Source organism: Streptomyces sp. NPDC048523, assembly GCF_043199815.1.
Lineage (GTDB): Bacteria > Actinomycetota > Actinomycetes > Streptomycetales > Streptomycetaceae > Streptomyces.
In genome coordinates this window covers 341,062-396,937 of sequence record NZ_JBICWQ010000006.1, presented here as the reverse complement: position 1 = coordinate 396,937, position 55,876 = coordinate 341,062, and the positions used below count along the sequence as shown (strand labels likewise).

The following is a 55,876-nucleotide window of genomic DNA, read 5'->3' as shown; positions in this document are numbered from 1 at the left end:
GGCGGCGGCCGGGGTGCCCGGGCCGAGGACGCCCACGCCCTGGCGGGCGACCTCGGCGACCTGAAGCGTGCCGCGGGCGCTGGCGATCATGGACTGGTACCAGACGTCGTCGTCGACGACATAGCGCTCACGGCGCCGGTCGTCGCGCTCCCGGCGGACCAGGCCCTGGCCCTCGAGGTAGCTGATGGCCTTGGAGATGGACGCCGGGCTGACCTGGAGGCGCTGGACGAGTTCGGCGGCGGTCAGGCTGCCGCCGTCGCTGGTGCAGAGGCAGGCCAGCACCCTCGACATCATCTTGGGCGCGCCCGACTGCATGAGGACGGTGGTGAACGTCTCCTCGTACTCGCGCACGGCCTCGGGATCGCGCCCGTGGGCCGCCCCGGGGGCCTGCGCCGCCCGGGGCGCGGCCTGTCGGCGCCGGTGGGCCCGGCGTTCGGCGGTGCGGTGGGCGAGGTCGGCGCGGTAGGCGGCGGGGCCGCCGTTGCGCATGACCTCGCGGGTGATGGTCGAGGTGGGGCGCTCCAGGCGGCGGGCGATCTCCGCGTAGGCGAGGCCGTCGGCCACTCCCAGCGCGATCTGCTGGCGTTCCTGCTGGGTGAGCCTGCCTCCAGGCATCGTGGTCTCCTTCGTGGCTCCTGTCGCCGCAGCATAGCGTTCACTTCCCATCTATTGCAACGACAGGCAGGCTCTCGTTGCGTTGCTTTCAGGGCGGTTGCAATGAAATTGCCGACTCTACCTGCGCTTATTGTGATTGAGTGCAACAAGTATGTTGCCGGATCTATGAACGCAACGTAGCTTTTCGTTCATCGGAAACAGCGACGAACGCAGGAGCACCTGATGCAGAAGTTCGACACCCCCGCCCCCGTCACCACCGTCATCGACCTCCCCGCCGGACGCGTGCAGCTCATCGCCGCCGACCGCGCCGACACGACCGTCGAGATCCGGCCCGTCGACGCCGACAGGAGCCGGGACACCAAGGCCGCCGAGCAGATCGAGGTCGACTACCGCGACGGCGTCCTGCGGATCGCCGCCCCGGCCGCCAGGAACCAGTACTTCGGGCCCTCCGGCTCCGTCGAGGTCACCGTCCAGCTGCCGGCCGGCTCCCGCGTCGAGGCCACCGCGGCCGCCGCCGGGTTCCGGGCTGTCGGGCGCCTCGGCGACGTCGTCTTCGAGGGCGCCTACGGCCCGGTCAAGATCGACGAGGTGGCCGGTCTCCGCCTGACCGTCGCCGACGGCGATGTCACCGTCGGCCGCCTCACCGGACCCGGTGAGATCAGCACCCGGCGCGGCGACATCACCGTCGCCGAGGCGGTCACCGGCACGGTCGTACTGACCACGCACAAGGGCGACATCACCCTCGGCACGGCCGCCTCCGCCTCCCTGGACGCCGGCACCTCCCACGGCCGCGTCCACAACTCCCTCAAGAACACCGAGGGCGCCGACGCCGCCCTGGCCATCCGCGCCACCACCGCCCACGGCGACATCACCGCCCGCGGCCTGTGACCCGTAGTCCTCGACAAGGAGCTCCCACCATGACCGACCTGGCCATCGCGGCGCACGGACTGCGCAAGTCCTACGGGGACAAAACCGTCCTCGACGGCATCGACATCCAGGTGCCGGCCGGCACGGTCTTCGCCCTCCTCGGGCCGAACGGCGCCGGCAAGACCACCGTCGTCAAGATCCTCTCCACCCTGATCTCCGCCGACGCCGGGCAGGCGCGCGTCGGCGGCCACGACCTCACCGCGAAGGCCCAGGCGGTACGGGCCTCCATCGGGGTCACCGGGCAGTTCTCCGCGGTGGACGGGCTGATCACCGGTGAGGAGAACATGCTCCTCATGGCCGACCTGCACCACCTCTCCAGGAGCGAGGGCCGGCGGGTCACCGCCGAACTGCTGGAGCGCTTCGACCTCGTGGCGGCGGCGAAGAAACCCGCCTCCACCTACTCGGGCGGCATGAAGCGCCGTCTCGACATCGCCATGACCCTGGTCGGCGACCCGCGGATCATCTTCCTCGACGAACCGACCACCGGTCTCGACCCCCGCTCCCGGCACACGATGTGGCAGATCATCAGGGAACTGGTCTCCGGCGGTACGACCGTCTTCCTCACCACGCAGTACCTGGAGGAGGCCGACCAGCTCGCCGACCGCATCGCCGTCCTCAACGACGGGAAGATCGTCGCCGAGGGCAGCGCCGAGGAGCTCAAGCGGATGATTCCCGGCGGGCACGTCCGGCTCCGCTTCACCGACCCGGACGCCTACCGCGGCGCCGCCTCCGCCCTGGGCGAGGCCACCCGGGACGACGAGGCCCTCACCCTGCGGCTGCCCAGCGACGGCAGCCAGCGCGAGCTGCGCGCCGTACTGGACCGGCTGGACGCGGCCGGCGTCGAGGCCGACGAACTGGCCACGCACACCCCCGACCTGGACGACGTGTTCTTCGCCCTGACCGACAGCACCGACAGCGCCGACAGCGCCGACGTCACCCACGTCACCGACCAGCCCAAGGAGACCGTCCGATGAGCAACCTGTCCCTCGCGGTGCGCGACTCGTCCACGATGCTGCGGCGCAACCTCCTGCACGCCCGGCGCTACCCGTCCCTCACGCTGAACCTGCTGCTCACGCCGATCATGCTGTTGCTGCTCTTCGTCTACATCTTCGGCGACACCATGAGCGCGGGCATCGGCGGCGGCGACCGCTCCGACTACATCGCGTACCTCGTCCCGGGCCTGCTGCTGATGACCATCGGCTCCACCACGATCGGTACCGCGGTCTCCGTCTCCAACGACATGACCGAGGGCATCATCGCCCGCTTCCGGACGATGGCGATCCACCGAGGTTCGGTGCTCGTCGGGCACGTCGTCGGCAGCGTGCTCCAGTCGGTGATCAGCGTGGTCCTGGTCGGCGCGGTCGGCGTGGCCATCGGCTTCCGCTCCACCGACGCCACCGCCCTGGAGTGGCTCGCGGCCTTCGGACTGCTCGTGCTGTTCGCCACGGCGCTGACCTGGATCGCCGTAGGCATGGGCCTGATCAGCCCCAACGCCGAGGCCGCCAGTAACAACGCCATGCCGCTGATCTTCCTGCCGCTCATCTCCAGCACGTTCGTCCCGGTCGACGCGATGCCGGGCTGGTTCCGGCCGATCGCGGAGTACCAGCCCTTCACCCCGGCCATCGAGACCCTGCGCGGTCTGCTCCTCGGCACCGAGATCGGCCACAACGGCTGGCTCGCCGTCGCCTGGTGCCTCGGCCTCGCGGTGCTCGGCTACCGCTGGTCGACCGCGAAGTTCAACGCCGACCCGAAGTGACCGTGGGGGCACCGGTACCGGATCAGTCGGCCTCGTAGGGCTCGCCCAGGCCCCACGCCTGGTGCATCGCCTCCGCGAAGGCCGACGCGATCTTGTGCTCGCCGCTCGCGTTCGGATGGGTGCCGTCGTAGGTGTCGTGGTCGATGTCGTACGACGACGGAGGCGACGCCGGCAGCAGGGGCGAGCGGGGCTCGTCCAGGTCCGCGATCGCCTTGGCCAGAAGCTCGTTGAAGCGGGTGACCTCCGTCGCGAAGGGTGCGTCCGACTCCGCCCGGACGTTGGGGATCACCGGGAGGACGACCATCCGGATCCGGGGGTTCGCGCGGCGGGCCTCGGCGACGAAGGCGCGGACGTTCTGTGCCGTCTGTTCCGCGTTCGTGTAGAAGCCGAGGTCGATCAGGCCCAGCGACACCAGGAGCACGTCCGCACGGTGTGCCCGTACCGCCTCGCCGATCAGCGGGACCATGTGCTGCCAGCCCTCGCCCCAGCCGGCCAGGTGGGCCCGGGGGAAGTCGGGATCGGCGTACTCGTACGACGTCGGGGCGTCCGCCGCCTTGTCGTACAGCGTCTCGCGCGGGCCCACGAGGGTGAAGGGGCCGCCGGACGTGTCCCGCAGGTGCTGCCACATCCGGTACCGCCAGGTGTGCTCACCCGCACTCCCGATCGTCATCGAGTCCCCGACCGGCATGAATCTGAGCATCCGCTCATGATGGATCATCCCGAGTCCCGATGGCATGTGAATCCGCCCACGCGAACGGGCTGCGCGGCGGTGGCGACGCCGATGGGTTGCGCGGTCCCGGTTACGTCGGCGGGTGACGCGGTCGGGGTTACGCCGGCGAGCTGTGCGGTTCCGCCACGCGGACGGGCGACGCGGTGGCGGCTGGGTCGGGGGGGGGGGGGCGGTGGCCCCCCCCCTTGCCCCCCCCCCCGCCCCCCCCCCCCCCCCCGCCGGCGGGGGGGGGGGGGGGGGGGGCGCCCCGGGGGGGGGGGGGGGGGGGGGGGGGGGGGGGGGGGGGGGGGGGGGCGGGCCCCCCCGCCTTTCCCCCGACCACGGCCACCGCACCGCCCGCCCACCCGCTCCCACCCGCGCACGCCACCCCGCCCCCCGCCCACCCCCCTTCAACCGAACGCCGGGATGGCAGTCTTGGGGCATGCGTCGACCCTTCGCCCTGCTCGCCGGGATTCTGCTCGTGGGCGGCTTCACCCTGCCCGTCGCCGTGCCCGCCTCCGCCGCCGACGGGGGCGGGAAGGGGGACCAGGGCTTCACCATCAGCGACCCCCGGATCACCGAGTCCAGCGGGCTCGCCGCCTCGCGGCAGCACCCGGGCATCTACTGGACCCACAACGACCAGGACACCGGCGCGTACCTGTACGCCGTCGACAGCGCCACCGGCAAGACCGTCGCCAGGATCACCATGACCGGCGTGGGCACCCCCCGGGACGTCGAGGCCATCGCCATCGGGCCCGGCAACGAGATCTGGGTCGGGGACATCGGCGACAACGACGGGGTCACCTGGCCCTACGTGTGGATCTACAAGCTGCCGGAGCCGAAGGTCCTCAGGGACCAGTCCGTCAAGGGCACCCAGTACGTCGTGAAGTACACCGACGGCTCACGCGACGCCGAGTCGATGGTCGTCCACCCCAAGACCGGGCGCGTCTACATCATCGACAAGCAGGAGGACGGCGGGCATCTCTACGAGGGACCCACCACCCTCTCCTCCTCCGGGACGAACATCTTCAAGCCCGTCAAGGCCGTCGACCTGTGGGCCACCGACGCCGCCTTCTCGCCCGACGGCCGACAGCTCGCCGTACGCGGCTACTTCGGCGGCATCTGGTACGACTGGAACGGCGGCGACATCAAGCGCAAGGGGCGGCTCAGCGTGCCCCTCGGGCAGGGCGAGTCCGTCTCCTACTCGCCCGACGGGACCAAGCTCCTGCTCGGCATGGAGGGCGCCGACAGCGAGGTCGAGGCACAGGACGCGCCCGGTGACGGCGGGTCCAAGTCCCCCTCGGGAAGCGGGAGTTCCTCGGCCTCCGGAAACGAGGGTGGCGGGGACTCCAACGGCACGATCAAGATCGGCGCGCTCGCCCTGGTGGCCGTCGCCGGCCTCTTCGGGCTCCGGCGGCTCTTCCGGCGTTCGTGAGCCGTCGCGCCCGTACGGCGACGTCGCGCCGGTGACATCCCGTGCACATGAACATGTCCAGCGTCTTGACGTGTTCATGTGACCTGTCTTCCATGGGAGATGCAGGGTGATGGGAGCGCTCCCATCGAGTTCCGGCCCGCGCCTCCCGAGAGGAAGCAGCGAACATGTTCCGCAGCTTGCGAAGAGCGCTGTGTGCGGTGGCGGCGGCTCTCCTGGTACCGCTGGGGACCGCTGGTCTTCAGACGGCCGACGCCGCCGAGGCGGCCGGGGCCGGCTACTGGCACACCAGCGGCCGCCAGATCCTGGACGCCTCCGGGCAGCCGGTCCGGATCGCCGGGATCAACTGGTTCGGCTTCGAGACCTCCAACAACGTGGTCCACGGCCTCTGGTCCCGCGACTACAAGTCAATGATCGACCAGATGAAGTCGCTGGGCTACAACACGCTCCGCATCCCGTACAGCGACGACATCTTCAAGTCGGGGGCGGTCCCCAACAGCATCGACTTCTCCAGCGGCAAGAACGCCGACCTCCAGGGACTCAACTCCCTGGGTGTCCTGGACAGACTCGTGTCGTACGCCGGCCACGACGGCCTCAAGGTCATCCTCGACCGGCACCGCCCGGACTCCGGCGGCCAGTCGGCGCTCTGGTACACGGCCGCGGTCCCGGAGTCGACGTGGATCGCCAACCTCAAGGCCCTCGCGACGCGGTACAAGGGCCAGGACACCGTCGTAGGCATCGATCTGCACAACGAGCCGCACGATCCCGCCTGTTGGGGCTGCGGAGACACCGCCACGGACTGGCGGCTGGCCGCCCAGCGGGCCGGGAACGCCGTGCTGTCCGTCAATCCCGAGCTGCTGATCTTCGTCGAGGGCGTGCAGACCTTCAACGGCGTCTCCGGCTGGTGGGGCGGCAACCTGATGGGTGTCGCCCAGTACCCGGTGCAGCTGAACGTGGCGAACCGGGTCGTGTACTCCGCCCACGACTACGCGACCAGCGTGGCCCAGCAGAGCTGGTTCAGCGACCCGTCCTTCCCCGCCAACATGCCGGGCATCTGGGACAAGTACTGGGGCTACATCTTCAAGCAGAACATCGCCCCGGTGTGGGTGGGCGAGTTCGGCACCACCCTCCAGTCGACCGTGGACCAGAAGTGGCTGGCTGCACTGGTCTCGTATCTGCGGCCGACATCGACGTACGGCGCCGACTCCTTCCACTGGACCTTCTGGTCCTGGAACCCCAACTCCGGTGACACGGGCGGAATCCTGAAGGACGACTGGCAGACCGTGGACACCGTGAAGGACGGATATCTCGCGAGCGTCAAGGCGCCGGGATTCCCGGGCGGCGGGAGCGGTCCCGGTGACCCGGGCGACCCCGGCGGGAACACGGCCGCCTGCACCGCCGCCTACACCGTCAGCAGCGACTGGGGCAGCGGCTTCAACGCCGAGGTGAAGGTGACCAACTCCGGTACGACGGCTCTCTCCTCCTGGAAGGTCACCTGGACCTGGCCCGGCTCGCAGAAGGTCAGCTCCATGTGGAACGCGTCGTACACCCAGACCGGCTCGACCGTGACCGCGACGAACGCCTCGCACAACGGGTCGGTCGCGGTGGGCGGTTCGGCGAGCTTCGGGTTCGGGGGAGCGCCGGGAGGTGGAGGTGTGCCGAGTGTGAGCTGCACGGCTGCGTGAGGTCGTGGGACGGAGGTGCTTGGTGCGGGCCAAGTGCCTCCTGCCCAAAGGAGTTTCAAATCTTTCGCTCAGGTGTTTCTCATGCGAGAGGTTCTTCGACAGGATGCGGCCATGAGAAGAAGCGCAGCCGTACTGTGCGGCGTGACCGCCGTACTGGCCGGGACCCTCACGGCCCTTCCGGCCGAGGCGAGCCCGTCCGTGAGCACCGCAGCACTGGCGAAGGTCGCCTGGAAGAAGTGCGGCCTGGAGGACTACCCGACCCTCCAGTGCGGGTCGGTGAAGGTGCCGCTCGACTACGCCAAGCCGCAGGGCCGGAAGATCACCCTGGCCGTGTCCCGGGTCCCGCACACCGCGAAGAAGTACCAGGGCCCGCTGCTGGTCAACCCCGGCGGCCCCGGTGGCAGCGGTCTGACGCTCGCCGGATTCGTCGCGTCCGACCTGCCCAAGGCGGTCGCGGCCCAGTACGACGTCATCGGCTTCGACCCGCGCGGAGTGGGCGCGAGCAAGCCCGCCCTCGACTGCAAGCCGGGCTACTTCAACCCGGTGCGCCCCGCCAGCGTTCCCAGCACCCCCGCGATCGAGAAGGCCAACCTCGACCGCGCCAAGTCCTTCGCCGCCGCCTGCGGCCGCAAGTACGCGGACCTGCTGCCGTACATCAACACGATCAACGCCGTGAAGGACATGGACTCGATCCGTAAGTCCCTCGGCGCCAAGAAGATCAACTACTTCGGCTACTCGTACGGCACCTACCTGGGCCAGGTCTACGCCAAGCTCTTCCCGACCCACGTGCGCCGCCTGGTGCTCGACTCGATCGTCGACCCCCACGGTGTCTGGTACGACGCCAACATCTCGCAGGACTACGCCTTCGACGCCCGCCAGAAGGCGCTCATGGCGTGGATAGCCAAGTACGACTCCACGTACAAGCTCGGCACCGACCCGGCCGCGATCGAGGCCAAGTGGTACGCGATGCAGGCCGAGTTGGCCAAGAAGCCCGCGGGCGGCAAGGTCGGCGCCGCCGAGCTGGAGGACACCTTCATCCCGGGCGGCTACTACAACGGCTACTGGCCCGACCTGGCCAAGGCGTTCGCCGCGTACGTGAACGACAAGAACGCCACCCCGCTGGTCAAGGCGTACCAGAGCTTCGCCGCCATCGACGCCTCCGGGGACAACGGCTACAGCATCTACACCTCGGTGCAGTGCCGTGACGCCTCCTGGCCGCGCGACTGGCGCCAGTGGCAGAAGGACAACTGGGCCGTGTACGAGAAGGCCCCGTTCATGGCCTGGAGCAACGCCTGGTACAACGCGCCCTGCGCGTTCTGGCCCACGAAGTCGCTCAAGCCGGTGAACGTCGCCAACGGCAAGCTGCCGCCGGCGCTGCTCTTCCAGGCGACGAACGACGCGGCCACCCCCTACCAGGGCGGTGTCACCGTCCACCGCCTGCTCAAGCGCTCCAGCCTCGTCGTCGAGCAGGGCGGCGGAAACCACGGCATCACGCTGGGCGGGAACGCCTGCCTGGACAAGTACCTGGTGAAGTACCTGACCGACGGCACGGTGCCGCGCGGCCACGGCACGGCCGACGCGGTCTGCAAGAAGACCGCCGACCCCACGCCGCCGGTCACGACGAAGTCCGCCATGGCGGCCACGGCCGGGTCGGCAGCCACGCCGGCCGGTGACACCCTGCACGGACTGCTCGGCTTCCGCGGCTGAACCAGCGGGACATGAGAAGGGCGCCCGGTTGCACACCGGGCGCCCTTCGTCGTCGTAGCGGAAGCGGGTGTTACAGCTTCTCGATGACGTAGTCGACGCACTTCGTCAGGGCCTCGACGTCCGCCGGGTCGATCGCCGGGAACATCGCCACGCGCAGCTGGTTGCGGCCGAGCTTGCGGTAGGGCTCGGTGTCCACGATGCCGTTGGCGCGCAGCACCTTGGCGATCGCGGCGGCGTCGATCTCGTCCGAGAAGTCGATCGTGCCGATGACCTGGGAGCGCTTGGCCGGGTCGGTGACGAACGGGGTCGCGTGCTTGGACTCCTCCGCCCAGCTGTACAGGCGGGTCGAGGAGTCCTTCGTACGGGCCGTCGACCACGCGAGACCGCCCTGGCCGTTGATCCACTCCAGCTGCTGGTTCAGCAGGAAGAGGGTGGCGAGGGCCGGGGTGTTGTACGTCTGGTTCTTGCGGGAGTTGTCGATCGCCGTCGGCAGCGAGAAGAACTCCGGGACGTGACGGCCGGACGCGTGGATCCGCTCGGCGCGCTCGATCGCGGCCGGGGAGAACACGCCGATCCACAGGCCGCCGTCGGAGGCGAAGGACTTCTGCGGGGCGAAGTAGTAGACGTCCGTCTCGGCGATGTCGACCGGGAGGCCGCCGGCGCCGGAGGTGGCGTCCACGAGGACCAGCGCGCCCTCGTCCGCGCCGGCCACCCGCTTGATCGGGGCGGCGACACCGGTGGAGGTCTCGTTGTGCGTGAAGGCGTACGCGTCGACACCGGCCTCCGCCTGCGGCTCCGGGTGCGTGCCGGGCTCGGAGGAGATGACGGTCGGCTCGGCCAGCCAGGGGGCCAGCTTGGACGCCTTCGCGAACTTCGACGAGAACTCGCCGAAGGTCAGGTGCTGCGACTTGTTCTCGATCAGGCCGTGCGTCGCGACGTCCCAGAACGCGGTGGAGCCGCCGTTGCCGAGGACGACCTCGTAGCCCTCGGGGAGGGAGAAGAGCTCACTGATGCCCTCGCGCACCTTGCCGACCAGGTTCTTGACCGGAGCCTGGCGGTGGGAGGTGCCGAGGAGGGAGGTACCGGTTGCGGCCAGCGCGTCCAGCGCTTCCGTCCGCACCTTGGAGGGGCCCGCGCCGAATCGACCGTCGGCGGGCTTGATGTCAGCGGGAATCTGGATCTCAGCCACGGGGGGAGCGTAGCCGCTGGGGGAAACCTGGTCGAAACGTAGTCCGTCGGGTGAGACGCGGTGGTGTCGGCCCACCTGGTTTGCTGGAGCCATGACGGATCTTGAGGCCGATCTGCGGAAGGCCGTCCGGGGCGAGGTCGCTTTCGACGTCACCTCACGGGCCCTGGTCACCATGGACGCGTCCAACTACCGGCGCGTCCCCCTCGGGGTCGTCGCCCCCCGGGACGCCGACGACGTGGCCGCCGTGCTGGAGGTCTGCCGCACCCACGGCGTCCCCGTCGTCCCGCGCGGTGGCGGTACCTCCATCGCCGGGCAGGCCACCGGCACCGGGGTCGTGCTGGACTTCACCCGGCACATGAACCGAATCCTGGCGCTGGACCCCGGGGCGCGTACCGCGGTCGTCCAGCCCGGCCTGGTGCTCGACCGGCTCCAGGACGCCGCCGCCCCGCACGGGCTCCGCTTCGGCCCCGACCCCTCCACCCACAGCCGGTGCACGCTCGGCGGGATGATCGGCAACAACTCCTGCGGCTCGCACTCGGTGGCGTGGGGGACCACCGCGGACAGCGTGCGCGAGCTCGACGTCGTCACCGCGCGCGGGGAGCGGCTGCGGCTCGGACCGGAGTGGGCCGGGGCGCCGACGGGGCTGCGGGAGCTGGTCGACGGGGAACTGGCACGGCTGCGGACCGGTTTCCCCGAGCTGCCCCGCCGGATCTCCGGGTACGCCCTGGACGCCCTTCTGCCGGAACACCGGGCCGACGTCGCCCGGTCCTTCTGCGGCAGCGAGGGCACCCTCGGCGTGCTCACCGAGGCCGTCGTCCGGCTCGTGGAGGCGCCACGCGCGCGTGCGCTCGCGGTCCTCGGGTACGCGGACGAAGGCGCGGCCGCCGAGGCGGCGGCCGGGCTGCTGGTGCACCGCCCCCTGACGGTGGAGGGCATGGCGGCCGACCTGGTGCCCTCGGCGGCCGCGCTGCCCCGGGGCGGCGCCTGGCTGTTCGTGGAGACGGGCGGCTCCTCCGAGGGCGAGGCACGCGCGCGTGCGGAGGAGATCGTGCGCGCGGCCGACGTCCTCGACGCCCTCGTGGTGACCGACCCGGCGGGGCAACGCGCCCTGTGGCGCATCCGCGAGGACGCCAGCGGTACGGCCACCCGGATGCCGGACGGCAGCGAGGCCTGGCCGGGCTGGGAGGACTGCGCGGTGCCGCCGCGGCGGCTCGGCGCGTATCTGCGGGACTTCCGGGGACTGCTGGGCGCGCACGGTCTGCGCGGAACGCCCTACGGCCACTTCGGCGACGGCTGCATCCATGTCCGCATCGACTTCGACCTGCTGACGCAGGCGGGGATCGGAAGGTTCCGCCGCTTCTCCGAGGAACTCGCCGACCTGGTCGTCGCGCACGGCGGGTCACTGTCCGGGGAGCACGGCGACGGGCAGGCGCGCGCCGAACTGCTGCCCCGGATGTACGGCGACGAGATGATCGCCCTCTTCGAGCGGGCGAAGGCCCTCTGGGACCCGGACGACCTGCTCAACCCCGGCATGCTGGTCCGCCCGGCCCCCCTCGACACCAACCTCCGCTTCTCGGTCCTGCCCCGCGAGCCGGTCGACGTCGCCTTCGGGTACCCGGACGACGGCGGTGATTTCTCCGCAGCCGTACGCCGCTGCGTCGGGGTCGCGAAATGCCGTACGACAGCGGCGACCGGGTCCGCCGTCATGTGCCCGTCCTTCCGGGCCACCGGCGAGGAGGCGCACTCCACGCGCGGGCGTGCCCGGCTGCTGCACGAGATGCTCGCGGGCGAGGCGGGCGGGGTGGTCACCGACGGCTGGCGGTCCGAGGAGGTGCGCGAGGCGCTGGACCTGTGCCTGTCCTGCAAGGGCTGCCGGTCCGACTGCCCGGTCGGGGTGGACATGGCCACGTACAAGGCGGAGTTCCTGCACCACCACTACGCGGGGCGGCGCCGCCCGGCGTCCCACCACAGCATGGGCCGGCTGCCGGAGTGGCTGCGCCGGGTGGACCGGCTGCGGCTGGCTCCTGTGCTCAACTCCCTTGCCGCCGTACGGCCGTTGGCGGCCGTCGCCAAGCGGCTGGGCGGGATCGCGCCCGAGCGGCGGATCCCGAGGCTGGCGGGGGAGACGTTCAGCCGGTGGTGGGAGGGGCGGAAAGCCCTCGGGCGGAACGCCCGCGACACCGGTGACCTGGTGATCCTGTGGCCGGACACCTTCACCGAGCACCTCTCGCCGTCCGTGGGGCAGGCGGCCGTACGTGTGCTGGAGGCGGCGGGGCTGCGGGTGGCGCTGCCGCCCACCCTCCACCTGGAGAAGGCGCCGGTGGGCGACGGCAGGACGGTCGCCCTGGACCCGGTGTCCCTCCTGCGGGGCCGGGGCCGGGTCTGCTGCGGCCTGACGTACGTGTCGACGGGCCAACTCGACCGCGCCCGTACGGTGTTGCGCCGCACCCTCGACCTGATGGCGCCGGTGCTGGAGACCTCTGTCCCGGTCGTCGTCCTGGAACCGAGCTGCGCGGCCGCCCTCCGCACCGACCTGCCGGAACTGCTGCACGACGATCCGCGGGCCGCCCTCCTCGCCTCCCGCGTCCTGACCTTCGCGGAAGCCCTGGAGCGACTCGCCCCCGACTGGCGGCCACCGGCCCTGAACCGCCCGGTCGTCGGTCAGACCCACTGCCACCAGCACGCCGTCCTGGGCGACACGGCCGACCGCCGGCTGCGCGAGGCCGCGGGCCTCACCGGCGACCTGAGCGGCGGCTGCTGTGGACTCGCGGGCAACTTCGGCTTCGAGAAAGGCCACTTCGAGGTGTCGCGGACCTGCGCGGAGGAGCAACTGCTGCCGACGGTACGTCAGGCGCCGCCGTCGGCAGGCGTGTTGGCCGACGGGTTCTCCTGCCGTACGCAGCTGGAACAACTGGCGGGAGTGCGGGGCAGACACCTGGCGGAGGTGCTGGCGGAGGGACTCGCACGACAGCCCTGAACAGGCGGCGCCGCCCCGGCGGAGTCCCTCCCGCTCGGTGCCCCGCCCGGTGGAGACTCACCACCATGCCCACCTTCGACCGCGTCGCCGTCCTCTCCGACATCCACGGTGTCCTGCCCGCCCTGGAAGCCGTCCTCACCGAGCCCGAAGTGGCCGCCGCCGAGCGGATCGTGCTGACCGGGGACATCACCGCGGGTCCCCAACCAGCCGAAGTCCTGGCCCTGTTGAGGGCGCAGGGGGAGCGAGTGCTGTGGATCCCGGGCAACGCCGACCGGGAACTCGTCGAATACCGCAAGGGGGAACGGCTGGAGATCCCCGACCCGATCGCCCCCTACGCCGCCGCTCAACTCACCGAAGCAGACGTGGAGTTCCTCGCCACGCTCCCCACCACCCGCACCCTCACCGTCCGCGGCCTCGGCGAGGTCCTCTTCTGCCACGCCACTCCCCGCGACGACGAGGAGATCGTCCTGGTCGACTCGCGCCCGGCCCGCTGGACGGAGGTCCTCGGGAACGTCCCCGACACCGTCCGCACGATCGTCTGCGGCCACACCCATATGCCGTACGTCCGCCTCGCCCACGGCCGCCTGGTCGTGAACCCCGGCAGCGTCGGCATGCCCTACGGCCGCCCCGGCGCCCACTGGTGCCTGCTCGGCCCCGGCGCCGACCTGCGGGTGACGCCGTACGACATCCCGGCGGCCGTGGAACGCCTCGTCGCGGAGTGCGGCTGGCCGGGGATCGCCGAGTGGGCGGACTACTACCTCAACGCGCGGGCGACGGACACGGAGGCGTTGGAGACGTTCGGGGCGCGGGACGGGAGGGCGGGCTCGTAGACCCCGTTGCGATACTCCCGCCGTGGAAACGAACACGCCCCTCACGAACTGGACCCTGCGTCCCGCACACCCCGCCGATGTCGAGCCGATAGCCGAACTGCGGGCCGTGGTCATGCGCCCCGACCTGGAGCGGCTGGGCCGGTTCGACGAGCACCGGGTACGGCAGCGGTTCCGGGACGCCTTCGACGAGCGGCACATGTCGGTCATCCTGGCCGAGGGGCGTTTCGCGGGCTGTGTCGCCCTGCGGCCGGCCGAGGACGCCCACTGGCTGGAGCACTTCTTCATCGCCCCGGACCTCCAGGGTCACGGCCTCGGCTCAGCCGTCCTGCGCGACCTGCTCGCCCGGACCGACGCCGACGGCGCACTCGTCCGCCTGAACGTCCTCCAGGGCAGCGCGGCGCGACGGTTGTACGAGCAGCACGGGTTCGTAGTGGAGAGCGAGGATGCCGTGGACGTGTTCATGGTGCGTCGGCCGGGATACGGCACCGCCGCACACGACCTGATCAACGGGTCGACCGGGCAGCCGTAGACGACGCCGCATCCTGCCCGACGTCGCGGCTGGTGGGGGACCGGACGGATCCGGGCCCCCACCACCGCACCGGACTGCTGTCAGCGCTGCCCCGGCGTCGTGGAACTGCGCGGTCCGACCAGGGGCCACGGAGCTCAGGCGGGTCCAGGCTGTTGCCGAGCCTCGTCGGCGACCTGCCTGCCCGAGTCGCGTGCCTGGTCGGTCACCCGGGTAGCCTGGTCGCGGGCCTCGTCCTGAGTGGTGCGGGCACCTTCCGCGGCGGTGTCCTTCACCTCCTGCGCCGCGCTCTGCGCAGCCTCCTTGCCGCCCTCCATCAGGTTTTGCGCGGAGTCGAGGGCGGCCCGCTTCGCCGGCTCCAGCGCCTCGCCTCCGCGTTGCATCAGGTCGGTGGCCTTCTCCTGCTCCGCCTGGGACGCAGGCAGCATCGAGGACACCAGCATGCCGAAGCCGAAGGCGATCAGACCGGCGGCCAGTGGATTGCCCTGGGTCTGACGCATCGCCTGGTCGGGCGCCTGCCGTACCGCTTCCCCGGCCTGGTCGGCCGCCTCACGCGCCGTGTCGGCCGCCTGCTGGGTGCCCTCCCGCAGCGAACCGGCCGCCGACTGAGCGCTGCTTCCGACCCCGTGGGCGGTGTCCGAGGCGGACCCCATGACCCGCTCCCGCATACCCGAGACAGCGCCGCGCATCCGCCGGGTGCGGCGACGGACCACACGTCGGGGGCTGGCACGGTCCGCGAGCCGGTCCACGTCCGCGGACAGCCGGTCCCGGGTGGCATCGATCTCAGATCTCATCTGGTCGGATGACGTGCCCATTGCGCATTCTCCTTCATCGTTTCGACAGTCTGCTCAGGCTTCGGCGCCACGGTGCGCATCTGTGTGCGGCCCCGCTGGTACAGCACGGCTGCGATCACGGCCCACACCACGGTGACGATCAGGGCGGCCCAGCCCCCGTCCATCACGTTGGCCAGGCCCAACACGGCGGCCAATGACAGGAACAGGAGCACCATGTAGCCGGCGAATCCGGCGCCGCCGTACATGCCGGCGGCCTTGCCCGCCTTGGTCGCCTCCTGCTTGACCTCGGTCTTGGCCAGTTCGACCTCCTGGCGGAACAGGGTCTGGACGTCCGAGGTCACGGCGGACAGCAGTTCACCCACAGAGCCGTCCCTGCCGTGCGACTCCGCCGGGTTGGACGGGATGGAGGACATCGCTCACACCTCCGGATACGGGCGACCCGGAGCACCGCCCGGGGGCGTACCGACGGACGGCGGGACCGGTGGCGGAGCGGGCGGCACCACCGGCGACGGCTCCTGCGCGGTGCCTGGCGGCGGACCGGCCGGGAGTGTCGCGGACCCCTGCTCGTTCAGCGGCGCCTGCTCCGAGGTTCCGGGGGACCGCTGCTGTCCGTTTCCGGAAGACTGGTTCGACTTGGCCGCGACCTTCGCCAGCCGCCCGACGGCCAGCCCTGCCAGGAGCGCACCACCCAGGAACGCTCCGGGGCGACGGCGGGCGAAGCCCTGCACATCGGAGAGAACGCCATCGACTCCCTGCCTCTCCATGTATGCGGCCGCCCGGTGCCCGCCGTCGGCCGCCCGGGCCGCGAGGCTGCGGGCGGGGGAGTCGCTCTGGGCGTTCTCCGCCAGTCCTTCCAAGTCGTCGGCCCAGTGGCGCAGCGCCCCGGCCGCCCGCCTGGTCTGCTCCTCGATCTCGTCTCGCGCGCGACTCCGCAGCTCCTCGACGACCACGCCGGCCTGCTGCCGTGCCTCCCCCGCCACGGCCTTGGCCTGACCGGCGGCGGTACCCGCGACCTCGCCCGCAGCCTGCTTCGCCTGACCGGCCGTGGCCGACATCTCCGCTCTGGCCGTCTCGCCGGTCTGCTGCAACCTCGCCGCGTTGCCTTGTATTGCCTCACTCATCAGCCACTCCTCCTCGACACCCGCTCAAGCTTCGGTACGTCGGGTTTATTAGCGAGTGACTGTTTTGGTGGCATTCACACACGTAAGCGAGAATTACGGTTCGGCTACTGGGTGGCGTATGCCGGCGACGTCGGCGTACGGCTTGCGCAGCGTCAGTCGCGGACCTGGGCGTGAGTCGGGCCGAAGGCGTCGGTATGGGCTCTCGCGGTGGCGCTGTCTGGCGTCTCATGTCCCCGAAGCAGTGGCATAAGAGGTTTACGCACCTGACGCAGTCCATTACTGTGAACTCGGAAGTTCACCCTACTGGACAGTGGGGTGTGCCGCACCGGACCATCCGCAGCCGAGTATCTGGACCGCCCGTGACCACGCCCGACACCCCCAGTACGGCCCGCGTCTCCCCGGCCCCGACCGCGCCGCCCGCCGCCGTCGGCACGCCCCGCCGCACCGCCCTCGGCCCTGTCGGCCTCGTGCTCGCCGGAGGCGTCTCCGTGCAGTTCGGTGCGGCGCTGGCCGTGACGCTGATGCCGAGGGCGGGGGCCCTCGGGGTCGTGACCCTGCGACTGCTGGTGGCCGCGCTCGTCCTCCTCGTCGTCTGCCGTCCCCGGCTGCGCGGGCACTCCCGTACCGACTGGGGCACGGTCGTCGTCTTCGGTCTCACCCTGGCCGCGATGAACGGCCTCTTCTACCAGGCCGTCGACCGCATCTCGCTCGGCGCCGCGGTGACCCTGGAGTTCCTCGGCCCCCTCGCCCTCTCGGTGCTCGCCTCCCGCCGCGCGGTCAACACCGTCTGGGCCGGACTCGCGCTCGCCGGGGTCTTCCTCCTCGGCGGCGGGGACTTCGGCGACCTGGACCCGGCGGGCGTGGCCTTCGCACTGGGCGCGGGCGCCATGTGGGCGGCGTACATCGTCTTCAGTGCGCGTACCGGCCGCCGTTTCCCGCAGGCCGACGGCCTCGCCCTGGCGATGGCGGTCGGCGCGCTGGCGTTCCTGCCGCTCGGCATCGCGGAGTCGGGCACCCGGCTTCTCGACCCGGTGACCGTGGGCCTGGGCGCGGCGGTGGCCCTGATGTCCTCCGTCCTGCCCTACACCCTCGAACTCCTCGCCCTGCGCAAGCTGCCCGCCTCCACTTTCGCGATCCTCATGAGCCTGGAGCCGGCCATGGCCGCCCTCGCCGGCTTCCTGATCCTCGACCAGGCCCTGTCCGTGCTCCAGGCCCTCGCCGTCGCCCTCGTGATCGCGGCGAGCATGGGGGCGGTGCGGACGCAGGTGGGGCGGGGCAAGGCGATCACTCCGTGACCCTCGGGTCCATACCGTCAGTCCGCGAGCTTCTCCCATACCGAGACGTGCGTCTCGCTCTCGCTGGTGAAGGGGGCGCGACCCCAGTCCGCCCACCGCTCCCGCAGCCGCATCCCGGCCAGCCGGGCCATGAGGTCCAGCTCCGCGGGCCAGACGTAACGGAAGGGGATGGACCGGAAGGAGCCCTGGCCGTCCTCCGTGACCCTGACGTGGTGGGAGGACATCGCCTGGGTGGCGGTGTCGTAGGTGTCGAACCCGAGGCGGTCCGTGCCGACGTGGAACGGCACCGTGTTCTGCCCGGGCGGCAGCTTTTGCAGCTGGGGGACCATGACCTCGACCACGAAGGTCCCGCCCGGCTCCAGATGGGCCGCGACATTGCGGAAGCAGTCCACCTGGGCGTCCTGGGTCGTCAGGTTCATGATCGTGTTGAAGACCAGATAGGCGACCGAGTAGGTGCCGGGCGCGCGGGCCGTCGCGAAGTCCCCGATCGTCACCCCGACCGCCGCACCGCCGGGCTTGGTCCGCAGCCGGTCCGCCATCGCCCGGGACAGCTCGATGCCGTGCACGTCGACCCCGCGCCGAGCCAGCGGCAACGCGATCCGCCCGGTCCCGACGCCCAGCTCCAGGGCCCGCCCCTCCCCGGCCAGCTCCGCCAGCAGGTCCACGGCCGGCTCGACCGCCTCGGGCGCGAACATCGTCGCCGACGACTCGTCGTACGTCGCCGCGACGGACTCTCCGAAGTAACCGTCGTCATGGATCACCGGGGGACCGTACTGCGGACGAGGCGGGGGGCGCGCGTGAATATCCATCCGTGAAGATCCGTCCCGTGAATTAATGCAAGCACGCTTGCTTGTTTCTGGCCCCGCTGCCATCCTCTCCTCATGGCAGACCCCACGCCCGTCATCGACGACCTGTGTGCGGAGAGCGAGGAACTCGACCTGCTGGTAACCGAGTTGAGCCCGGAGCAGTGGTCGCTGCCGACCCCCGCCCCCGGCTGGACCGTCGCCCACCAGATCGCCCACCTCGCCTGGACCGACCACTCCTCCCTGCTCGCCGTCACCGACCAGCGGGCCTTCTCCCGCGAGGTCGAGAAGGCGTTGGCGGCGCCCGGGGACTTCGTGGACGAGGGCGCGGCGGAGGGTGCCCGAAAGCCCCCGGCGCGACTGCTCGCCTACTGGCGGGCGGGACGCGAGGACCTGGCGGAGGCCCTGCGGAACGCCCCCGAGGGCTCCCGTTTCCCCTGGTACGGCCCGCCCATGTCCACCACCTCCATGGCCACCGCCCGCCTCATGGAGACCTGGGCCCACGGCCTGGACGTGGCGGACGCGCTGGGAGTGACCCGTGAGCCGACCGACCGGATCCGGCACATCGTCCGCCTCGGCGTCCGCACCCGCGACTTCGCGTTCGGCGTGCACGGACTGACCCCGCCCTTCGAGCAGTTCCGCATCGAACTCACCGCGCCCTCCGGCGAGTTGTGGACCTACGGCCCCGAGGGCGCCACCGACCGCGTCACCGGCCCCGCCCTCGACTTCTGCCTCCTGGTCACCCAGCGGGCCCACCGCGCCGACCTCGCCCTGCGCGCCGAGGGCGAGGACGCCGACCGCTGGCTCGACATCGCCCAGGCCTTCGCGGGCCCGCCCGGCGCCGGGCGCCCGGCGAAGGGGACGGCTTCCGGCGGTTCGGGGAAGGGAGCGGCTTCCGGCGGTTCGGGGGAGGGGATGCCTTCCGGTGGCCGGGTGGAGGGGACAGCGTCCGCCGACTCGGGGAAGGGAAGGGCTTTCGACGGCCCGGGGGAGGGGGTGCCTCCCGGCGACTCGGCAAAGGGAACGGCCTCCGCCGGCCCAGGAGAAGGAACGGCTTCCGCCGACTCGGCGAAGGGAATGCCTCCTGGCGGCCCGGCAAGGGGAGTTGCCGGATGACCCTGCGCATAGGCAACGCCTCCGGCTTCTACGGCGACCGCTTCGACGCCCTGCGCGAGATGCTCACCGGCGGCGAACTCGACGTCCTCACCGGCGACTACCTCGCCGAACTCACCATGCTCATCCTGGGCCGGGACCGGCTGAAGGACCCCGGGGCCGGATACGCCCGCACCTTCCTCCGCCAACTCGAGGAGTGCCTCGGCCTCGCACACGAGCGGGGCGTGCGGATCGTCACCAACGCGGGCGGCCTCAACCCCGCCGGACTCGCCGCCCGCATAAGGGAGTTGGCAGACCGACTCGGCCTGCCGGTCCGCGTCGCCCATGTCGAGGGCGACGACCTGACCCGTGACCACCCGGGCGCCCTCGCCGCCCACGCCTACCTCGGCGGCTTCGGCATCGCGACCTGTCTGCGCGAGGGCGCGGACGTCGTCGTGACCGGCCGGGTGACGGACGCGGCCCTGGTCACCGGGCCCGCCGCCGCCCACTTCGGCTGGTCGCCGACGGACTACGACCGCCTCGCGGGAGCCGTCGTCGCCGGGCACGTCCTGGAGTGCGGGACACAGGCGACCGGCGGGAACTACGCCTTCTTCGCCGATGGCAAGCACGATCGCGGAGTTCTGAGAAAGCCCGGCTTCCCCCTCGCCGAACTCCACGAGGACGGCACCGCCGTCATCACCAAGCACCCCGGTACCGGCGGCTTCGTCGACGTCGGCACGGTGACCGCCCAGCTGCTGTACGAGACGCAGGGCGCCCGGTACGCCGGCCCCGACGTCACCGCCCGCCTCGACACGGTCAGGCTCACCCAGGACGGCCCCGACCGCGTCCGGATCTCCGGCGTACGCGGCGAGGCCCCGCCGCCCACCCTCAAGGTCGGCCTCAACCGCCTCGGCGGCTTCCGCAACGAGGTCGCCTTCGTCCTGACCGGCCTCGACATCGAGGCCAAGGCCGCCCTGGTGCGGGAGCAGCTGGAGCCCCACCTGGCCAAGGTCACCGACGTGCGCTGGGACCTGGTCCGCACCGACCGCCCGGACGCCGGGACGGAGGAGACCGCCAGCGCCCTGCTGCGGCTGGTCGTCCGGGACGCGGACCAGGAGGTCGTCGGGCGGGCGCTCAGCGGGGCCGCCGTGGAGCTGGCGCTCGCGAGCTACCCCGGGTTCCATGTGCTGGCGCCACCGGGAAAGGGCTCGCCCTATGGGGTCTTCGAGGATATGTACGTCCCCCATGGGGCCGTGGACCATGTGGCCGTCCTCCACGACGGGCGGCGGATCCCGGTGGCACCGGCCCAGGAGACCGCCGTACTCGAAAACCCACCGGAAGCACCCCTGCCGGATCCGCCGCCGCCCGGCCCGACCCGGCGGGCGCCCCTCGGCCTCGTCGCCGGCGCCCGCAGCGGTGACAAGGGCGGGAACGCCAACGTCGGGGTGTGGGCACGGACGGACGACGGCTGGCGATGGCTCGCCCACACCCTCACCGTCGAGCGCCTGCGCCAACTCCTCCCGGAGACGGCGGAGTTGAACGTCACCCGCCACGACCTCCCCCACCTCCGCGCCCTGAACTTCGTCGTGGAGGGGATCCTCGGCGAGGGCGTCGCCGCCCAGCACCGTTTCGACCCGCAGGCCAAGGCCCTCGGCGAATGGCTGCGCTCCCGCCACCTGGACATCCCGGAGGCCCTGCTGTGACTGTTCTGCCGTCCACCCTGGACCCGAAGAGCCCCGAATACCTCTCCCACCGCGAAGCCATGCTCGCCAAACTGGAACAGCTGACCACCGAGCACGCGAAGGCCCTCGCCGGCGGCGGCGAGAAGTACGTCCAACGGCACCGCAAGCGAGGCAAGATGCTCGCCCGGGAGCGCATCGAGCTGCTCCTCGACCCCGACACGCCCTTCCTGGAACTGTCCCCGCTGGCCGCCTGGGGCAGCGACTACACGGTCGGCGCCTCCTTCGTCACCGGGATCGGGGTGGTGGCGGGCGTGGAGTGCCTGATCACCGCCAACGACCCGACCGTGCGCGGCGGCGCGAGCAATCCGTGGTCGCTGAAGAAGGCCCTGCGGGCCAATGACATCGCCCTCGCCAACCGGCTGCCCTGCATCAGCCTGGTGGAGTCCGGCGGCGCCGACCTGCCCTCGCAGAAGGAGATCTTCATCCCGGGCGGGGCCATCTTCCGGGATCTGACCAGGCTGTCGGCGGCCGGGATACCGACCCTCGCCGTCGTCTTCGGCAACTCCACGGCCGGCGGCGCCTACGTCCCCGGCATGTCCGACCACGTGATCATGGTCAAGGAGCGGGCCAAGGTGTTCCTCGGCGGCCCGCCCCTCGTCAAGATGGCGACCGGCGAGGAGAGCGACGACGAGTCCCTCGGCGGTGCCGAGATGCACGCGCGCGTGTCGGGCCTCGCGGACTACTTCGCCGTGGACGAGCGGGACGCGCTCAGACAGGCCCGCAGAGTTGTGGCCCGCCTCAACCACCGCAAGGCGTACGCCGATCCGTCCCCCGCCGAACCCCCCAAGTACTCCGCCGACGAACTGCTGGGGATCGTCCCCGGCGACCTGCGCACCCCCTTCGACCCGCGCGAGGTGATCGCCCGGATCGTCGACGCCTCCGACTTCGACGAGTTCAAGCCGCTGTACGGGACGAGCCTGGTGACGGGGTGGGCGGCGCTCCACGGATACCCGGTCGGTGTGCTGGCGAACGCCCAGGGAGTCCTGTTCTCCGAGGAGTCCCAGAAGGCGGCCCAGTTCATCCAGCTGGCCAACCAGCGCGACATCCCGCTGCTGTTCCTGCACAACACCACCGGCTACATGGTCGGCAAGGAGTACGAACAGGGCGGCATCATCAAACACGGCGCGATGATGATCAACGCGGTCAGCAACTCGAAGGTCCCGCACCTCTCCGTCCTCATGGGCGCCTCGTACGGCGCCGGCCACTACGGCATGTGCGGCCGCGCCTACGACCCCCGCTTCCTCTTCGCCTGGCCCAGCGCCAAGTCGGCCGTCATGGGCCCCCAGCAGCTCGCCGGCGTGCTCTCCATCGTCGCCCGCCAGTCGGCCGCGGCGAAGGGGCTGCCGTACGACGAGGAGGGCGACGCGGCCCTGCGCGCCATGGTGGAGCAGCAGATCGAGTCCGAGTCGCTGCCCATGTTCCTGTCCGGGCGGCTCTACGACGACGGCGTCATCGACCCCCGCGACACCCGGACGGTACTGGGACTGTGCCTGTCCGCGATCCACACCGCGCCCTACGAGGGCGCCCGCGGCGGCTTCGGCGTCTTCCGGATGTGAGGGACCCTTCAGTGATCACTTCTGTGCTCGTCGCCAACCGGGGCGAGATCGCCTGCCGGATCTTCCGCACCTGCCGCGAGCTGGGCATCCGGACGGTCGCCGTGCACTCCGACCCGGACGCGAACGCCCTCCACACGCGCGTGGCGGACGCGGCCGTACGGCTCCCGGGCGCGGCCCCCGCCGACACCTACCTGCGCGCCGACCTGGTCGTGAAGGCGGCGATCGCCTCCGGCGCCGACGCCGTGCACCCCGGCTACGGCTTCCTCTCCGAGAACGCCGGCTTCGCACGGGCCGTCCTGGACGCGGGCCTGGCCTGGATAGGGCCGCCGCCGTCGGCGATCGAGGCGATGGCGTCCAAGACACGCGCCAAGGAACTGATGGGCCTCGCGCCCCTCACGGACGTGACGCCGGCCGATCTGCCGGTGCTGGTGAAGGCGGCCGCGGGCGGCGGAGGCCGTGGCATGCGCGTCGTACGCCGCATCGAGGACCTGGGCGCCGCCCTGGAGAGCGCCCGCGCCGAGGCCGCGAGCGCCTTCGGCGACGGCGAGGTCTTCGTCGAGCCGTACGTCGAGGACGGCCGCCACGTCGAGGTCCAGGTCCTCGCCGACACCCACGGCACGGTCTGGGCCCTGGGCACCCGCGACTGCTCCCTCCAGCGCCGCCACCAGAAGGTGATCGAGGAGGCCCCGGCCCCCGGCCTCCCGGACGAACTCAGGGAGGAACTGCACGAGTCGGCCGTACGAGCCGCGCGCGCGGTGGACTACGTGGGCGCGGGCACGGTCGAGTTCCTGGTCTCCGGCACCCGGGCCCACTTCCTGGAGATGAACACCCGCCTCCAGGTCGAACACCCGGTGACGGAGGCGGTGTTCGGCATCGACCTGGTGGCGGAACAGATCCGCGTCGCCGAGGGGGCCACACTGCCCGACGAGCCCCCACGCGCGCGTGGCCACGCCGTCGAAGCGCGCCTGTACGCCGAGGACCCCGCGCGCGACTGGACCCCGCAGACCGGCACCCTGCACCACTTCTCGGTCCCCCCGTCCGTCCGCCTGGACACGGGCTACGAGGACGGCGACGACATCGGCGTCCACTACGACCCGATGCTCGCCAAGGTCGTCGCGTACGCCCCCACACGCGCGGAGGCGGTCCGCAAACTGGCGGGCGCCCTGGAGAGGGCGACGATCCACGGCCCGACCACGAACAGGGACCTGCTGGTGAACTCCCTGCGCCACAAGGAGTTCACGACGGCCCGCATGGACACCGGCTTCTACGACCGCCACCTCACGGAACTCGCCGCCGGAACCGGGGACCCTCACGCCCCCCTGGCGGCGGCCCTCGCGGACGCGGTCGGCCGCTCCCGCTTCGGCGGCTTCCGCAACCTGGCCTCCGCCCCGCAGACCAAGCGCTACGAGCTGGCGGGTGAGGAGCACGAGGTCCACTACCGCCACACCAGGGACGGCCTGGAGGCGGACGGGGTCCGGGTGATCCACGCGGACCCGAGCGGGGTCGTACTCGAAGTGGAGGGCGTGCGGCGGAAGTTCGACGTGGCGCGATACGGCGACCAGGTGTACGTCGGGGGAGTGTCCCTGAAGTCCCTGCCCCGCTTCCCCGACCCGACGGCCCAGCACGCACCGGGTTCCCTCTTGGCCCCCATGCCGGGAACGGTCGTAAGGGTCGCGGACGGCCTGACCGCAGGATCCGCCGTAGAAGCGGGCCAGCCTCTCCTGTGGCTGGAGGCAATGAAGATGGAACACAAGATCACGGCGCCCCACGCAGGAACGCTGAGTGCCTTGGAGGCAGTACCCGGCCAACAGGTAACGGTCGGCTCTCTACTAGCGGTGGTGGACGCACCTTAGGGGCGCGGGGAACTGCGCGACCAGCCACAACGAAGGAGCCACATGCCCACGATCGAAACGGACGAGCACAAAGCCCTCCGAACAGCTGTATCCGCCCTCGGCAAACGCCACGGCCGCGACTTCAACCGAGAGGAACTCTGGTCCGAGGCAGCCAAGCTCGGCTATCTCGGCGTCAACCTGCCGGATGCATACGGCGGCGGAGGCGGCGGAATCGCCGAACTCTCCATCGTCCTCGAAGAGCTCGGCGCAGCCGGCTGCCCCCTCCTCATGATGGTCGTGTCTCCCGCCATCTGCGGCACGGTGATCGCCCGCTTCGGCACCGAGGAACAGAAACGAACGTGGCTCCCCGCCCTCGCCGACGGCACCCGCACCATGGCCTTCGGCATCACGGAACCGGACGCCGGCTCCAACTCCCACCGCATCACCACCACGGCCCACCGCGACGGCGCCGACTGGCTCCTCACCGGCCGCAAGGTCTTCATCTCCGGAGTGGACATAGCCGACGCCACCCTCATAGTCGGCCGCACGGAGGACTCCCGCACCGGCCGCCTCAAGCCCTGCCTCTTCATCGTCCCCCGGGACGCCGAAGGCTTCACCCGCCGTCAGATCGACATGGAACTCCAGGCGGCGGAAAAGCAGTTCGAGCTGACCCTCGACGACGTACGCCTGCCCGCCGAAGCCCTCGTGGGAGACGAGGACGCGGGCCTCCTCCAGCTCTTCGCCGGCCTCAACCCCGAGCGCATCATGACGGCCGCCTTCGCGATCGGCATGGGCCGCTACGCCCTCTCCCAGGCGATCACCTACGCCAAGGACCGGACGGTCTGGAACGCCCCCATCGGCGCCCACCAAGCCATCGCCCACCCCCTCGCCCAGGCGCACATCGACCTCGAACTGGCCCGCCTGATGATGCAGAAGGCCGCGTACCTCTACGACGAGGGGGACGACGCGGCCGCGGGCGAGGCCGCCAACATGGCGAAGTACGCGGCGGGGGAGGCCTGCGTGAAGGCCGTCGACCAGGCAGTCCACACCCTCGGCGGCAACGGCCTCACCCGGGAGTTCGGCATCGCCTCGCTGATAACGGCCGCGCGCGTGGCTCGTATCGCACCGGTCAGCAGGGAGATGATTCTCAACTACGTCTCCCACCAGACCCTGGGCCTGCCCAAGTCGTACTGACCGTCCTGGAGGAACCGTGTTCCGCAGCGAGTACGCAGACGTCCAGCCCCTCGAACTCCCCATCCACGAGGCCGTCCTGGCTCGCGCCGCCGAGTTCGGGGACGCGCCCGCCCTGATCGACGGCACGGACGGCACCACCCTCACGTACGGGCAGCTCGACCGGTTCCACCGCCGGGTCGCCGCGGGGCTCGCGGAGGCGGGCGTCACCAAGGGGGACGTGCTCGCGCTGCACAGCCCCAACACGATCGCCTTCCCGACCGCGTTCTACGCCGCCACGCGCGCGGGTGCCTCCGTCACGACCGTGCACCCGCTGTCCACGCCGGAGGAGTTCGCCAAGCAGCTCAGCGACTCCGCGGCCCGCTGGATCGTCACCGTCTCCCCGCTCCTGGAGACGGCACGCCGGGCCGCCGAACTCGCGGGCGGCGTACGGGAGATCTTCGTCTGCGACAGCGCCCCCGGCCACCGCTCCCTCATCGACATGCTGGCCACGACGGCCCCCGAGCCGGACATTGCCATAGACCCGGTGACGGACGTCGCGGCACTGCCGTACTCCTCGGGCACCACCGGCGCCCCCAAGGGCGTGATGCTCACGCACCGGCAGATCGCCACCAACCTCGCCCAGCTCCAGCCGCTGATGGCGGCCGGCCCCGAGGACCGCATCCTCGCGGTCCTGCCCTTCTTCCACATCTACGGCCTCACGGCCCTCATGAACGCGCCCCTGCGCGTCGGCGCGAGCGTCGTCGTCCTGCCCCGCTTCGACCTGGAGACCTTCCTCGCGGCCATCCAGAACCACCGCATCACCGGCCTGTACGTGGCCCCGCCGATCGTCCTCGCCCTCGCCAAGCACCCCCTCGTCGAGCACTACGACCTGTCGTCCCTGCGCTACATCGTCAGCGCCGCCGCCCCGCTGGACGCCCGCCTCGCCGCCGCCTGTTCGGCCCGGCTCGGCCTCCCGCCCGTCGGCCAGGCGTACGGCATGACGGAACTCTCGCCCGGTACCCATGTCGTCCCCCTGTCCGCCATGCGCGAGGCACCCCCGGGGACCGTCGGCAAGCTCATCCCCGGCACCGAGATGCGGATCGTCTCCCTCGACGACCCCGGCAAGGACCTCGGCATCGGCGAGCCCGGCGAGATCCTCATCCGCGGCCCGCAGATCATGAAGGGCTACCTCGGCCGCCCCGACGACACCGCCGCGATGATCGACCCCGAGGGCTGGCTGCACACCGGAGACGTCGGCCATGTCGACGCCGACGGCTGGCTGTTCGTCGTCGACCGGGTCAAGGAACTCATCAAGTACAAGGGCTTCCAGGTGGCCCCCGCCGAGCTGGAGGCCCTCCTGCTCACCCACCCCGGCATCGCCGACGCGGCCGTCATCGGCGTCTACAACGACGACGGCAACGAGGTCCCGCAGGCCTTCGTCGTCCGCCAGCCCACCGCGAGCGACCTCTCCGAGAGCGAGGTCATGATGTACGTCGCCGAACGCGTCGCCCCCTACAAACGCGTCCGCCACGTCACCTTCCTCGACGCGGTGCCCCGGGCCGCCTCCGGCAAGATCCTCCGACGGCAGCTCAGGGAGCGCACATGACACTGATCGCCCGCACCCACGCGCGGGGCGTCGAGACCCTCACCCTCGACTCCCCGCACAACCGCAACGCCCTGTCCGCGGCGCTGCTGGAGGAGCTGGCCTCCTCGCTGGCCGACTGCGCCAAGGACGGCGAGGTCCGCGCGGTCGTCCTCACCCACACCGGCACCACCTTCTCCGCGGGCGCCGATCTGAAGGACCCCCCGGACCCCGAGGCCCTGGTGGGGCTCCTGCGGCAGATCGTGGAGCTCGGCAAGCCGGTCCTCGCACGCGTCACCGGGCACGTCCGCGCGGGCGGCCTCGGCCTCCTCGCCGCCTGCGACATCGCGGCCGCGTCCACCGCCTCGACCTTCGCCTTCACCGAGGTACGGATCGGCGTCGCCCCCGCGGTCATCTCCCTGACCCTGCTGCCCCGCACCGACCCCCGCGCCCTCGCCCGCCACTACCTCACCGGCGAGCGCTTCGACGCCGCCGAGGCGGCCCGCATCGGCCTGGTGACGGCGGCCGGCGACGACGTGGACGCCGTACTCGGACCCATCCTGGACGGTCTGCGGCGGGCCGCCCCCGAGGCCCTGGCCGAGACGAAACGGCTGCTCACCGCTAGGGTGCTGGAGACCTTCGACCGGGACGCGGCCGACCTGACCGCGCTCTCGGCCCGGCTGTTCGCCGCACCGCACGCGCGCGAGGGCATGACAGCCTTCCTGGAACGACGGGATCCCTCATGGGCGGTGTGACCACGACCGGCGACCGGGCCGACCGCATACCCAAGCAGGACCGCAGCCGGGCCACCCGGCAGCGCCTCCTCGAAGCCGCCGTGGCCTGCCTCGCCGAACACGGCTGGGCCGGCTCCACGGTCACCGTCGTCGCCGAACGCGCCGGCGTCTCCCGGGGCGCCGCCCAGCACCACTTCCCCACCCGCGAGGACCTCTTCACCGCGGCCGTCGAATACGTCGCCGAAGAACGCTCCACGGCCCTGCGCGCCCTGTTCCCGCAGGGCGCGGCCGACGACCGGCGCGCGGTGGTCTCCGCCCTCGTCGACCTCTACACCGGCCCCCTCTTCCGAGCCGCCCTCCACCTCTGGGTCGCCGCCTCCAACGAGGAGCAACTGCGCCCGAAGGTGACCGAATTGGAGGCACGGGTCGGCCGCGAGACCCATCGCATCGCCGTGGACCTGCTGGGCGCGGACGAGTCACGCCCAGGCGTCCGCGAGACGGTCCAGGGCCTCCTGGACATGGCCCGCGGCCTGGGTCTGGCAAACCTGCTCACGGACGACACCGGCCGGCGGGACCGTGTGGTGGCGCAGTGGGCGGCACTGCTGAACGAGACGCTCGCCTAGTCGTGGTTTGGCCGCGGCCTAGTCGGCGATGTCTCCGAACCCCTCGATGTCCCGGGGGTTCCGAGCCGCGGGGCCCACATACCGGGCAGAGGGCCGCACCAGCCGCCCCGTCTGCTTCTGCTCCAGAATGTGCGCCGACCAGCCCGCCGTACGCGCGCACGTGAACATCGACGTGAACATGTGCGCCGGCACCTCGGCGAAGTCGAGGACGATCGCCGCCCAGAACTCCACGTTCGTGGCGAGCACCCGGTCAGGGCGTCGCGCGTGCAGCTCCGCCAGCGCCGCCTTCTCCAACGCCTCCGCGATCTCGAACCGGGGCGCCCCCAGCTCCCGCGCGGTACGACGCAGCACACGCGCGCGGGGATCCTCGGCCCGGTACACCCGGTGCCCGAACCCCATCAGCCGCTCACCCCGGTCCAGCGCCTGCCTGACGTACGCCTCGGCGTCCCCGGTCCGCTCGATCTCCTCGATCATCCCCAGCACCCGCGAGGGCGCCCCGCCATGCAGCGGCCCGGACATCGCGCCCACGGCCCCGGAGAGCGCGGCGGCGACATCGGCCCCCGTGGAGGCGATCACGCGCGCGGTGAACGTGGACGCGTTCATCCCATGCTCCGCGGCCGACGTCCAGTAGGCGTCCACGGCGGCCACATGCTTCGGGTCCGGCTCCCCCCGCCAGCGGATCATGAACCGCTCGACGACGGACTGCGCCTTGTCGATCTCCCGCTGCGGCACCATGGGCAGCCCCTGCCCGCGCGCGGACTGGGCGACGTAGGACAGCGCCATCACGGCGGCCCGGGCGAGGTCGGCACGCGCCTGCCCGGCATCGATGTCCAGCAGGGGCTTGAGCCCCCACACCGGGGCGAGCATGGCGAGCGCCGACTGGACGTCCACACGGATGTCCCCGGAGTGCACCGGGATCGGGAACGGCTCCGCGGGCGGCAGACCGGGATTGAAGGCGCCGTCGACCAGCAGCCCCCACACGTTGCCGAACGAGACATGGCCGACCAGATCCTCGATGTCGACGCCCCGGTACCGCAGCGCGCCGCCCTCCTTGTCCGGTTCGGCGATCTCCGTCTCGAACGCGACGACTCCTTCGAGGCCGGGTACGAAACCGGGGTCAAAGCCGGGGTCGAGGTCGGACATCAGGCGGCTCCTCGTGATGTGTACGACGGATGACGCCACGATATCCCCGAGTGCCACCTTTGGGGAGGGCATGCGGCACTCAGTGCCACCGACCGCCATCGACCGCTATCGACCGTGCAGAAGCTCTCCGTACGGCAGGATGACCGCGTGACCGACGCAGCACACGCCGTCTTCCCGGACCCCGCCTCCATGCGCGAGCAGTACCGCGCGGAGGGCCTCGCCGAGACCGACCTGGCACCCACACCCGTCGAACAGTTCGCGCGCTGGTTCAAGCAGGCGGCCACCGAGGCGCACCTCTTCGAGCCGAACGCCATGATCGTCTCCACCGCGGACGCCGAGGGCCGCCCCAGCTCCCGCACGGTCCTGCTCAAGCAGTTCGACGAACAGGGCTTCGTCTTCTACACCAACTACGGCTCCCGCAAGGCCAGGGACCTCGCGCAGAACCCGTACGTCTCCCTGCTCTTCCCCTGGCACCCCATGGCCCGCCAGGTCATCGTCACCGGCCTCGCCCGCCGCACCGGCCGCGACGAGACCGCCGCCTACTTCCGCACCCGCCCGCACGGCTCCCAGCTCGGCGCCTGGGCCAGCGCGCAGTCCTCGGTGATCGAGACCCGCGAACAGGTCGACACCGCCTACGCCGAACTGGCCGCCCGCTACCCCGAGGGCGAACAGGTCCCGGTCCCGCCGCACTGGGGCGGCTTCCGGGTGGCCCCGGAACAGGTCGAGTTCTGGCAGGGCCGCGAGAACCGCCTCCACGACCGCCTGCGGTACGTGGCGGAGCCGGACGGAAGCTGGCGGGTGGAGCGGCTGAGCCCCTGAAGAAGCGGCTCGACACGGACCTACGCCCGCCCCACCACCCCACCCAGATCCAGCGCCGCGGCGATCCGCACCGCCACGTCCTCCGCGTACACCGCGTCACCGCGCTCGAACTGCCCCCTGCCGGAGCCCCGCAGGAACGTCACGACTCCGAGCGTCCGCCCCCGGCTCCGCAGCACCGCGCACAACGCGTGCACCACGTCCGAGGGCCACTGCCGGTCCTCGGCCCACTCGCGGGCCCGTTCGCCCGTCACCGCCCCCACACTCGCCCGCACCGACCCCACCCGCTCCACGCACTGCAGCGCCGGATGCCCCTCGCCGTACCGCACGGGCAGCCCGGCCGCTCCCGACGCCTGCAGACTCGGCCCCGGCGCCCCGGACGGCGTTGCGGCGACCCGTACGAGACGGACCGGACCGGTCTCCTCCCCGTCGGCCACCGCACCCCCGGCGACCCGGTCGATCAGCGCGTGGTCGGCGAACCCGGCGAGCGCGAAGTCCAGATGGACGACGGCGGCCTCGGCCGGGTCCTCGCACTCCGCGGCCGCCCGGGCCGCCCGGTGCAGCTGGTTCGTCCGGAACCGCAGCAGCGAGGCCTCCTGCTCGCTCTGCTTGGCCTCGGTGACGTCCTGGAACAGCCAGCCGACACCCAACGGCACCGGCTCCTCCGCGAGCGGCGAGGAGAGCCGTACGAACCCGCAGCGCCAGCAGCGCCGCTTCTCGCCGTCCGGTGTCCGCACCGCCACCCAGAGCTCGGCCGGCGCCGGCGGCGCACCCTCGGCCAGCACATGGGTCAGCGCGCTCTCCAGCTCCTCCACGCCCTGCGCGAGCAGCTCCCCGAGGGGCCGCCCCAGCACCGACGTACGCCCGATGCCCAGCGACCGGGCCGCGTGCGCGTTGACCACGGCGGGCCGCAGATCGGCGTCGACCAGCACGACACCCCACGAGGCGTCCTCGAACAGCGCCTCGCTCAGCGCGATCGAGCGCTCCAGATCGATCTGCGTGTGCACCTCGCTGAAGGCGCAGTACACCCCGGCCGGCTTCCCGTCGGGACCGCGCACGGCCGCGGACTGGGTGCGTACGAGCACCCGGCCGCCGTCCTTGGTCAGCAGCGCGAACTCGTGGACCTGCCGGCCGGGCGACTGCATGGCGGACATCAGCCGCCCCTCGACCTCCTCGGCGTCCGCCCGCCGCACCGCCCACCCGGCGAACCCGTGCCGCCCCACGGCCTCGGCCGCGGTCCAGCCGAGGATCCGCTCGGCCTCACGGTTCCAATGCGTGACGACACCGTCCGCGTCGAAGGCACACAGTGCCGCGTCCATGCCGTCCAGCAACGCGGCGAGCAGATCGGAACCACCCGGGCCCTCGGGCCCGTCCGGTCCCAGCTCGTCGGTGGTCCCACTACGCCGGGAAGCACTCACCTGGACCCCCTGCCAGCTGCTTCACTCACCAACAATCATTCAACTCGAACGTGACGCAGCACACACCGGGTTCCCGCAAGATTGAGAGAATCGTTGTACGCCGGAAACGCCCCGAATCCCCTCAACCAGCTCTCCGGTCCGGCTCCAGCCGCAGGTCGATCCACTCGTCGCTCTCGCCGTCCAGCACATACCGGTCGACCTCGACGAACCCGCGCGCTTGCGCGAACCGCGTCCCGTCCCCATTGACGGCCAGCACACATGTCTCGATCACCCGGGCGCCGAGCACACGCGCATGATCAAGACCCTTCTCGTAGAGAGCCGTCCCGAAACCCCGTCCCCGGTAATCGGGCAGCACGCGCGCGATGACGGTCGCCACGGCGTCGTCCCCGTCCGGCGGCCGTACGGTCGAGCACCCCACGAGCGTGTCCCCGAGATAGGCGTTCTCCAGCCGGTACCGCCCGGCACGCTCGCGTGCTGCTTCGGCGCTCATGGCGGCCGGCGGAACGATCACGTTGTGCACATACCGCCACTGCTCGAGCATGCCGTCCCCGCCGACGGGCTCGATCCGCAGGTCAGTCACGGCCACCACTCCCCTTCCGCGCCTCCACCTCTATCTCGATCTTCATCCGGGGATCGGCGAGGCCGCACACAAGCATCGTGGCGGCCGGCCGGACCTCGCCGAAGCGGCGGCGCAGGACCGGCCAGCAGGGCTCGAAGTCCTCCCGCTCAGGCAGCAGATAGCGCACCCGCACCACGTCCGCGAAGGTGCACCCCGCCTCGGCCAGCGCGGCCCCGATGTTCCGCAGACACTGCTCGGCCTGCTCCACCACGTCGTCCGAGATCGCCATCGCGGCGTAGTCGAACCCGGTCGTCCCGGACACATGCACCCGGTCCCCGTCGACCACGGCCCGCGCGTACCCGATCTGCTCCTCGAAGAGGGAGCCACTCATGATCGCTCGTCGCGTTGTCATGCACGAAACGCTAATCGTTGTCAGACGCTCCTGGCGGACGAGTGCCTTCTGGTGATTCAACGGATCTGCCATCTCTTGATCAGGGAGAACTTTGTGGAAAACCTGTTGATCGGAGGGCTCGCCCTTTCTTAGGGTGTGGAGCACCGAGGAAGGGAGGTGGTTCGGAGCATGTATGCATACCGGACGTCGGAGGTGGCTGCGGGCTAGCGCCCGTCACCCACTGAGTGCGGTGCCGGACACGCGTGTACGAGATGCACGCAGCCGGCCAATTCAACGCAGTCACCCGACCCGCGAGCTCGCCGGTACGTCCGGCCGGCTCCCTCGCCGCCAGGCGGAGGGACCAGAGCTCGCGGGTCGTCTGCGTTCTGACTACTGCCGGTAGAAGATCCGGTCCCCGTACTCCTCGAACACCCGCTCGTTCCACTCCAGGCCGCCGTCCACGTTCCCCGAGCGCAGCAGCGGCGGCTCGATGCCGCGTTCCGTCAGTGCGCCCGCCGCCGTCGCCATCACGGCCTGGAGCAGGGCCGAGGTCACGACCGTGGAGGCCGGGGCGAAGGGGGCCGGGATGGTGTCCAGGGAGAGTTCCGCGTCGCCCGGCGCGATCTTGGAGTCGAGGACGATGTCGCAGTGGTCCTTGAGGAAGGTGCCGGAGCTGTGGCGGGGCTTCGTCTCCGTCGTGTAGGCGACCGACGTGACGCCGATGACCTTCACGCCCAGCGAGCGGGCGGTCAGGGCCATCTCCACGGGGAGCGTGTTGCGGCCGGAGAGGGAGATGATCACCAGGGCGTCGCCGGCGCGGAGGGGCGAGCAGTGCAGGACGGCGCTCGCGAGGCCGTCGACGCGTTCCAGGGCGGAGCCCAGGGTCGCCGGCATGACGTCGACGCCCACGACCCCCGGCACGGTCAGCAGGTTCACCAGCGCGAGTCCGCCGGCCCGGTAGACGAGGTCCTGGGCGGCGAGCGAGGAGTGTCCGGCGCCGAAGGCGAAGAGGCGACCGCCGGCGGCGACGGTGTCGGCGAGGAGCTCACCGGCCGCCGCGACGGACTCGGCCTCCTCGTCGCGGACCCGTTGCAGCAGCCCGATCGCGGCGTCGAAGAACCGCTCGGACAGCTTGCCGTCACCGCTCGCGGAGCCCGTCCCGCCCATGCGCCACCCAACCCTTCGTCGCTGTGTCGCGGATCACCGTGCGGTCTGGACCAGTGGGATGTCAATACGGCCGCGCGCCTGCTCGTAACCGCCCGGTTTCACCGGCGCGGCACGCTTGTCAGTGGCATCCGGCAGAATTGAGGCCAGGGCCAGCGCACACACCGGGAAGCTGTCGTGCTTCCGGCAGATCTCATCAAGGGGCACGTATGTCCGGACTGATCGACACCACGGAGATGTATCTCCGCACCATCCTCGAGCTGGAGGAGGAAGGTGTGGTCCCCATGCGTGCCCGGATCGCCGAGCGGCTCGACCAGAGCGGGCCGACCGTCAGCCAGACCGTGGCGCGGATGGAGCGGGACGGGCTGGTGTCGGTCGCCAGTGACCGGCACCTGGAGCTGACGGACGAGGGCCGGCGGCTGGCCACCCGGGTGATGCGCAAGCACCGGCTCGCGGAGTGTCTGCTCGTCGATGTGATCGGCCTGGAGTGGGAGCAGGTCCACGCGGAGGCGTGTCGCTGGGAGCACGTGATGAGCGAGGCGGTGGAGCGCCGGGTGCTGGAGCTGCTGCGCCACCCCACCGAGTCGCCGTACGGCAACCCGATCCCCGGTCTGGAGGAGCTCGGCGAGAAGGACGGGCCCCACCCGTTCCTGGACGAGGGCATGGTGTCCCTGGCCGAGCTGGACCCGGGGATCGACGGCAAGACGGTCGTCGTACGCCGTATCGGCGAGCCGATCCAGACGGACGCGCAGCTGATGTACACGCTGCGCCGGGCGGGGGTGCAGCCCGGTTCGGTGGTGAGCGTGACCGAGTCGCCCGGCGGGGTGCTGGTGGGCAGTGGCGGGGAGGCCGCCGAGCTGGAGTCGGACGTCGCCTCGCACGTGTTCGTCGCCAAGCGCTGAGCCGCCGGGAGGCTCAATTGCTCGGTGTTGTGCGGCAGTTGTGGCTTTGCTGGGTCTCGTGCCCGGGCTCGTCCCGGGTCTCGCCGATCCGAGATTCCCTGCGCGGAATCGCAGCGCTTCGACGCTCGTCGTGCGAGGCTGTCGCGTGAGGCATATGACCTGAGGGGGCGGGCGGATGTGCCGTGGACGTGGGGGTGGCCCCGGCGCCTTTCGGTGCCGGGGCCGGTCCTCCCCTGTGCTGACCCGGAGCCCCGAGCTCCCAGGGTCATTCCCCTCGGACCGATGTCCCCGAGCGGTCCGCCTCCCGCTGAAGATCTCCCCTCGGCGGCGGCGATCATTCCTTGAGCGGGGTCACTCGAACGAGGGGTGTTGGCGCCCGAGGCGCCATTTTCGAATGAGTATTCGATAATCTGCGAGTGACGGGACGCGCGGGACGTGCGCTGCAGGATGTAGGGCAGACGCAGAGCAGAGATATGCGGCAGGCAACGGCAGGCAGGACAGGCACGGCAGTCAGGACACGGTTCACAGGGCGGCTCGCGCGGGGAGCGGGCGGTCCGGGCGGAGCTAGGGGGGTGCCAATGGCGCGGCGCATCGACGTGACCGGGGCGGGCGGCGTACGTCTTGCGGCCTGGGAGTTCGGGGACCCTCCCAAGACCGACCCGGAGAAACGATCACCCGGGGTGCTGTTACTCCACGGCCTGATGGGCCGTGCCTCGCACTGGGCGTCCACCGCCCGCTGGCTCTCCGAGCGCTACCGGGCCGTCGCGCTCGACCAGCGCGGTCACGGCCGGAGCGACAAGCCCCCTCGGGCCGCCTTCACCCGTGACGCGTACGTCGAGGACGCCGAGGCCGCCCTCGAACAGCTCGGCCTCGCCCCCGTCGTCCTCATCGGCCATGCCATGGGCGCCCTGACCGCCTGGCAGCTCGCCGCCCGGCGGCCCGACCTGGTCCGCGGAGTGATCATCTGCGACATGCGCGCCTCCGCCCTCGGCGCCGCCTCGCAGCGGGAGTGGGGCGAGTGGTTCAAGGCCTGGCCCGTCCCCTTCGCCACGCTGGCCGACGTACGCAAGTGGTTCGGCGAGGACGATCCCTGGGTGGAGCGGCCCAACCCGGCGCGCGGCGAGTTCTACGCCGAGGTCATGGCCGAGTCCCCCGACGGCTGGCGCCCGGTCTTCGAGCCCGAGCAGATGCTGTCGTCCCGCGAGACCTGGGTCTACGACGCCCACTGGGAGGAACTGACCCAGGTCAGGTGCCCCGCCCTGGTCGTCCGCGGTCTCGACGGCGAACTGGGCCGCGCCGAGGCCCAGGAGATGGTCCGCGTCCTGCCCCGCGGCGAGTACGCCGAGGTGGCCGACGCCGGCCACCTCGTCCACTACGACCAGCCGGAGGCCTGGCGGGCAGCCATAGAGCCCTTCCTGGACGGCCTGGCGACCGCCGAGGTCAGCGACTGAGGGCGTCACCTTGCCGCCGCCGGGACCGTCGGGCGCCTCCGGTGCCCGACGAGTCACCCCTTGCTGACCGCCCCCAAGATCTCCGGCAGCCGGCGTGCCGTTCGTGGGGCCGCCAGGTGTAGGCCGGCCAGGGTGATCGCGGTGCCGTACACCGCGCCGACCGGGAGCAGTACCCAGTTCCAGTCGTCGCCGTCCGCGCTGAGGCGGGCCCAGAGGGCCAGGGCGATCACGGGGGCGCACAGCAGCGCGGCCGAGACCATCCCGCCGACGACGGCCGCCGCGGCGAGGCCGGACTGTCCCGGGGCCACGTTCTTGTAGCCCTCCTGCGGGATCGAGTACGGGAAACGCGCCGACGTCCACGCCCCGGTCGCCAGCATCGCCCCGAGCAGCGCGAAGGACAGGCCGAGGACCTCGGGCAGCATCGGCCAGTCGCCGATCAGCGCGGTCGTCACAACCGTGACGAGCGTGGCGTACGGCAAGGTGATCACCAGCAGGGCCAGCGCACGCGCGCGTAGCTCGACGTAGGCGTCCCGCGTGGAGGAGATCGTCATCGCGACCATCCAGAACGCCGAGGTGTCCTGCCCGAACTGGTTGTACATCTGCACGCCGAGCATTCCCGCGGCGAAGCAGGCGAAATAGATGGACCCCGTGCCCTGCACCGCGTTGAAGATCGGCACGATCAGCCCGATGGCCAGCGAGGTCACCCACGCGGCCTTGGTCTTGGGGTCGCGCCACACATAGCGCAGGCTGCGTTCCATGACCGTGCCCGTGCGGCCGGCAGGGAGCAGCCGGGCGAGTCCCGTCGAGTTCCGCTCCCGCGCGGCGCCCGCGGCGGAGGGGAGCGTGGAGCCGTCCGGGGAGGTCATCAGCCGGGTCAGGTGGCGGGACCAGAGGGCGAGCAGGCCCGCCAACGCGGCCGCGGAAAGCGCGAGTTGGAGTACCGCGACGCCGTACGACCCCTCGCTCGCCGAGTCGACGGCCCCGATCGCCGACGCGGGCGGCACCCACTTCAACACCGCCGCCGGACTGTCCAGTTGGCCGAGGCCGCCCGAACCGAGCCGCTGCGCCCCGAAGTTCACGACCTGCGCGCCGACGGCGATGACGAGTCCGCTCAGCACCGCCAGATCGCGGCCCTTGCGGCTGGTCAGCAGGCGGATGTTGGCGACGGCGACGGCCCGCGCGAGCGCCACGCAGACCAGCAGCGCGAGCCCGACACCGAGCACGGCGAAGACGTACGCCATCGCGCCGTGCGCGACCGAGACGACGGAACCGACGAGCAGGCAGAGGGTGAACACCGGCCCGATGCCGATCAGGGAGGCCACCAGGAGCGCCCGGACCAGGGGCCGGGGCCGTAGCGGCAGCATCACCAGGCGGGTGGGGTCGAGGGTCTCGTCGCCGCCGGGGAAGAACAGCGGCATCACGGCCCAGCCCACCGCCAGCACGGCGACCAGCGGGACGACGACGGATCCGGCGTGCTCGTTGCCGCGCAGGGCGATGAGGCCGAGCAGCTGAAGGACGGAGAAGAGGAGTACGGCGACGGCCGAGGCGATGTAGGCGGCGCGTCGGCCGCCGGACTGCCGCAGTCCGTTCCTGAGGAGCGACAGCTTCAGCCGTACGACGACCGGGGTGATGTCCGCGGTCATCGGGCCCCGCCGCCCAGCCAGTCGAGGTTCGCCCCGGCGTCCTGGCCCTGGGCGCCCACGAGTTCCAGGAAGGCGCGCTGCAGCGACGGCGCGGTGCCGCGCACCTCGTCGAGCGTCCCGTGGGCGCGGATGCGGCCGGCGGCCATGACGGCCACCCAGTCGCACAGGGACTCCACGAGCTCCATCACATGCGAGGAGAAGACGACGGTGGCGCCGGACGCGGTGTACCGCTCCAGCACGCCCCGGATGATCTGTGCGGAGACGGGGTCGACGCCCTCGAACGGCTCGTCGAGGAAGAGCACTTCGGGGTTGTGGAGCAGGGCGGCCGCGAGCCCGATCTTCTTCCGCATCCCGGTCGAGTAGTCGACGACCAGCTTGTGCTGGGCCCCCGCGAGATCGAGCACGTCGAGCAGCTGAGCGGCCCGCCGGTCGACCTCGGCCCCGGGCAGGCCCCGCAACCGTCCGGAGTAGGCGAGCAGTTCGCGCCCCGACAACCGTTCGAACAGCCGCAGGCCCTCGGGCAGGACGCCGATCCGCGCCTTCACGGCCACCGGGTCCCGCCACACGTCGTGCCCGACGACGGAGACGGTCCCCTCATCGGGCCGCAGCAGCCCGGTCACCATGGAGAGAGTGGTGGTCTTCCCGGCACCGTTGGGGCCGACAAGACCGATGAACTTGCCCGCGGGGAGTTCCAGATCGATCCCGGCAACGGCCACTTGCTGCCCGAACCGCTTCCAGAGCCCACGCACACTCACTGCCGACGTCATGGACGCCAACCTTACGGGCGCATGTCACCGGTCCCGGCCGCAGGCATAGGCGAGCGGCGAGATCAGTTCCTCGGCGTCCGGCAGCCAGCGGTTGGCGGGCGTCGGACGGCAGGCCCACTGCACGGCACCGGACGACCCGTACCGAGTGGGGGGAGCCGCCACGTACGCCCCCTCGCCCAGCGCGACCAGATCGAGCGACGACGGGGTCCAGCCGAGCTTGCGCACCAGATCCGGCAGCTTCACCGAGGCCCCCGGCAGCACGAAGAACTGCATCCGGCGATCCGGCGTCAAGGTCACGGGGCCCAGCGTCAACTCCATGCGCTCCATGCGCGCGAGGGCGAGGAACCCGGCCGTCTCGGCGACGGAGATCGCGTCGAACGTCCGCCCCGTCGGCAGCAGGATGGACGCGGCCGGCTGCTTCTGCCACATCCGGCGCGCGACCGTCGCACTGCCGGTGGCCTGCGTCGCCCAGTCCTCCCGGGAGGGGTGCGCGCCGGGTGCGGCGCACGCGGGGTCACCGCAGGAGCACCGCTGCACCCCGTCGACGGCTTCCAGCCAGGTGCCGGGAAAGACGTCCCAGTGGCGCTCCTCGGCGTAGCGTACGGCTGTGTCCAGCAGTGATTCCCCGCGCTGCTTCGGAATCTGAGCGGCTTCGGTACCTGCGATCGTCTCTTCCACGCAGAACACAACTCCCGCACCCACCTCGGGTTACGGCCGCGCCGCGCGCGGGGGCAGCGCATCGATTCCGCACCTGGGGCGCATGGATGCATGTGTGGGGGCGCAGAGGAGGAACCTCGGCGTGAGCTGGGTAACCACGTGTGGGGTCGGCACGAGTCTTCACCCCGGCAATCCGCGCAAGCCTCGCATTTTCGACACGTTGGCGGGGCATTGATCTTCACGGCCGGAACTTTTCGGTGGAAGACACGTCAACTCGGTGCGTGGGCAGGCACCGCAGCCACAGGGGGTACGCCATGGCCGCAAGGCCTCTCGTCGCGCGGCAGCCGAACGAACGGCTGCAGGCGCTCATCCAGGAGGCGGGGTGCTCGAACGCCGGGCTCGCCCGCCGGGTCAACATGTGCGGCGCCGAGCACGGCCTCGACCTGCGCTACGACAAGACGTCCGTGGCCCGTTGGCTGCGCGGACAGCAGCCGCGGGGCCGGGCGCCCGCGATCATCGCGGAGGCCCTCGGGCGCAAACTCGGCCGTACGGTCACGATCGACGAGATCGGCATGGCCAACGGCAAGAACCTCGCCTCCGGCGTCGGGCTCCAGTTCTCGCCGACGGTACTGGGCGCCATCGAGCAGGTGTGTGAGCTGTGGCGCAGTGACGTGGGCCGCCGGGACTTCCTGTCCGGCTCCTCGGTCGCCGCGTCCGCGCTGGTCGAGCCGAGCCGTGACTGGCTGATCTCCTCTCCCGACTCGCAGGTGGCACGCCAGGCGGGCCCGCGCGTGGGGCAGTCCGACGTGGCGGCCGTGCGCGCGATGACCCAGGCGCTCGTCGACCTCGACCACCAGTACGGCAGCGGGCATGTGCGCCCGGTCGTCGTGCACTACCTCAACAGCGTGGTCTCCGGGCTGCTCGCGGGGTCGTACCGGGAGGCGACCGGGCGTGAACTGTTCGCCGCCGTCGCGCGGTTGACCGAGCTCGCCGGGTACATGGCGATCGACACCGGGCAACCGGGCCTGGCCCAGCGGTACTACATCCAGGCGCTGCGGCTCGCGCAGGCCGCGGGCGACCGCGGATACGGCGGCTATGTGCTCGCCGCGTCCATGAGCCATCTCGCCGCGCAGCTCGGGAACCCGCGGGAGATCGCCCAGTTGGCGCGGGCGGCGCAGGAGGGGGCGCGGGGGCGGGTGACACCGCGCGCGGAGGCGATGTTCTACGCGGCGGAGGCCCGCGGGCACGCGCTCATGGGCGATGCGCGGGCCACCCAGGCGGCCTCCGGACGGGCCGTGCACGCCCTGGAGGCGGCGGACCCCTCCTCCGGTGACGACCCGGCGTGGATCGCGCACTTCGACGAGGCCTATCTGGCCGACGAGTTGGCCCACTGCCACCGCGACCTCGGCCAGGCCGACGCGGCGGCGCGGTGCGCGCAGGAGTCCCTGGACGGGCTCCCCGAGAACAAGGCGCGCCGGCGGGCCATCGGTCTGGTCCTGCTCGCCTCCGCGCAGGTGCAGCAGCGCGAGGTCGAGCAGGCCTGCAATACCGGCCTGAAAGCGGTGGAGTTGCTGGAGACCCTGCGCTCCAACCGGGGCGCGGAGTATCTCGACGACTTCCAGCAGCGCCTGGAACCGTTCCGGGACGAGCCCGTCGTCAGGGAGTTCGGGGCCCGGCTGGATCTTCAGGCGGCCGCGTAATTTGTTACTGCGGTCACAGGGGCGCAGGTCACGTCCTGTGCTACGTGGCACCGGGCTCGGAGGACCCGGTAGCGTGAGCCGACGATTCCGAAGTTCCCCCATAAGTAGGAGTCCCGGTGACGCAGAGTGGACAGGGCGAGCAGCCCTCGGCGCGCGAAGCGCGCGAAGGCATCGTGCTGCCCTCCGACGGCGGGGAACCCCTGCTGCCGGGACAGACGGGTGGACACGGCGGCCCGCAGCCCGGCTACGGGCCTCCGCAGCAGGGCGACCCCCAGCAGCAGGGCGGCTACGGAAGCCCTCCGCAGGCGGCCGGACCCGGCCCGGCCGCCGACGCCGGCTATGCCCAGCCGCCCGGCGGCCAGGCCTGGGGCAACCCGTGGGGGCCCGGCCGGCAGCAGGACCAGGCGCAGCAGCCGGACCAGGGTTACCAGCCGCAGGCCCAGGACTGGTCGCAGCCGCCCGCCCAGACCTGGGGGACACCCCAGCAGCAGGCCGGCGGCATATCGCCCCAGTCCCAGCCGCAGCCGCAGTCCCAGCCGCTGCCCCCGCAGCAGGGCCAGGTCGCGCCCTACGAGACCCCCGGCACCGGCGCACCGCAGCAGCAGCAGGCCACGCCGGGCTACAACACCGACGAGCCGACGTCCTACTACCTGCCGCCCGTCGGCCAGCCCCTCCCGTCAGCGGCACCGGGCACACCCGCCTCCGCGCCGCTGCCGCCCGCCGACGAAGGCGCCACCCAGTTCATCCCGCCGGTCCCGTCGGCCCCGGCCTCCCCCGAGGGAGCCACCCAGTACCTCCCGCCCGTGCGCCCCGGCGCGCTGCCGCCCGAGGTGTCCGCCGAGGCGGCGCGGTTCCCGGGTCAGTACCCGCAGGCCCCGTACGGCGCGCCCACCGGCCCCGACGCCGAGGCCACGCAGTTCATCGCGCCCGTGCCCGGACAGGCCCTCGGCGCGTCCTACGGCGGGGACCGGCAGCCGCCCTCCGACTTCGACAACCTCTTCCGCGGCGGGCCGGGCGGTGACGGCGGGGCCGACTCCACGCAGCAGATGCCCCGCTTCGGCCGGCCCGAGTCCGTACCGCCCGCGTACGCGGCCCAGCAGCCGTCGTACGGGGCCCAGCAGCCGACGTACGGCGCCCAGCCGCCGTACGGGCCGCCGGGCGGTGATCTCTACGACGACGGTGACCGAGGTGGCCGCAGGCGCTCGCGGGTGCCGGTCATCGCCGCCGTGGGCATCGGGATCGTCGTCCTCGGCATCGGCGCGGGCGCGCTGCTCGCCGGAGGCGGCGGCGGTGACGGCGGCGACAAGAACCAGACCGTGTCGGCTTCGGCCCCCGCGACCGACGGGTCCTCCGCGCCGGCCGCCGACCCGGCGAAGGCGCAGGCCGTCGAGCTGGACAAGCTGCTCGCCGACAGCGGCAACAGCCGTTCGTCGGTGATCAGCGCGGTGGCGAACGTGAAGTCCTGCAAGAACCTCGGCCAGGCGGCCACGGACCTGCGGAACGCCGCGTCCCAGCGCACCGGCCTGGTGACCCGGCTCAAGACGCTCGAGGTCGACCAGCTGCCGAACCACGCCGAGCTGACCGACGCCCTCACCAAGGCCTGGCAGGCGTCCGCGTCCGCCGACAGCCACTACGCCGCCTGGGCCGACCAGGCCGGCGGGAAGAAGGGCTGCAAGAAGGGCCAGGCCCGCACCACGGGCCAGACCCAGGCCGGCAACCGGGACAGCGGCACCGCCAGCACCGCGAAGGCCGAGGCGGCCCGGCTGTGGAACGCCATCGCCAAGAAGTACAGCCTGACCGAGCGCACGGCCACCCAGCTGTGAACGGTCCGCGGGGGCGCTTGGACGCCCCCGCGGGTCAGTCGACGTCCGCGTTCCGCAGGGTCCTCGTCACGTCGGTGAAGCCCTCGCGCGCCGACACGAGCTGGCCCTGACGGACCACCTGGAGCGTCACGTGGGCGTTCACCAGGCGCGGGAAGCCGACCGAGGCGAGGTCGTCGGTGGAGCTCCAGGTGTCCCGGGTGGGCCACCGCAGGGTCGGTGTCAGATCGCCGGTGGAGATCTTTAGGCCGCCGTTGAGGGCGCCGCGCACACTGTCGGCGGACACCTCGCCGCCGCCCAGCGACTCGACGGCCTTCTCGAACACCGTGTAGGCGATCCAGGTGGTCTGCACCCCCGCGTCCGCCGAGTCGATGCGGTTGTCGCCGAAGGCCTCCGCGCTGATGACCTTCTTCATCGCGTCCCAGCGGGCGTCGCTCTCCACCGGGTACCAGCCGGTGATGTACGACCCCTCGTAGGGCCCCGATGCCCCGCCGGACGCGTCGATCACCGTCTGGTCGACGCTGCCCATCGCCATGGCGGTGCGCACGGCCGGGTACTCCTCGCGGGCGCGCCGGAAGGAGTCCATGAAGGTGCTGGTGCGGTCGCCGAGCGCGGGCACCACACACCCCTGCTTCGCACCACGGGCCGGATCATCGACGGCCGCGCTGTCGAGCGCCTTCGTCGACTGCGCCGAGTACTCGGTGGCGTCGTCCGCCGCCCGCACGTCGCTCGCGACCCGGTGACCGCCGGTGGTCAGCCCGGAGTCCAGCAGGATGGGCAGCTCGTCGCCCGCGATGGTGTCGGGCCGTACGAGGGTGACGTTGCCGCAGGCCGCGGCGAGCTCCTTGCCCAGACCGGCCAGGAGGGTGGGCTGGCCGCCGTTGACGGGGTAGGACAGCGGGCTGGTGAACTCGTCGTTGGTGACGCCGTAGCCGCCGATGTAGGGGATGCCCGCGCCCTCGAGCGGCGGGAAGAAGGAATCGCCGTACTGGCTGTAGGAGCCGACGACCGCGACGACGTTCTCCTTGACCGCGCGCCGGGCGCAGGTCGCCGCGGACACGGCGTCGTTGTGCTCGTTGCAGGTCAGGACGGTGAGCCGGCGGCCGTTGATGCCGCCCTTGGAGTTGATCCAGCGGGCGTAGGCCCGGGCGAAGGCGGGCATGCCGGGCTTGTTGGTCGCCTCGGTGTCCGACGGGGCCCAGGTCATCACCTTGATCGGGCCGCCCCCGGAACCCGCCGTGGTGCCGGGGACGACCCCGCAGCCGGCGGTGAGGGCAGCACACGCCACCAGTGCCCCCGCCGCGAGGGCGGTGGCTCTGACGGGCCGGTGGTGCCGGTGGAGGAAAGTGCTGCGGAAGGTGCTGCGGATGCGTCGCCTGCCGGTCATGGGCACACACGCTTCCGCCACATCGCCAACTCGGATGTGACGCTCGGTCGACGAGAGGTGACGTAAGGGTGAACAGCGAGGGCCTGTGAGGCACGTATGGGGGAGGAACGTACGATCGGTGACCGTGCAAGGTTCGGAGAACTCTTCCCGTCGCGGCCGTCGCTCCTCCACCATGGGCGGCATGCCACAGAACGACATGCCGTGGTGGCGCTGGCGCAGCAATGTGCGCTCCGCGCTGCACATGCTCTCCGACCCCGCCTTCCAGCAGAACGTCTGGCTGGCCGGTGTCGAGGGGTACGGGGACGTCACCGACGCCGTGTACCGCCTCGTCGAGGACACCTGGCTGGACAACTGGTCCGCCGAGAAATACGTCGGCACGATCTTCCGGGACTCCCAGGAGGCGGCCCTCGTCGACACCGCCGTGCTGCGGGTGCTGCGGATCATGCACCAGGTCGGTCCGGACGCCCCCGTCTCCGTGTACATGGAGAACCCGGGGTGGCCGGACGCGGTGCGGGCGGCGCGGGACGCGCACGTGCGGATGGCGAGCGCGGACGGGGAGGATCCCGATGTGCCGCCGCGCACGCTCCAGGTGCTGCAGATCATGACCCGGTCCGCGTGACGGACGCGGTCTCTGCCGCGCGTGCGGATATGCGACCCTGTCCTGCATGAACGAGCAGTCCGCCCCCGCCGACCAGTACGTCCTGACCCTGTCCTGCCCCGACAAGCCGGGCATCGTGCACGCCGTGTCGAGCTACCTCTTCATGACCGGCTGCAACATCGAGGACAGCCAGCAGTTCGGCGACCGCGACACGGGCCTGTTCTTCATGCGCGTCCACTTCGCGGCGGAGGCGCCGGTCACGGTGGACAAGCTGCGGGCGTCCTTCGCGGCGATCGGTGACTCCTTCGCCATGGACTGGCAGATCAACCGGGTCGAGGACCGGATGCGGGTCGTGCTGATGGTCAGCAAGTTCGGGCACTGCCTGAACGACCTGCTGTTCCGCGCGCGCATAGGAGCCCTCCCGGTGGAGATCGCCGCCGTGGTCTCCAACCACACCGACTTCGCCGAGCTCGTGGGGTCGTACGACATTCCCTTCCACCACATTCCGGTGACGCGGGAGAACAAGGCCGAGGCGGAGGCGCGACTCCTTGAGCTGGTGCGCGAGCAGGACGTCGAACTCGTCGTGCTCGCCCGGTACATGCAGGTCCTCTCCGACGACCTGTGCAAGCAGCTCAGCGGCCGGATCATCAACATCCACCACTCGTTCCTGCCGAGCTTCAAGGGCGCGAAGCCCTATCACCAGGCTCATGCGCGGGGGGTCAAGCTGATCGGGGCGACGGCGCACTATGTGACCGCGGACCTCGACGAGGGGCCGATCATCGAGCAGGAGGTCGAGCGGGTGGGGCACGGCGTCACTCCGGACCAGCTTGTCGCGATCGGGCGGGACGTGGAGTGCCAGGCGCTGGCGCGGGCGGTCAAGTGGCATGCGGAGCGCCGGATTCTGTTGAACGGGCGGCGGACTGTGGTGTTCGCCTAGGAGCTCGGGGGTTCTGGGCGTCGGGCGGCTGCGGGTGGTTCGTGGTTGCTCGCGCAGTTCCCCGCGCCCCTAAAAGAAGTCAGCTGGACGCACCTTCAGGGGCGCGGGGCTGTGTCTATTTGCGGCTCCGCCGCGCGGGCGCGACCAGCCCCCACTCACCCGCAGCCGCCGACGAATCCCCCGCCCACCCCTACATCCGGCTCAAGCTCGCCGCGGCGAACAGCACATCTCTGATCGCCTCCCGGTCACCCAGTTGCCCCGCCGCAGCTTCCGCAGGAGACACGTGGCCCGCTGCCAGCCGGCAGAACTCCACGCCGTCCAGCGCCACGTGCGCCACCTCGTGGTCCGCCGAACCCACCGCCGCGGGGGAGTCGAGCGGGATCAGCCATTCGCCGCCGCCCAGCCCCTCGATCTCCAGACGCAGGCTGCGGCCGGGACCTCCGGCGCTCACGAGATGCCGTCCAGGGGTCGGTGACGTCAGCCCCTTCTGCCGCCGTTGTGCCAGGACCGCGGGCAGCATCCGCGCGGCCAGGTCGATCATGCGGTTGAGGTGGCGGGGGGACGGGGGGTCGTAGGGGTAGTCGACCGCCTCCGCGATGTCCTCGGCGTGGACCCAGCACTCGAAGGCGCGGTCCAGCATCGCGTCGTGGAGGGGGAGCGCGAAGTCGCCGTAGGGCACCTCGAGTCTGCCGGAGGTGCCGCCGGTGAAGGACACCGTGCGGACGAGGTCGTGGCTCTGCTCGCGCCAGGGGGTCCGGACGGTGCGGGTCGGCGGGAAGTGCGACGCGCGCCAGAACGCCTCGGTGCGGCTCGACGGCGTGGGCGCGTCCGCGGGGGTCTCGCCCAGGGGGTCGTCCAGGCCGAGGGCGACCGCGACGAGGCCGTCGACCGACAGCAGGTGGGCTATGACCCCGGCGACCGTCGTACGGCGGCTCGTGGCCTCGTCGGCGTCGAACCAGCGGAGCCTGACCGGGGAGTGCCACTCGGCGTCGCCGAAGTCCTGCAGCAGGGCGTCCAGGCGGGCGGTCTCGGCGTCGTACGGCATGGCCCACTCGGGGATCGGGATGCGGGGCGGACGCCGGTCGAGGCAGCCGTTGAGGACGCGGGTGCGCAGGCCGGGGTCCAGGTCGAGGCTCTCCGGCCGCTGCAACAGGCCCACCGCGCCGCGCAGCCGCAGCGCCTCGTCGGCGCAGGAGCCGCAGACGCCGAGGTGGTCCTCCACGGCGGCCGTCTCCTCCGCGGAACACGCGGCGAGCGCCCACGCCCCGAGCAGCGACTTCAGCACACGGTGCTCCAGGACGAGGGGAGCGGGCGGAACCGGCTCCTCCAGCGCGGGCAGCGGCCGGCCGGTGTCCTCGATGGAGGAGCGGGGCAGCGGAATGCGGGGCGGCCGGCCCGGTTCGCCACCGCCGCCATGGCCTCCGGCGCCGCCCGGGCCACCCGCACCGGAGCCGGCTGTGCCGTCGGGTCCCGGGGAGGGTGGTCCGCTTGTGCCGCCGCTGGTCCCGTCTGTGCCGGGGTCGCTCGGCGGGCCGGCGTCTTCGTCCGGGTCGCCGACGTCGTGACCGTGCCCGAGAGCAACCGTGCTCTCAGCACCCCCGACCCCGCTGCCGGCTGTGCCGTCGGGGCCTGGGAGGGGCGCTCCACCTGTGCCGTCCGTTTCCCGAGCGTCCCAGGCGTCGCCAACCCGGCCCGTGCCCCGGACACCCCCCGCGCCCTCGGAAGCCACCCCCCGCCCCCCGTACCCGTCCCGATCGTCCTGTGTCTCGAGGTCGTCGCTCATGCCGCGCCCCCGTATCCCGGCGGAGCCCCCGGTGCTCCGGTGTCGTGGGCCGTGGAGAGGAGTTGGAGGCCCAGGCGGAGGCGGCGGCGGGCCTCGTCCTCGGTGATGCTGAGGTCGGCGGCCGCCTGGCGGTAGTCGCGGCGCTGGAAGTAGGCCAGCTCCAGGGCGGCCCGCAGCGGGGTGGGCATGGACTGGACGATGTAGTCGGCGCGCGCGGCGACCGAGGCGTGGCGCACCCTGCGCTCCAGTTCCTCGGCCGAGCCCTCGCCGGCCCGGGTGAGCGCGGCGGTCTCGGTGGCGCGCAGCCGCTGCACGGCCAGGCGGTGGGTCAGCCCGGCGACCCAGGAGCGCAGCGGGCCCTGTTTGGGGTCGTAGGTCTCGGGGTGCTCCCACACGTGGGCGAAGACGTCCCGGGTGATGCGGTCGGCCGCGCGCTCGTCTCCGAGCACGCGGTGGGCGAGGCCGTGCACAAGTGAAGCGAAACGGTCGTAGAGCTCGCCGAGGGCGGCCGCCTCACCGCGTGCGAGCCGCTGCTGCATCTTGCGGTCCCAGCGGGGTGGTGCGTCCTTTTTCGCCATGCGGCCCCCTCACCCCTGGAAGTGTCCGGGTCAAGCCTGCGCCGACCATCTCCTCGAATGTAGTCGGCACCTCCGGCAGCGCACGCCCCTTTGTTCCAATGCGCGCCCCCCGAAGGGCTTCAGGTGGTAGTGGACCTTCCCCTGCCTCTTCACCCCATCACTCCCTGGCCGGACCCGATCGAACAGGAACGAAGACGACCGGAACAAGCCTCTTTCACCCGCTTTCCGTTTCTGGGGCTGTGTTTCAGGGAACCGCCGCTGGGCAGCCACGCTGCAAGGAAGCGTAAGAAGGGCTTCCGTTTGCTTTCCGGCGAATGAAGGGCATGGTGGTGGCGTTCAATGTGACCAGCGACGAGCAGGGCGAGTGGACCGTGCTCAGTGTGTCGGGCGAGCTGGACCTGGTGACCTCCCCGGTGCTCCGCCAGCACGTCCACGACGTGGTGGCCGAGGGGCGCCACAGTCTCGTCCTCGACCTCTCCGAGGTCTACTTCTGCGATTCCAGCGGCGTCGGCGTCCTCATCGCCTCCCGCCGCCTGATCCATTCCTGCCGAGGCCATCTGCGTCTGATCCTCCCGGCCCAGGGCGCGGCCGACGGCTCCCACGTCAACCGCGTCCTCGGCGCGCTGGGCGTCCGCCGCCTGTTCGAGGTGCACCCGGATGTGGACTCGGCGACCGACGAGGAGGCGGAACCACTGTCCGCCTGAGCCGTACACCCGTACACCTGTAAGGCTCTTCTGTACGCACGGCTGTGACCTGGGGCACCCCGACTGCCACACCCTTGTCCCGAAATTCTCCCGGTGTCGGCACAAGCACCGCCTTCCGGCCCCCGGGGTGCCACTCGCGTCGTACGCTCCGTGCGAGATGCACCCGATGTGATGTGAGGCGGCGCGAAGAGAATGGTCAGCAGCGAGTACGAGCGCAGGATCGCCGACCGGTTCGCCACCTTCGACCAGGACGGCAACGGCTACATCGACCGCGAGGACTTCAACGTGGCGGCCAAGGCGCTGCTCACGGAGTTCGGTACGGCCGCGCGCTCCGACAAGGGACAGGCGCTGTACGTCGGCGCGGAGGCGTTCTGGCAGGGCATGGCCGGGATCGCCGACCGGGACGGCGACCAGCGGATCACCCGCGACGAGTTCGTGAACGGCGCGCTCAAGCGGCTGCGCGACAACCCGGACCGGTTCGCCGAGATCGCGCGCCCCTTCCTGCACGCGGCGATCGCCGTCGCCGACCAGGACGGCGACGGACGCGCCACCGTCGAGGACACCGCGCGCGTGCTGAGGATTCTCGGTGCGAGCGAGGACCTCGCCCGGGCCGCCGCGGCCACCCTGGACACCGACGGCGACGGCAAGGTCGGCGAGGCCGAGATCGTGCCCGCCTTCGCCCGCTACTTCACCGTCCCCGAATAGCGCTCGCGCAGCTTGTACTTGAGCACCTTGCGCAGGGTCTCGTTGCGCGGAAGGGCGTCCACGACCTCCAGTTGCTCCGGCAGCTTGTGCGTCGACAGCCCTTCCGCGCGCAGATGGTCCGTCACGGCGTCCAGGGTCAGCTGCTCGGCGCCTTCGGGCTGTTCCACCACGGCACACAAGCGTTCCCCGCGCTCGGCGTCCGGCAGCCCGATCACCGCCACGTCCCCGACGGCCGGATGCGCGGCCAGCAGGTCCTCGATCTCCTTCGCCGAGATGTTCTCGCCCTTGCGGATGATCACGTCCTTGAGCCGCCCGGTGAGCACCAGATGGCCGGTGGCCGTGAGATGTCCGAGATCCCCGGTGCGCAGATAGCCCTCCTCGTCGAAGGCCTCCGCTGTCTGGGCCGGGTCGAGATACCCCTGGCACACCGCCTCCCCCTTCAGCCGCACCTCCCCGTCCACGATCCGCACGGACATCCCCTCCGGCGGCCGCCCCTCGGTCGTCGCCAGGTTCTCCACCGTGTCGTCCGGATCCCCCATGGTGATCATCGGCACCTCGGTCATGCCGTACCCGTGGGTGAGCTGCACCCCCAGCTCCCGTACGACGGCGTGGTAGACCTCCGGCGGTTTGGGCGCCCCGCCGCCGGCGAGCAGTCGGAGCGAGGGAATCACGGGGGCACCGGGCCGCTTGCGCTGCTCGGTGAGGAACATCGAGTAGAACGCCGTCGAACCGCCCGCCACCGTCACCCCGTGCCTGCGGTAGCCCTCCAGCGCGTCCGGCAGCGCGAACTGCTCGAACATCACCGCCGGGAAGCCGTACAGCAGCAGCATCACGGTGTAGTCGGGGCCCGCGATGTGCGCGTACGGGAAGGCCATCGACCCCACGTCGTCAGCCGTCAGGCGCAGCGCGTGGGCGAGGCAGGAGCCGCCCGCGATCAGTGAACGGTCCGTGTGGAGCACGCCCTTGGGGTCGGAGGTGGTGCCCGAGGTCCAGTAGATCCACCGGACGCGGGTGCCCTCGGCGGGCGGGGGCGGGAGCACGGCCGGGTCGCCGTCCGGGAGGTCGTCGTACGCCTCGAAGACGCCCTTCGCGCCGAGCCGCCGGGCCATCTCCGTGTGGTCGAAGCCGCGCCAGACGCCCGGGACCGCGAAGAACTCCGCCTTCGACTCCCGCAGGGCGAAGCCGACTTCGCGGTCCCGGTAGAAGGGGATGACCGGGGACTGCACGGCGCCGAGGCGGGCAAGGGCGAAGGAGAGCAGGGCCGTCTCGATACGGGTGGGCAGCTGCCAGGCGACGACCGTGCCGGGACGTACGCCCATGTCGTACAGGCCGGCCGCCACCCGCTCGCCGCGCGCGTGCAGCTCGCCGAAGGTGAGCGTGCGGTCGTCCTGGAGGAGGACCGCACGGTCGGGGGTCAGCTCGGCGCGGCGGGCGACCAGCTCCCAGAGGGTGCGGGACGCGCTGAGCGCGTGGGCGGTGTCGGTCACGGTGGCCCCCTCGTGGCACTGACCAGAACTGACGCATCGTCAGATCGTGGGCAGAGCGTAGGGCGCCACGCCTTGTCGGTCCAGGGGTGCGGGGCCTAACCTTCCGGTGCGAGCGGTATCTGACGGGTTATCAGATGTGGAGTGCCGCCATGGATCTCGCGTACACGCCGGAAGAGGAGGAGTTCCGGGCGCGGCTGCGGGAGTGGCTCGCCAAGGCGCTCCCCACGCTGCCGCCGAAACCGTCCCCGCAGGACTGGCCCGGACGCCGGGCGTACGACCTCGGCTGGCAGCGCATGCTTTACGACGCCGGGTACGCGCACGTGCACTGGGACGCGTCGCCCACCACGCGGCTGATCTTCCTGGAGGAGACGGAGACCGCGGGCGCGCCCTATGTCGGCGCCGGGTTCGTCGGACTGCTCCACGCGGGTCCGACGATCGCCGCCGAGGGCACGCCTGAGCAGCGGGAACGCTGGCTGCCGCCGATCCTGCGCGGTGCGGAGGTCTGGTGCCAGGGCTTCAGCGAACCGGACGCCGGCAGCGACCTCGCCTCGCTCCGCACCCGTGCGCGCCGGGACGGCGACGACTATGTGGTGAGCGGGTCCAAGATCTGGACCTCGCACGCCGAAGTCGCCGACTGGTGCGAGCTGTTGGTGCGTACGGACCCGGCGGCCCCGAAGCACCGGGGCATCACCTGGCTGGCGATGCCCATGTCCGCGCCCGGGGTCGTGGTGCGTCCCCTGCGCACCCTCGCCGGGTCCGCCGAGTTCGCCGAGGTGTTCCTCGACGAGGTACGGGTGCCGGTGGCCAACCGGGTCGGCGAGGAGAACGACGGCTGGCGCGTGACCATGGTGACGCTGTCCTTCGAGCGCGGCACGGCCTTCGTGGGCGAGGTCGTCGCCTGCCGGCGGGTGCTGCGTTCACTGGCCGCGGAGGCTCGGGGCAACGGTCGTTGGGAAGACCTGTCCGTGCGGCGGAGGTTGGGGCGGCTCAACGCCGAGTTCCGGGCGCTGTGGCGGCTGACGCAGTGGAACGTGAGCGAGGCGGAGGCGAGTGGGGGCGGGGTGCCGGGGGTCGGGGGGTCGGTGTTCAAGTTGCGGTACTCGCATGCGCGGCAGGAGTTGTACGACGCGGCAGCGGATGTCCTGGGTGTGGAGTCGCTGGATCTTGAACGGCCTTGGGTGCTGGAGCGGTTGTCGTCGTTGTCGTACACGATCGCGGCCGGGACCTCGCAGATCCAGCGGAACATCGTGGCGGAGCGGGTTCTCGGGTTGCCGAAGGGGCGGTAGCGGTTGAGCGCCGGGTGCGGATCCGTTGTGGCTGGTGGCGCCCACGCGGCGGTAGCCGCAAATCGAATACAGTCCCGCGCCCCTGGGTGGCTGTCGCGGCCTGTGTGGAGAAGAGGGCGTGGCATGCGGTTTCAACTGACTGATGATCAGCGGGCGTTGCAGGCCGGTGTGCGGGAGGTGCTTGCGCGGCGCTTCGACGGGGAAGCCCTGCGCGCTGCCCTGGACGCCCCCGGACTGGACCGGGCGCTGTGGCGGGAGCTGGGTGCCGCCGGGTTCTTCGCGCTGCGGGTGCCGGAGGCGCAGGGCGGGGTCGGACTGGGGCTGCCGGAGGCTGTGTTGGCCTTCGAGGAGGCCGGGCGGGCCCTGCTGCCGGGGCCGCTGGTGGCGACCCACCTCGCGGCCGGTGCCGTGGACGGGGCCGCCGAGGGAGCGGTCGTCGTGGCCGACGTCGACCCTGGTGGACTCGTGGAGTGGCTGGAGGAGGCTGACGTCGTACGGGGGGACGCCGCGGGGGCCGTACCCCTGAAGTCGGTGGATCCGCTCACGCCGCTGCACCGGGTGCCCGGAGCACGCGCGCGAGCCGCCGATCCCGTCGCCGTGCTCCTCACGGCTGCCGAGCAGCTGGGCACGGCCACGCGCGTGGGTGAGCTGGCCGTGCAACACGCGCGGACGCGGGAGCAGTTCGGGCAGCCGATCGGGGCCTTCCAGGCGGTCAAGCATCTGTGCGCGCGAATGCTGGTGCGGACGGAGACGGCCCGGGCCGCGGTGTACGCGGCCGCCGTGACCGCGGACCCGGTGGACATCGCCGCGGCCCGGCTGCTGGCCGACGAGGCAGCCGAACGGGGCGCCCGGGACTGTCTCCAGGTGCACGGCGGGATGGGCTTCACCTGGGAGTGCGAGGTGCAGCTGCATCTGAAGCGGGCCTGGGTGCGGGCCCGGCGGGGCGGCGGCGGTGCGGAGAGTGAGGAGTTGCTCGCCGTCGATCTGTTGGCCTGAGGCGCCCGCGACCGGCCCGCTCTCCGGGAGGCCCGGAGTGGATGTCGCGGATTGTGGCATACCGGAATCACGGAGCGTTGATATCGGGTTGTGTCCTATGTGTGACTCGTCACGTCCTGGAGTCGGCGGACTGCTCCGGTACCTTGTGTGAGATGCGAGTGGTTCCGAGCACGAGCCATGCCGGTGTTGCCGATGGGGCGGCCCCGGACCCGGCGGTGCGCGCCGCTGCTCGCAGGGCGGGAAGGCCTGTGTCCACCGCCTGTTCGACTCCCCGCGGCGAGCGTCGCACAGTATCTCGCAGGGGTACTCCTTCGCGCTGGAATATGCCCGAAGCGCTTGTTGGCGTGACTGTACGTCAACCATGCTGTCTCGTAAGGGATTCACGTTCTGTGACCCCGGCTTTGGTCATTGTTCTGGTCATGCAAAAAATGGCTACGATCGTGGCCCTCGTGAGGCGCGAGGCCATGTGCCCGCCGGTTCGGATGGTGTGAGCGGTGCAGGTGCTTCAAGTGCAGCTGGAGATCCGGCCCGACCCCTCGGAAGTGGGGCGAGCCCGGAGATGGGCCCGCTCGCGGCTCGCCGGATCCGGGATAGGGGGCGACGAACCGCTCGCGGAGACGCTGATCCTGCTCGTGTCGGAACTGGTCACCAACGCCGTGGTGCACACCGGCCGTCCGGCCGTCCTGCGGCTGTCCCTGCCGGGCGCCGAGGGGGAGTCGGCCACCGTCCGCCTGGAGGTCGCCGACCGCAGCGGCCGGGCCCCGGTGCCGCGCTGCGTGGACGGCGACGCGACCGGCGGCCGGGGCCTCGCCCTCGTCGACGGCCTCGCGGACCGCTGGGGCTGGAGCCCCGAAGGCGCCGGCAAGAGCATCTGGTGCGAACTCGACCGCTGCGAGCAGCCGCGGCAGATGACGGAGACCTACGGCATCGATGCCTCGGCCTACGAGGGGCTGGCCTTCGAGGCGGTGTGACCGGCGCACGGTGTCAGGCACCGCCGGGACCCCGCCTCAGTGAGAAGGCGGTGCGCCGGGGATGTGCATCCGTGCGCGGTCGTGACAAACAGCTCGTAAGCCATAAATCCCCGTACGGGTGTTGACGCACCGTGTTCGATTGATGACGCTGGTGGTCAGCGATTCGCCGCGAGGGGACGCCGAGGGTTGCGGTGACGGGAGCCCTCGACGAGTGCGGATCGTGACGCGGTGTCGATTTCCTCAGGGCGGAAGGAAGTCGATGACGGCGGCGCGCGAGCCGTGCTCGGGGCGGATCCGCGCGCCGCCGACCGACCTCCTCACAGCACGGCCACCGGGGCCACGGGCGTTCCGGTGCCGCCGACGAACGGCTCGGGCATCGCCGACAGCAGGAACGCGTACCGGCCGACTTCTCCACAGGCTGTGGACAACTTTTCCAGATTCCAGTTCTGGCCCTGGAGCATCCCCATCTCCACCAGATCCAGCGCGTGCACGGGCAGCCACAGATCCTCGATCTCGGGCGGGAAGATCTCGAACGTGAGGGTGTCGTTGGCGACCGCGGCCACATCACGCGCGTGGAACCACTCCGGGGTGCGCACCGACAGGCCCGGCGACGGATAGGCGTACGCCTCCTTGTCCCCGGCGAGATACACCTGGACCTGCCCGGTCCGTACGAGCACGATGTCCCCGGCACGCACCCGCGTGCCCGCGAGTTCCTCGGCCGCCTCCAGGTCCTCGGGCGTCACGGCGTGCGCCCCGTCGAGCCGGTCCACGCCCCGCGCCCGGGCCACATCGAGCAGCACCCCGCGCGAGACGACGTACCGGGCCTTGTCGATGCCGCTGAACTCGGCGCCGCCGTGCGCGGTGACGGTGCCGGCCGGGCGGCCGTTGTAGAGCATGCCCGAGTGCGAGACATGGGTGAGCGCGTCCCAGTGGGTGGCCGCCTGCAGGCCCATGGTCACCGCGTCGTCGCTGCACGCGACCGTCCCCGGGCCGAAGATCTCCTGGTTGATCTGCACCATCGTGTGCAGCGGGTTGACCCGGCCCGGCATCATCCCGGTCTGCACGCCGTCCTGCCTGAGCGGGAGGGCGAGCGGGATGCGGCGGCCGGTGCGGACGGTCGCGGCGGCCTCGCGGACGACCTCGTCGGTGATCAGGTTCAGGGTGCCGATCTCGTCGTCGGCTCCCCAACGGCCCCAGTTGTTCACGCGCTTGGCGATGTCGTGGAACGCGGCCGGAAGTGACATCGGGCCCTCCCCGGGGCTTGTGTCCGCACATCTGACGGGACATAAAATCTAACGGTCCGTCAGAAACCG

At 71.5% G+C, this 55,876-nt stretch carries 49 protein-coding genes and 1 pseudogene (1 of these 50 cut by a window edge); 30 read left to right on the top strand and 20 right to left on the bottom strand.

The features are described from left to right. Positions 1-615, bottom strand: the 5' portion of a protein-coding gene (locus ACGFWE_RS31100) for a helix-turn-helix domain-containing protein (RefSeq protein ID WP_393603224.1). 129 nt of this gene lie to the left of the window's left edge; only the first 615 of its 744 coding nucleotides appear in the window; it begins with the start codon at positions 613-615; its stop codon lies off the left edge, out of view. A gap of 222 nt (positions 616-837) precedes the next feature. Between ACGFWE_RS31100 and ACGFWE_RS31095 the strand changes: the two genes are divergently transcribed. From ACGFWE_RS31095 to ACGFWE_RS31085, 3 genes are read left to right on the top strand one after another with little or no spacing between them, the layout of a single operon-like run. Continuing rightward, complete coding sequence (locus ACGFWE_RS31095; RefSeq protein WP_393603222.1) at positions 838-1,503, top strand: DUF4097 family beta strand repeat-containing protein; 666 nt, start codon at positions 838-840, stop codon at positions 1,501-1,503. 29 nt (positions 1,504-1,532) lie between these two features. Further along, positions 1,533-2,516 (top strand): ATP-binding cassette domain-containing protein, encoded by a 984-nt coding sequence (locus ACGFWE_RS31090; RefSeq protein WP_393603220.1) that lies wholly within the window; start codon positions 1,533-1,535, stop codon positions 2,514-2,516. Then, on the top strand, positions 2,513-3,298 hold the full coding sequence (locus ACGFWE_RS31085; protein ID WP_393603218.1) for an ABC transporter permease: 786 nt from the start codon (positions 2,513-2,515) through the stop codon (positions 3,296-3,298). Before ACGFWE_RS31090 ends, ACGFWE_RS31085 begins: the two co-directional genes overlap by 4 nt. Positions 3,299-3,320: 22 nt before the next feature. Here ACGFWE_RS31085 and ACGFWE_RS31080 read toward each other — a convergent pair whose 3' ends face one another. After that, a complete protein-coding gene (locus ACGFWE_RS31080) occupies positions 3,321-3,998 on the bottom strand; it encodes an SGNH/GDSL hydrolase family protein (protein WP_393603216.1) in 678 nt (225 codons plus the stop codon). Positions 3,999-4,449: 451 nt separating this feature from the next. On the opposite strand from ACGFWE_RS31080, the gene ACGFWE_RS31075 reads away from it, so the two are divergent. From ACGFWE_RS31075 to ACGFWE_RS31065, 3 genes are all read left to right on the top strand, one after another. Beyond that, positions 4,450-5,442 carry a WD40 repeat domain-containing protein gene (locus ACGFWE_RS31075; protein ID WP_352388729.1) on the top strand — a complete coding sequence of 331 codons (993 nt, stop codon included), beginning with the start codon at positions 4,450-4,452 and terminating at the stop codon, positions 5,440-5,442. A 164-nt stretch (positions 5,443-5,606) separates the two neighbouring features. After that, a complete protein-coding gene (locus ACGFWE_RS31070) occupies positions 5,607-7,124 on the top strand; it encodes a cellulase family glycosylhydrolase (RefSeq protein WP_393603214.1) in 1,518 nt (505 codons plus the stop codon). Positions 7,125-7,235: 111 nt separating this feature from the next. Beyond that, positions 7,236-8,831: an alpha/beta hydrolase gene (locus ACGFWE_RS31065; RefSeq protein ID WP_352388725.1), complete on the top strand. Its 1,596-nt coding sequence runs from the start codon at positions 7,236-7,238 to the stop codon at positions 8,829-8,831. Positions 8,832-8,901: 70 nt separating this feature from the next. Here the strand turns inward: ACGFWE_RS31065 and serC are convergent, their stop codons facing one another. Beyond that, positions 8,902-10,020: a phosphoserine transaminase gene (serC, locus tag ACGFWE_RS31060; protein ID WP_393603212.1), complete on the bottom strand. Its 1,119-nt coding sequence runs from the start codon at positions 10,018-10,020 to the stop codon at positions 8,902-8,904. Between the two features lie 91 nt (positions 10,021-10,111). Between serC and ACGFWE_RS31055 the strand changes: the two genes are divergently transcribed. The 3 genes from ACGFWE_RS31055 to ACGFWE_RS31045 all read left to right on the top strand — a co-directional run bounded on the left by ACGFWE_RS31055 (position 10,112) and on the right by ACGFWE_RS31045 (position 14,356). Beyond that, entirely contained in the window at positions 10,112-12,997 is a 2,886-nt protein-coding gene (locus tag ACGFWE_RS31055; protein ID WP_393603210.1) for an FAD-binding and (Fe-S)-binding domain-containing protein, read from the top strand. A 65-nt stretch (positions 12,998-13,062) separates the two neighbouring features. Then, positions 13,063-13,827, top strand: coding sequence for a metallophosphoesterase family protein (locus ACGFWE_RS31050; protein WP_352388719.1), 765 nt, complete (start codon positions 13,063-13,065; stop codon positions 13,825-13,827). A gap of 22 nt (positions 13,828-13,849) precedes the next feature. Next, positions 13,850-14,356 carry a GNAT family N-acetyltransferase gene (locus ACGFWE_RS31045; protein WP_393603208.1) on the top strand — a complete coding sequence of 169 codons (507 nt, stop codon included), beginning with the start codon at positions 13,850-13,852 and terminating at the stop codon, positions 14,354-14,356. Between the two features lie 134 nt (positions 14,357-14,490). Here ACGFWE_RS31045 and ACGFWE_RS31040 read toward each other — a convergent pair whose 3' ends face one another. Genes ACGFWE_RS31040 through ACGFWE_RS31030 form a run of 3 tightly spaced genes read right to left on the bottom strand, consistent with a single transcriptional unit; the run spans position 14,491 to position 16,268 of the window. Continuing rightward, positions 14,491-15,168 (bottom strand): DUF3618 domain-containing protein, encoded by a 678-nt coding sequence (locus tag ACGFWE_RS31040; protein ID WP_393603206.1) that lies wholly within the window; start codon positions 15,166-15,168, stop codon positions 14,491-14,493. Next, a complete protein-coding gene (locus ACGFWE_RS31035) occupies positions 15,144-15,509 on the bottom strand; it encodes a phage holin family protein (protein ID WP_393603204.1) in 366 nt (121 codons plus the stop codon). The genes ACGFWE_RS31040 and ACGFWE_RS31035 overlap by 25 nt, the downstream gene beginning before the upstream one ends. 54 nt (positions 15,510-15,563) lie before the next feature. Then, the gene (locus ACGFWE_RS31030; RefSeq protein ID WP_393603202.1) at positions 15,564-16,268 is read right to left on the bottom strand and encodes a hypothetical protein; all 705 of its coding nucleotides are present in this window, start codon (positions 16,266-16,268) and stop codon (positions 15,564-15,566) included. 359 nt (positions 16,269-16,627) lie between these two features. Here ACGFWE_RS31030 and ACGFWE_RS31025 point away from each other — a divergent pair, with 359 nt between their 5' ends. Beyond that, entirely contained in the window at positions 16,628-17,563 is a 936-nt protein-coding gene (locus ACGFWE_RS31025; RefSeq protein WP_393603200.1) for a DMT family transporter, read from the top strand. Positions 17,564-17,580: 17 nt separating this feature from the next. Here the strand turns inward: ACGFWE_RS31025 and ACGFWE_RS31020 are convergent, their stop codons facing one another. After that, positions 17,581-18,324 carry a class I SAM-dependent methyltransferase gene (locus tag ACGFWE_RS31020; protein WP_352388707.1) on the bottom strand — a complete coding sequence of 248 codons (744 nt, stop codon included), beginning with the start codon at positions 18,322-18,324 and terminating at the stop codon, positions 17,581-17,583. A gap of 120 nt (positions 18,325-18,444) precedes the next feature. Between ACGFWE_RS31020 and ACGFWE_RS31015 the strand changes: the two are divergent. The 8 genes and pseudogenes from ACGFWE_RS31015 to ACGFWE_RS30980 form a co-directional block, all read left to right on the top strand. Then, positions 18,445-19,230 (top strand): annotated as a pseudogene (locus tag ACGFWE_RS31015) (TIGR03084 family metal-binding protein); the annotation flags it as partial. A gap of 248 nt (positions 19,231-19,478) precedes the next feature. Continuing rightward, entirely contained in the window at positions 19,479-21,161 is a 1,683-nt protein-coding gene (locus ACGFWE_RS31010; protein ID WP_393603198.1) for an acyclic terpene utilization AtuA family protein, read from the top strand. Further along, positions 21,158-22,756: an acyl-CoA carboxylase subunit beta gene (locus ACGFWE_RS31005; protein WP_393603196.1), complete on the top strand. Its 1,599-nt coding sequence runs from the start codon at positions 21,158-21,160 to the stop codon at positions 22,754-22,756. The genes ACGFWE_RS31010 and ACGFWE_RS31005 overlap by 4 nt, the downstream gene beginning before the upstream one ends. Positions 22,757-22,767: 11 nt before the next feature. After that, positions 22,768-24,609: an acetyl/propionyl/methylcrotonyl-CoA carboxylase subunit alpha gene (locus tag ACGFWE_RS31000; RefSeq protein ID WP_393603194.1), complete on the top strand. Its 1,842-nt coding sequence runs from the start codon at positions 22,768-22,770 to the stop codon at positions 24,607-24,609. A 42-nt stretch (positions 24,610-24,651) separates the two neighbouring features. Continuing rightward, on the top strand, positions 24,652-25,782 hold the full coding sequence (locus ACGFWE_RS30995) for an acyl-CoA dehydrogenase family protein (protein ID WP_352388699.1): 1,131 nt from the start codon (positions 24,652-24,654) through the stop codon (positions 25,780-25,782). Between the two features lie 16 nt (positions 25,783-25,798). Next, positions 25,799-27,367 carry a 4-coumarate--CoA ligase family protein gene (locus tag ACGFWE_RS30990; protein WP_352388697.1) on the top strand — a complete coding sequence of 523 codons (1,569 nt, stop codon included), beginning with the start codon at positions 25,799-25,801 and terminating at the stop codon, positions 27,365-27,367. Continuing rightward, the gene (locus ACGFWE_RS30985; RefSeq protein WP_393603192.1) at positions 27,364-28,098 is read left to right on the top strand and encodes an enoyl-CoA hydratase family protein; all 735 of its coding nucleotides are present in this window, start codon (positions 27,364-27,366) and stop codon (positions 28,096-28,098) included. The genes ACGFWE_RS30990 and ACGFWE_RS30985 overlap by 4 nt, the downstream gene beginning before the upstream one ends. Next, complete coding sequence (locus tag ACGFWE_RS30980; RefSeq protein WP_393603190.1) at positions 28,086-28,700, top strand: TetR/AcrR family transcriptional regulator; 615 nt, start codon at positions 28,086-28,088, stop codon at positions 28,698-28,700. Before ACGFWE_RS30985 ends, ACGFWE_RS30980 begins: the two co-directional genes overlap by 13 nt. Positions 28,701-28,718: 18 nt before the next feature. Here ACGFWE_RS30980 and ACGFWE_RS30975 read toward each other — a convergent pair whose 3' ends face one another. Then, entirely contained in the window at positions 28,719-29,843 is a 1,125-nt protein-coding gene (locus ACGFWE_RS30975) for a citrate synthase 2 (protein ID WP_393603188.1), read from the bottom strand. 189 nt (positions 29,844-30,032) lie between these two features. Between ACGFWE_RS30975 and pdxH the strand changes: the two genes are divergently transcribed. Beyond that, on the top strand, positions 30,033-30,662 hold the full coding sequence (gene pdxH / locus ACGFWE_RS30970; protein WP_393603471.1) for a pyridoxamine 5'-phosphate oxidase: 630 nt from the start codon (positions 30,033-30,035) through the stop codon (positions 30,660-30,662). Between the two features lie 20 nt (positions 30,663-30,682). Here the strand turns inward: pdxH and ACGFWE_RS30965 are convergent, their stop codons facing one another. The 4 genes from ACGFWE_RS30965 to ACGFWE_RS30950 all read right to left on the bottom strand — a co-directional run bounded on the left by ACGFWE_RS30965 (position 30,683) and on the right by ACGFWE_RS30950 (position 34,194). Beyond that, positions 30,683-32,077: a PAS domain-containing protein gene (locus ACGFWE_RS30965; protein ID WP_393603186.1), complete on the bottom strand. Its 1,395-nt coding sequence runs from the start codon at positions 32,075-32,077 to the stop codon at positions 30,683-30,685. Between the two features lie 121 nt (positions 32,078-32,198). Next, positions 32,199-32,618, bottom strand: a complete 420-nt coding sequence (locus ACGFWE_RS30960; RefSeq protein ID WP_393603469.1) for a GNAT family N-acetyltransferase — start codon at positions 32,616-32,618, stop codon at positions 32,199-32,201. 31 nt (positions 32,619-32,649) lie between these two features. Next, complete coding sequence (locus ACGFWE_RS30955; protein ID WP_393603184.1) at positions 32,650-33,048, bottom strand: RidA family protein; 399 nt, start codon at positions 33,046-33,048, stop codon at positions 32,650-32,652. 369 nt (positions 33,049-33,417) lie between these two features. Beyond that, positions 33,418-34,194 (bottom strand): SIS domain-containing protein, encoded by a 777-nt coding sequence (locus ACGFWE_RS30950; protein ID WP_393603182.1) that lies wholly within the window; start codon positions 34,192-34,194, stop codon positions 33,418-33,420. 206 nt (positions 34,195-34,400) lie between these two features. Between ACGFWE_RS30950 and ACGFWE_RS30945 the strand changes: the two genes are divergently transcribed. Further along, on the top strand, positions 34,401-35,093 hold the full coding sequence (locus tag ACGFWE_RS30945; protein ID WP_393603180.1) for a metal-dependent transcriptional regulator: 693 nt from the start codon (positions 34,401-34,403) through the stop codon (positions 35,091-35,093). Positions 35,094-35,671: 578 nt separating this feature from the next. Beyond that, entirely contained in the window at positions 35,672-36,544 is an 873-nt protein-coding gene (locus ACGFWE_RS30940) for an alpha/beta fold hydrolase (protein WP_393603178.1), read from the top strand. A gap of 53 nt (positions 36,545-36,597) precedes the next feature. Here ACGFWE_RS30940 and ACGFWE_RS30935 read toward each other — a convergent pair whose 3' ends face one another. The 3 genes from ACGFWE_RS30935 to ACGFWE_RS30925 are packed head-to-tail and all read right to left on the bottom strand — an operon-like array spanning position 36,598 to position 39,641. Beyond that, positions 36,598-38,187 carry a transporter gene (locus ACGFWE_RS30935; RefSeq protein ID WP_393603176.1) on the bottom strand — a complete coding sequence of 530 codons (1,590 nt, stop codon included), beginning with the start codon at positions 38,185-38,187 and terminating at the stop codon, positions 36,598-36,600. Further along, positions 38,184-38,954, bottom strand: coding sequence for an ABC transporter ATP-binding protein (locus ACGFWE_RS30930; RefSeq protein WP_352388676.1), 771 nt, complete (start codon positions 38,952-38,954; stop codon positions 38,184-38,186). The genes ACGFWE_RS30935 and ACGFWE_RS30930 overlap by 4 nt, the downstream gene beginning before the upstream one ends. A gap of 24 nt (positions 38,955-38,978) precedes the next feature. Beyond that, entirely contained in the window at positions 38,979-39,641 is a 663-nt protein-coding gene (locus tag ACGFWE_RS30925) for a bifunctional DNA primase/polymerase (RefSeq protein WP_352388674.1), read from the bottom strand. A gap of 284 nt (positions 39,642-39,925) precedes the next feature. Between ACGFWE_RS30925 and ACGFWE_RS30920 the strand changes: the two genes are divergently transcribed. Further along, entirely contained in the window at positions 39,926-41,311 is a 1,386-nt protein-coding gene (locus ACGFWE_RS30920) for a transcriptional regulator (protein ID WP_393603174.1), read from the top strand. A gap of 116 nt (positions 41,312-41,427) precedes the next feature. After that, the gene (locus ACGFWE_RS30915; RefSeq protein ID WP_393603172.1) at positions 41,428-43,134 is read left to right on the top strand and encodes a hypothetical protein; all 1,707 of its coding nucleotides are present in this window, start codon (positions 41,428-41,430) and stop codon (positions 43,132-43,134) included. Positions 43,135-43,168: 34 nt separating this feature from the next. Here ACGFWE_RS30915 and ACGFWE_RS30910 read toward each other — a convergent pair whose 3' ends face one another. Further along, positions 43,169-44,518: an ABC transporter substrate-binding protein gene (locus ACGFWE_RS30910; protein ID WP_393603170.1), complete on the bottom strand. Its 1,350-nt coding sequence runs from the start codon at positions 44,516-44,518 to the stop codon at positions 43,169-43,171. Positions 44,519-44,636: 118 nt separating this feature from the next. On the opposite strand from ACGFWE_RS30910, the gene ACGFWE_RS30905 reads away from it, so the two are divergent. Together ACGFWE_RS30905 and purU are read left to right on the top strand one after the other, a co-directional pair. After that, on the top strand, positions 44,637-45,137 hold the full coding sequence (locus ACGFWE_RS30905) for a hypothetical protein (RefSeq protein WP_352388666.1): 501 nt from the start codon (positions 44,637-44,639) through the stop codon (positions 45,135-45,137). Between the two features lie 46 nt (positions 45,138-45,183). Next, entirely contained in the window at positions 45,184-46,053 is an 870-nt protein-coding gene (gene purU, locus ACGFWE_RS30900; protein WP_393603168.1) for a formyltetrahydrofolate deformylase, read from the top strand. A 190-nt stretch (positions 46,054-46,243) separates the two neighbouring features. On the opposite strand, the gene ACGFWE_RS30895 is transcribed toward purU, so the two are convergent. Continuing rightward, positions 46,244-47,836, bottom strand: a complete 1,593-nt coding sequence (locus tag ACGFWE_RS30895; RefSeq protein WP_393603166.1) for a maleylpyruvate isomerase N-terminal domain-containing protein — start codon at positions 47,834-47,836, stop codon at positions 46,244-46,246. Beyond that, on the bottom strand, positions 47,833-48,414 hold the full coding sequence (locus tag ACGFWE_RS30890) for a sigma-70 family RNA polymerase sigma factor (RefSeq protein ID WP_393603164.1): 582 nt from the start codon (positions 48,412-48,414) through the stop codon (positions 47,833-47,835). The genes ACGFWE_RS30895 and ACGFWE_RS30890 overlap by 4 nt, the downstream gene beginning before the upstream one ends. A gap of 323 nt (positions 48,415-48,737) precedes the next feature. Between ACGFWE_RS30890 and ACGFWE_RS30885 the strand changes: the two genes are divergently transcribed. Next, entirely contained in the window at positions 48,738-49,118 is a 381-nt protein-coding gene (locus ACGFWE_RS30885; protein WP_393603467.1) for an STAS domain-containing protein, read from the top strand. A 192-nt stretch (positions 49,119-49,310) separates the two neighbouring features. Further along, positions 49,311-49,823, top strand: a complete 513-nt coding sequence (locus ACGFWE_RS30880) for an EF-hand domain-containing protein (protein ID WP_352388658.1) — start codon at positions 49,311-49,313, stop codon at positions 49,821-49,823. Here the strand turns inward: ACGFWE_RS30880 and ACGFWE_RS30875 are convergent. Beyond that, positions 49,802-51,310 (bottom strand): class I adenylate-forming enzyme family protein, encoded by a 1,509-nt coding sequence (locus tag ACGFWE_RS30875; protein WP_393603162.1) that lies wholly within the window; start codon positions 51,308-51,310, stop codon positions 49,802-49,804. The two genes, ACGFWE_RS30880 and ACGFWE_RS30875, sit on opposite strands and share 22 nt — an antisense overlap. A 149-nt stretch (positions 51,311-51,459) precedes the next feature. Between ACGFWE_RS30875 and ACGFWE_RS30870 the strand changes: the two genes are divergently transcribed. The 3 genes from ACGFWE_RS30870 (at position 51,460) to ACGFWE_RS30860 (ending at position 54,563) form a co-directional block, all read left to right on the top strand. Continuing rightward, complete coding sequence (locus ACGFWE_RS30870; RefSeq protein ID WP_393603161.1) at positions 51,460-52,596, top strand: acyl-CoA dehydrogenase family protein; 1,137 nt, start codon at positions 51,460-51,462, stop codon at positions 52,594-52,596. A gap of 123 nt (positions 52,597-52,719) precedes the next feature. Next, positions 52,720-53,592 (top strand): acyl-CoA dehydrogenase family protein, encoded by an 873-nt coding sequence (locus ACGFWE_RS30865; protein WP_393603159.1) that lies wholly within the window; start codon positions 52,720-52,722, stop codon positions 53,590-53,592. Between the two features lie 509 nt (positions 53,593-54,101). Beyond that, positions 54,102-54,563, top strand: a complete 462-nt coding sequence (locus tag ACGFWE_RS30860) for an ATP-binding protein (RefSeq protein ID WP_393603465.1) — start codon at positions 54,102-54,104, stop codon at positions 54,561-54,563. A gap of 317 nt (positions 54,564-54,880) precedes the next feature. Here ACGFWE_RS30860 and ACGFWE_RS30855 read toward each other — a convergent pair whose 3' ends face one another. Beyond that, positions 54,881-55,807 (bottom strand): cyclase family protein, encoded by a 927-nt coding sequence (locus ACGFWE_RS30855; protein ID WP_352388650.1) that lies wholly within the window; start codon positions 55,805-55,807, stop codon positions 54,881-54,883. Positions 55,808-55,876 lie beyond the last annotated feature (69 nt).

Excerpts from the sequence above, each read along its gene's own strand:
- ACGFWE_RS31055 (WP_393603210.1), top strand. The coding sequence starts at position 10,112 with ATGACGGATCTTGAGGCCGATCTGCGGAAGGCCGTCCGGGGCGAGGTC.
- ACGFWE_RS31075 (WP_352388729.1), top strand. The coding sequence starts at position 4,450 with ATGCGTCGACCCTTCGCCCTGCTCGCCGGGATTCTGCTCGTGGGCGGC.
- ACGFWE_RS30885 (WP_393603467.1), top strand. The coding sequence starts at position 48,738 with ATGGTGGTGGCGTTCAATGTGACCAGCGACGAGCAGGGCGAGTGGACC.
- ACGFWE_RS31010 (WP_393603198.1), top strand. The coding sequence starts at position 19,479 with ATGACCCTGCGCATAGGCAACGCCTCCGGCTTCTACGGCGACCGCTTC.
- ACGFWE_RS30855 (WP_352388650.1), bottom strand. The coding sequence starts at position 55,807 with ATGTCACTTCCGGCCGCGTTCCACGACATCGCCAAGCGCGTGAACAAC.
- ACGFWE_RS30935 (WP_393603176.1), bottom strand. The coding sequence starts at position 38,187 with ATGACCGCGGACATCACCCCGGTCGTCGTACGGCTGAAGCTGTCGCTC.
- ACGFWE_RS31090 (WP_393603220.1), top strand. The coding sequence starts at position 1,533 with ATGACCGACCTGGCCATCGCGGCGCACGGACTGCGCAAGTCCTACGGG.
- purU (WP_393603168.1), top strand. The coding sequence starts at position 45,184 with ATGAACGAGCAGTCCGCCCCCGCCGACCAGTACGTCCTGACCCTGTCC.
- ACGFWE_RS30865 (WP_393603159.1), top strand. The coding sequence starts at position 52,720 with ATGCGGTTTCAACTGACTGATGATCAGCGGGCGTTGCAGGCCGGTGTG.
- ACGFWE_RS30940 (WP_393603178.1), top strand. The coding sequence starts at position 35,672 with ATGGCGCGGCGCATCGACGTGACCGGGGCGGGCGGCGTACGTCTTGCG.
- ACGFWE_RS30880 (WP_352388658.1), top strand. The coding sequence starts at position 49,311 with ATGGTCAGCAGCGAGTACGAGCGCAGGATCGCCGACCGGTTCGCCACC.
- ACGFWE_RS31065 (WP_352388725.1), top strand. The coding sequence starts at position 7,236 with ATGAGAAGAAGCGCAGCCGTACTGTGCGGCGTGACCGCCGTACTGGCC.
- ACGFWE_RS30890 (WP_393603164.1), bottom strand. The coding sequence starts at position 48,414 with ATGGCGAAAAAGGACGCACCACCCCGCTGGGACCGCAAGATGCAGCAG.
- ACGFWE_RS30985 (WP_393603192.1), top strand. The coding sequence starts at position 27,364 with ATGACACTGATCGCCCGCACCCACGCGCGGGGCGTCGAGACCCTCACC.
- ACGFWE_RS30910 (WP_393603170.1), bottom strand. The coding sequence starts at position 44,518 with ATGACCGGCAGGCGACGCATCCGCAGCACCTTCCGCAGCACTTTCCTC.
- ACGFWE_RS30920 (WP_393603174.1), top strand. The coding sequence starts at position 39,926 with ATGGCCGCAAGGCCTCTCGTCGCGCGGCAGCCGAACGAACGGCTGCAG.
- ACGFWE_RS31080 (WP_393603216.1), bottom strand. The coding sequence starts at position 3,998 with ATGCTCAGATTCATGCCGGTCGGGGACTCGATGACGATCGGGAGTGCG.
- pdxH (WP_393603471.1), top strand. The coding sequence starts at position 30,033 with ATGCGCGAGCAGTACCGCGCGGAGGGCCTCGCCGAGACCGACCTGGCA.
- ACGFWE_RS30995 (WP_352388699.1), top strand. The coding sequence starts at position 24,652 with ATGCCCACGATCGAAACGGACGAGCACAAAGCCCTCCGAACAGCTGTA.
- ACGFWE_RS31050 (WP_352388719.1), top strand. The coding sequence starts at position 13,063 with ATGCCCACCTTCGACCGCGTCGCCGTCCTCTCCGACATCCACGGTGTC.
- ACGFWE_RS30895 (WP_393603166.1), bottom strand. The coding sequence starts at position 47,836 with ATGAGCGACGACCTCGAGACACAGGACGATCGGGACGGGTACGGGGGG.
- ACGFWE_RS31085 (WP_393603218.1), top strand. The coding sequence starts at position 2,513 with ATGAGCAACCTGTCCCTCGCGGTGCGCGACTCGTCCACGATGCTGCGG.
- ACGFWE_RS30950 (WP_393603182.1), bottom strand. The coding sequence starts at position 34,194 with ATGGGCGGGACGGGCTCCGCGAGCGGTGACGGCAAGCTGTCCGAGCGG.
- ACGFWE_RS30960 (WP_393603469.1), bottom strand. The coding sequence starts at position 32,618 with ATGCTCGAGCAGTGGCGGTATGTGCACAACGTGATCGTTCCGCCGGCC.
- ACGFWE_RS30930 (WP_352388676.1), bottom strand. The coding sequence starts at position 38,954 with ATGACGTCGGCAGTGAGTGTGCGTGGGCTCTGGAAGCGGTTCGGGCAG.
- ACGFWE_RS30870 (WP_393603161.1), top strand. The coding sequence starts at position 51,460 with ATGGATCTCGCGTACACGCCGGAAGAGGAGGAGTTCCGGGCGCGGCTG.
- ACGFWE_RS30955 (WP_393603184.1), bottom strand. The coding sequence starts at position 33,048 with ATGACAACGCGACGAGCGATCATGAGTGGCTCCCTCTTCGAGGAGCAG.
- ACGFWE_RS30975 (WP_393603188.1), bottom strand. The coding sequence starts at position 29,843 with ATGTCCGACCTCGACCCCGGCTTTGACCCCGGTTTCGTACCCGGCCTC.
- ACGFWE_RS31070 (WP_393603214.1), top strand. The coding sequence starts at position 5,607 with ATGTTCCGCAGCTTGCGAAGAGCGCTGTGTGCGGTGGCGGCGGCTCTC.
- ACGFWE_RS30945 (WP_393603180.1), top strand. The coding sequence starts at position 34,401 with ATGTCCGGACTGATCGACACCACGGAGATGTATCTCCGCACCATCCTC.
- ACGFWE_RS30980 (WP_393603190.1), top strand. The coding sequence starts at position 28,086 with ATGGGCGGTGTGACCACGACCGGCGACCGGGCCGACCGCATACCCAAG.
- ACGFWE_RS31030 (WP_393603202.1), bottom strand. The coding sequence starts at position 16,268 with ATGAGTGAGGCAATACAAGGCAACGCGGCGAGGTTGCAGCAGACCGGC.
- ACGFWE_RS31040 (WP_393603206.1), bottom strand. The coding sequence starts at position 15,168 with ATGGGCACGTCATCCGACCAGATGAGATCTGAGATCGATGCCACCCGG.
- ACGFWE_RS31095 (WP_393603222.1), top strand. The coding sequence starts at position 838 with ATGCAGAAGTTCGACACCCCCGCCCCCGTCACCACCGTCATCGACCTC.